The sequence below is a fragment of the Pseudobutyrivibrio sp. JW11 genome (assembly GCF_900115355.1).
GTDB lineage: Bacteria > Bacillota > Clostridia > Lachnospirales > Lachnospiraceae > Pseudobutyrivibrio > Pseudobutyrivibrio ruminis.
The window spans coordinates 1-41,570 of sequence record NZ_FOWB01000019.1; the positions used below are offsets into that span (position 1 = coordinate 1).

At 38.4% G+C, this 41,570-nt stretch carries 34 protein-coding genes, 4 tRNA genes and 1 rRNA gene; 34 read left to right on the plus strand and 5 right to left on the minus strand.

The genetic code is table 11. The annotated features are described in order from the left end of the window. From BM102_RS12740 to BM102_RS12825, 18 genes are all read left to right on the plus strand, one after another. Positions 1-270, plus strand: a 23S ribosomal RNA gene (locus BM102_RS12740); the annotation flags it as partial. Positions 271-386: 116 nt separating this feature from the next. Continuing rightward, positions 387-459: transfer RNA gene (locus BM102_RS12745), tRNA-Ala, on the plus strand. A 165-nt stretch (positions 460-624) separates the two neighbouring features. Then, a tRNA-Trp gene (locus BM102_RS12750) sits at positions 625-695 on the plus strand. A 184-nt stretch (positions 696-879) separates the two neighbouring features. Beyond that, a complete protein-coding gene (locus BM102_RS12755) occupies positions 880-2,100 on the plus strand; it encodes an EAL and HDOD domain-containing protein (protein ID WP_090482485.1) in 1,221 nt (406 codons plus the stop codon). 333 nt (positions 2,101-2,433) lie between these two features. Continuing rightward, on the plus strand, positions 2,434-2,661 hold the full coding sequence (locus BM102_RS12760) for an HPr family phosphocarrier protein (protein ID WP_044937573.1): 228 nt from the start codon (positions 2,434-2,436) through the stop codon (positions 2,659-2,661). Between the two features lie 49 nt (positions 2,662-2,710). Continuing rightward, positions 2,711-5,116 carry an ATP-dependent DNA helicase gene (locus tag BM102_RS12765; protein ID WP_090482488.1) on the plus strand — a complete coding sequence of 802 codons (2,406 nt, stop codon included), beginning with the start codon at positions 2,711-2,713 and terminating at the stop codon, positions 5,114-5,116. 152 nt (positions 5,117-5,268) lie between these two features. Then, the gene (locus tag BM102_RS12770; RefSeq protein ID WP_090482490.1) at positions 5,269-9,069 is read left to right on the plus strand and encodes a phosphoribosylformylglycinamidine synthase; all 3,801 of its coding nucleotides are present in this window, start codon (positions 5,269-5,271) and stop codon (positions 9,067-9,069) included. A 165-nt stretch (positions 9,070-9,234) separates the two neighbouring features. After that, positions 9,235-10,305 carry a carbamoyl phosphate synthase small subunit gene (locus tag BM102_RS12775; protein WP_090482493.1) on the plus strand — a complete coding sequence of 357 codons (1,071 nt, stop codon included), beginning with the start codon at positions 9,235-9,237 and terminating at the stop codon, positions 10,303-10,305. Then, positions 10,305-13,505 (plus strand): carbamoyl-phosphate synthase large subunit, encoded by a 3,201-nt coding sequence (carB, locus tag BM102_RS12780; protein ID WP_090395478.1) that lies wholly within the window; start codon positions 10,305-10,307, stop codon positions 13,503-13,505. Before BM102_RS12775 ends, carB begins: the two co-directional genes overlap by 1 nt. Before the next feature lie 200 nt (positions 13,506-13,705). Beyond that, positions 13,706-14,500 carry a YhfC family intramembrane metalloprotease gene (locus BM102_RS12785; protein ID WP_090482495.1) on the plus strand — a complete coding sequence of 265 codons (795 nt, stop codon included), beginning with the start codon at positions 13,706-13,708 and terminating at the stop codon, positions 14,498-14,500. 3 nt (positions 14,501-14,503) lie between these two features. After that, positions 14,504-15,319: an alpha/beta fold hydrolase gene (locus tag BM102_RS12790; RefSeq protein ID WP_090482498.1), complete on the plus strand. Its 816-nt coding sequence runs from the start codon at positions 14,504-14,506 to the stop codon at positions 15,317-15,319. Further along, positions 15,316-15,960: a MerR family transcriptional regulator gene (locus BM102_RS12795; protein ID WP_090482500.1), complete on the plus strand. Its 645-nt coding sequence runs from the start codon at positions 15,316-15,318 to the stop codon at positions 15,958-15,960. The genes BM102_RS12790 and BM102_RS12795 overlap by 4 nt, the downstream gene beginning before the upstream one ends. After that, positions 15,941-16,252 (plus strand): YbjQ family protein, encoded by a 312-nt coding sequence (locus BM102_RS12800; protein ID WP_074791971.1) that lies wholly within the window; start codon positions 15,941-15,943, stop codon positions 16,250-16,252. The genes BM102_RS12795 and BM102_RS12800 overlap by 20 nt, the downstream gene beginning before the upstream one ends. A gap of 94 nt (positions 16,253-16,346) precedes the next feature. Beyond that, a complete protein-coding gene (locus BM102_RS12805) occupies positions 16,347-16,577 on the plus strand; it encodes a hypothetical protein (RefSeq protein ID WP_015550048.1) in 231 nt (76 codons plus the stop codon). 8 nt (positions 16,578-16,585) lie between these two features. Further along, on the plus strand, positions 16,586-17,041 hold the full coding sequence (locus tag BM102_RS12810) for a GAF domain-containing protein (RefSeq protein ID WP_090482503.1): 456 nt from the start codon (positions 16,586-16,588) through the stop codon (positions 17,039-17,041). Between the two features lie 134 nt (positions 17,042-17,175). After that, on the plus strand, positions 17,176-17,739 hold the full coding sequence (locus BM102_RS12815) for an RNA polymerase sigma factor (RefSeq protein WP_090482506.1): 564 nt from the start codon (positions 17,176-17,178) through the stop codon (positions 17,737-17,739). After that, positions 17,736-18,836: a DUF4179 domain-containing protein gene (locus BM102_RS12820; protein WP_090482509.1), complete on the plus strand. Its 1,101-nt coding sequence runs from the start codon at positions 17,736-17,738 to the stop codon at positions 18,834-18,836. The genes BM102_RS12815 and BM102_RS12820 overlap by 4 nt, the downstream gene beginning before the upstream one ends. Before the next feature lie 157 nt (positions 18,837-18,993). Next, positions 18,994-20,703 carry a methyl-accepting chemotaxis protein gene (locus BM102_RS12825; RefSeq protein ID WP_090482512.1) on the plus strand — a complete coding sequence of 570 codons (1,710 nt, stop codon included), beginning with the start codon at positions 18,994-18,996 and terminating at the stop codon, positions 20,701-20,703. 48 nt (positions 20,704-20,751) lie between these two features. Here BM102_RS12825 and BM102_RS12830 read toward each other — a convergent pair whose 3' ends face one another. Next, positions 20,752-21,147, minus strand: coding sequence for a DUF6548 family protein (locus BM102_RS12830; protein ID WP_090482515.1), 396 nt, complete (start codon positions 21,145-21,147; stop codon positions 20,752-20,754). A gap of 20 nt (positions 21,148-21,167) precedes the next feature. Then, positions 21,168-22,613, minus strand: a complete 1,446-nt coding sequence (locus BM102_RS12835) for a GGDEF domain-containing protein (RefSeq protein ID WP_090482518.1) — start codon at positions 22,611-22,613, stop codon at positions 21,168-21,170. A 178-nt stretch (positions 22,614-22,791) separates the two neighbouring features. Here BM102_RS12835 and BM102_RS12840 point away from each other — a divergent pair, with 178 nt between their 5' ends. The 8 genes from BM102_RS12840 (at position 22,792) to BM102_RS12875 (ending at position 29,411) form a co-directional block, all read left to right on the plus strand. Next, positions 22,792-23,382, plus strand: coding sequence for an HD domain-containing protein (locus tag BM102_RS12840; protein ID WP_090482521.1), 591 nt, complete (start codon positions 22,792-22,794; stop codon positions 23,380-23,382). Between the two features lie 14 nt (positions 23,383-23,396). Then, entirely contained in the window at positions 23,397-24,464 is a 1,068-nt protein-coding gene (gene mnmA / locus BM102_RS12845) for a tRNA 2-thiouridine(34) synthase MnmA (protein ID WP_090482524.1), read from the plus strand. A 29-nt stretch (positions 24,465-24,493) separates the two neighbouring features. Next, positions 24,494-26,926 carry a homocysteine S-methyltransferase family protein gene (locus BM102_RS12850; RefSeq protein WP_090482526.1) on the plus strand — a complete coding sequence of 811 codons (2,433 nt, stop codon included), beginning with the start codon at positions 24,494-24,496 and terminating at the stop codon, positions 26,924-26,926. Between the two features lie 68 nt (positions 26,927-26,994). Next, entirely contained in the window at positions 26,995-27,429 is a 435-nt protein-coding gene (locus BM102_RS12855) for a hypothetical protein (RefSeq protein WP_090482529.1), read from the plus strand. 168 nt (positions 27,430-27,597) lie between these two features. Continuing rightward, positions 27,598-27,670 (plus strand) — tRNA-Val (locus BM102_RS12860). A gap of 17 nt (positions 27,671-27,687) precedes the next feature. Further along, positions 27,688-27,761 (plus strand) — tRNA-Met (locus BM102_RS12865). 172 nt (positions 27,762-27,933) lie between these two features. Further along, entirely contained in the window at positions 27,934-28,758 is an 825-nt protein-coding gene (locus BM102_RS12870) for a hypothetical protein (protein WP_090482532.1), read from the plus strand. Continuing rightward, the gene (locus BM102_RS12875; protein WP_090482535.1) at positions 28,758-29,411 is read left to right on the plus strand and encodes a sce7726 family protein; all 654 of its coding nucleotides are present in this window, start codon (positions 28,758-28,760) and stop codon (positions 29,409-29,411) included. Before BM102_RS12870 ends, BM102_RS12875 begins: the two co-directional genes overlap by 1 nt. Here BM102_RS12875 and BM102_RS12880 read toward each other — a convergent pair. Together BM102_RS12880 and BM102_RS12885 are read right to left on the minus strand one after the other, a co-directional pair. Continuing rightward, positions 29,392-30,753, minus strand: a complete 1,362-nt coding sequence (locus tag BM102_RS12880; RefSeq protein WP_090482538.1) for a HAMP domain-containing sensor histidine kinase — start codon at positions 30,751-30,753, stop codon at positions 29,392-29,394. The genes BM102_RS12875 and BM102_RS12880 overlap by 20 nt on opposite strands. After that, the gene (locus tag BM102_RS12885) at positions 30,750-31,460 is read right to left on the minus strand and encodes a response regulator transcription factor (RefSeq protein WP_090482541.1); all 711 of its coding nucleotides are present in this window, start codon (positions 31,458-31,460) and stop codon (positions 30,750-30,752) included. Before BM102_RS12885 ends, BM102_RS12880 begins: the two co-directional genes overlap by 4 nt. 170 nt (positions 31,461-31,630) lie before the next feature. On the opposite strand from BM102_RS12885, the gene BM102_RS12890 reads away from it, so the two are divergent. The 7 genes from BM102_RS12890 (at position 31,631) to BM102_RS12920 (ending at position 40,111) form a co-directional block, all read left to right on the plus strand. Further along, positions 31,631-33,295 carry an efflux RND transporter periplasmic adaptor subunit gene (locus BM102_RS12890; protein ID WP_177194973.1) on the plus strand — a complete coding sequence of 555 codons (1,665 nt, stop codon included), beginning with the start codon at positions 31,631-31,633 and terminating at the stop codon, positions 33,293-33,295. After that, a complete protein-coding gene (locus BM102_RS12895; protein WP_044937620.1) occupies positions 33,273-33,986 on the plus strand; it encodes an ABC transporter ATP-binding protein in 714 nt (237 codons plus the stop codon). The genes BM102_RS12890 and BM102_RS12895 overlap by 23 nt, the downstream gene beginning before the upstream one ends. A 20-nt stretch (positions 33,987-34,006) precedes the next feature. Further along, entirely contained in the window at positions 34,007-35,263 is a 1,257-nt protein-coding gene (locus tag BM102_RS12900; RefSeq protein WP_090482547.1) for an ABC transporter permease, read from the plus strand. Positions 35,264-35,424: 161 nt separating this feature from the next. Continuing rightward, positions 35,425-36,930 (plus strand): ABC transporter substrate-binding protein/permease, encoded by a 1,506-nt coding sequence (locus BM102_RS12905; RefSeq protein ID WP_090482550.1) that lies wholly within the window; start codon positions 35,425-35,427, stop codon positions 36,928-36,930. 11 nt (positions 36,931-36,941) lie between these two features. Then, entirely contained in the window at positions 36,942-37,676 is a 735-nt protein-coding gene (locus BM102_RS12910) for an amino acid ABC transporter ATP-binding protein (protein WP_090482553.1), read from the plus strand. 60 nt (positions 37,677-37,736) lie between these two features. Next, on the plus strand, positions 37,737-38,906 hold the full coding sequence (gene alr / locus BM102_RS12915) for an alanine racemase (protein WP_090482556.1): 1,170 nt from the start codon (positions 37,737-37,739) through the stop codon (positions 38,904-38,906). A gap of 14 nt (positions 38,907-38,920) precedes the next feature. Continuing rightward, positions 38,921-40,111 (plus strand): EAL domain-containing protein, encoded by a 1,191-nt coding sequence (locus BM102_RS12920; protein ID WP_090482559.1) that lies wholly within the window; start codon positions 38,921-38,923, stop codon positions 40,109-40,111. A gap of 12 nt (positions 40,112-40,123) precedes the next feature. Here BM102_RS12920 and BM102_RS12925 read toward each other — a convergent pair whose 3' ends face one another. Next, positions 40,124-40,636: a YgjV family protein gene (locus tag BM102_RS12925; protein WP_044937627.1), complete on the minus strand. Its 513-nt coding sequence runs from the start codon at positions 40,634-40,636 to the stop codon at positions 40,124-40,126. 142 nt (positions 40,637-40,778) lie between these two features. Here BM102_RS12925 and BM102_RS12930 point away from each other — a divergent pair, with 142 nt between their 5' ends. After that, the gene (locus tag BM102_RS12930) at positions 40,779-41,276 is read left to right on the plus strand and encodes a LeuD/DmdB family oxidoreductase small subunit (protein WP_090482561.1); all 498 of its coding nucleotides are present in this window, start codon (positions 40,779-40,781) and stop codon (positions 41,274-41,276) included. Positions 41,277-41,570: the final 294 nt, after the last annotated feature.

Here is a 41,570-nt window from a genome sequence, read left to right on the forward strand (position 1 = left end):
GGATATTTGAGAGGAGCTGCCCCTAGTACGAGAGGACCGGGGTGGACGGACCACTGGTGTATCAGCTGTCGACCAACGGCATAGCTGAGTAGCCAAGTCTGGACGGGATAAACGCTGAAGGCATCTAAGCGTGAAGCCCCCCTCAAGATGAGATATCCCATTCCTTCAAGGAAATAAGATCCCTTATAGACGATAAGGTAGATAGGTTCAAGGTGTAAGTGCGGTAACGCATTCAGCTGATGAATACTAATAGATCGAAGGTTTATTCTAAAAGGAAGATGTGTAGCGAATTTTCGGACACTAAGTTTTACTGTGTGAAGTTTTGAGGTTGCTATAAGAGAAGTAGCAAGCAAGAGCTTGCTTTTTTCGTAGAGAAACCACTATTTGGGGGCGTAGCTCAGTTGGGAGAGCACCTGCCTTGCAAGCAGGGGGTCAAGAGTTCGAATCTCTCCGTCTCCACTAAAGTTCTTGCTAAATGCAAGAACTTTTTGTTTGCCTAAGATAGAAAAAATAATGTGAAAATTTTGTGATTTTTCTATTGAAAGCGACTAGATATTGTGTTAATATTTACTAGTCGCGTGGGTGAGGGACTCAAATCAATTTTGGGTTTTTCGCTTACGATTTAGGGGATTGGTCAAATGGTATGATAGGGGTCTCCAAAACCTTTGGTGGGAGTTCGATTCTCTCATCCCCTGTTACTAAAAGCCTTGGAAGATATACTTCCAGGGCTTTTTTCGTATATAAAACAGTGATAAATACACTACTTAATTAATTGAATGTGTAAAAACAAAATGATATAATAAACTAAAATAGTCAGAAAATTCAATTTATAATTTTCTTAAGGGGTTTTACTATATTACGTGCAAAGGAGAAGGGATTATGCTTGCTACATTGGTACCACTGTTTTACGAAGATATGTCAGTTGCATCATATTGCTTATATGCGCAGAAGGAGAACTTATATCAACATCCACATTTACTAGGCGCAGGAAAATATGATGGTGCTGGCGCTATCGTAGGAATTGAAGTTTTTGATAGTGTTTCGGAGGATGATCTTGTTGCTAACTGCAGCATAATTATTCCTATTAATAATATTTCATTATTTTCTAATATAGAACAACAGTTGACTGGCTTTGATGGAAGAATAGTTTTACTGGTTGATCAGACTATTAAGCCAGAAGAATCATATAATAAACGTTTACTTGATTTGAAAAGTAAAGGTTTCAAGTTGGCTATGAAGGATTTGCCTCTTGCTAACATTGATGACTTTAAGTTTATGCTAAACGATTTTGATCTATTCCTTATTAATAGCGAAGCTGGAGATGTTGTTGCTCAGGCTAAGGAGTTTAGAAAAGTTATTCCTGATATGGACTTTTGCGCAGAAAATCTTCATAGCAAGGAAGAATTTGATGCTGCTAAAGAATCTGGTCTATTCAAAATTTTCGAAGGTACTTTCTTTAGAGTTCCAATTAATGAACAAGATACAGAGGTTTCGCCTATTAATATTAATTACATGAAGTTGATGACAGTTATTAATCAGCCAGATTTTAATCTTAGCGATGTATCGAATGTTATTGGACAAGATCCAGCTCTTTCTATTGAGTTATTGAAAATTGCTAATAAGCTTACAGTAAATTCTAATATTAGATCCATTGCTCAAGCTACAGCACTTTTAGGACAACGTGAGATTAGACGTTGGCTAAATACAACATTATTTAATGGTTTAGCAGCTGGTAAGCCAAATGAGATTACACGACTATCATTAGTTAGAGCAAGATTTGCAGAAAATCTGGCACCTGTATTCGATTATGCTATGAGAAAAGATGAGCTTTTCCTAATGGGACTGTTTTCTCTACTTAATTTGATACTAGATATGCCTATGGAAAAGGCATTAGAGCAAGTTGGCGTTAGTAATGAGATAAAGAAGGCTTTAGTAGAAGATGATGGCATCTTTTCACCTCAGCTTGAATTCTTACTTAGCTATGAAGCTGGTGATTGGCAGGAAGTTTCCAGATTAATGGTTCTTCATGATATTGAGATGCATGATGTGTACGATGCATACGTAGAAGCCTTGAAATGGTATGGCAATATGTTTATTTAGTGACTTTGTACTCATTTAAATACAAATTTACAAAAATTTAATAATTTGGACACTAAATCAATATAATTTGTCAACATGGAAACTTGCTTATAAAAATATCGCGCAAACACCGATAATAAGGCTTTTTATGGAAACTAAAATTTGAAAAAGTGTTCAGATAATCTTCACATAGCAATTTTTTATAAAAATCAAAAAGTTACTGCACGAATTGATAAGTGTGTGACAAAAATTGCATTGACAGTATTTATAAATGATGTTATAAAATATCAAGTACGTTACGGAAGACGTATTGTAGTAAATGGATTTTGGTTTTTATAGGAGTTGATTTAGTTTATGAAGTTTAAAATTAGACTTGAGAACACACAGGACGCAGAAGAGTTTGTTACAGCAGCTGCTAAGTGTGGCGGCGATGTCGACCTTCATAGCGGAGTAGTTTATATCGATGGTAAGTCCCTTCTTGGAGTACTTGCAATGGGTATCAAGAGAGACATGGATGTCTATGTTGCAGATCACATCGAACCATCTTTTAAAAACGCTGTTAAGAAGTTCGTTGTTGCATAGAATAGAATAAGGTATAATAACCCTGTGATTATCACAGGGTTTTTTATTTATGAAAGTATCGAGATTAATAGCTCCAGAGGGAGAAAAAGCACAAATAAATATTTCGGTTCGCAACTTAGTCGAGTTTCTTCTTAGAGAGGGAGATATCGATGACAGAAAAGGGTCTGTAGATCCTTTTGAGGCGATGCAAGCAGGAAGTAGGATCCATAGAAAAATTCAAAGTTCTATGGGTCCATTTTATAGTGCTGAAGTTCCACTTAAATTCCAGATTGAATATGAAGACTATATTCTTGGACTGGAAGGGAGAGCTGACGGTCTTGTTTTAGATAGAGACGAATTTGGAAATGTTGTTACAGCCACAGTTGATGAAATAAAAGGAATGTATATGGATGTAATGACATTTGAAAAGCCTGTACTTGTTCATGAAGCTCAAGCTAAATGTTATGCATATATGGTTGCTTCTGAATATAATCTTGAGACAATCGAAGTGCAGATGACTTATGTTAGCTTGGAGACAGAAGAGGTTAAGTATTTTAATCATGTCTACACTTATGAAGAAATAGAAGAGTGGTTTTTGACCATTGTTGGTATATTTAAGAAATGGTCTGATTTCCAATATTATCATAAGATGGAGCTTCTAGAATCTGTTCAAGGTTTGGAATTCCCTTATGAATACAGAGACGGACAAAAGAAACTTGTTAGTGATGTATACAGAAGTATATACAGAAGAAAGATTTTGTTCATGCAGGCCCCTACAGGCACAGGAAAGACTATCGCCAACGTTTATCCTGCAGTAATGGCCCTTGGACAAAATCTTGCAGAGCGTGTTTTTTATCTTACAGCTAAAACGGCTACTGCAATCGCAGCTAGGGATGCATATAGTCTTTTAGTGGAAAAGGGATATGAAGGCAAAACAATCATGTTGACAGCAAAGGAGAAAATGTGCCTTTGCGATGAGGCTGATTGTAATCCGGATTATTGTCCTTATGCTAGGGGACATTTTGATAGAATTAACGACGTTATATATGAAGTAATTACTAAGGAAACGGTAATAACAAGAGATGTTATTCTTGGCTATGCCGAAGAATACGTAGTTTGTCCATTTGAACTGGCACTAGATGTTAGTACGTGGTGTGAAGGTATTATCTGTGATTACAACTACGTGTTTGATCCAAATGTATATTTGAAGAGATTTTTTGCTGAAGGCAAAGGTGGGGAGCACATTTTTCTTATTGATGAAGCTCACAACATGGTTGATAGAGCAAGAGAGATGTACTCTGAAACTCTCATCAAGGAAGAAATTCTTTCTATAAAAAGGTATGCTAAACCTGTCAGCAAGAAATTGGTTAATGCATTGGAAAAATGCAATAGGATTATGCTGGAATATAAGCGTGAGTGTGATCACGATATAACAGTGCTGGATGATGTTGATATGCTTTTAAATGCTTGTGACAATCTTCAAATGATATTGGAACAACTATTTAAAAAAGAAATCAAATTTGGAATATATCAGGATGAAGTATTAGATTTCTATTTCAGATTGAGAAACTTTACGGCCTTGGCGTATCAACAGGATAGTGATCACTATCGTATATACTGTGATTTCGATGAGGATAAAAACTTCAATCTTCATTTATATTGTATTGATCCATCTGCACAGTTGCAGGACAGGCTCAGAATGGCCAGGGCAACAGTATACTTTAGCGCGACATTACTTCCTATCGATTATTACAAGGATTTGCTTTGTAATGATAAAGATGTGTATGCCATATATGTGGATTCGGTTTTTGATCAAAAGAACCGTCTTTTGATGCTAGGTACAGATGTTACTAGCAAGTACACAAGACGAGGTGATGATGAGTATCTGAAATTTGCAACTTACATCAATACTATCGTAAATGCGAAGCAGGGAAACTATATGGTTTTTGGTCCTTCTTACAAGTTTTTGGAGGATATACAAAGCAAATATAGTGACATAATGGGTGATGTTGATGTAATAGTTCAACAGCAAAATATGACAGAACAAGAACGAGAAGACTTTCTGCTGGAATTTGAAAAGAAAAGAGACAAATCAATGGTAGCGTTTTGTACTCTTGGAGGGATTTTTTCAGAAGGTATAGATTTAGTTGGCGGAAAGCTTATTGGTTCTATAGTACTTGGGGCAGGGCTTCCACAGGTGGGCAACGAGCGAAAGCTTATGTCTGATTTTTTTGATGAGAATGGCAAAAATGGATTTGAGTATGCCTATTTGTATCCTGGTATGAATAAAGTAATCCAGGCGGCCGGACGTCTTATCAGAACCAAAGACGATGTGGGAGTTATTGCATTGCTTGATGAACGCTTTAGGTTTGGAAGCTATAGAAAAACATTTCCAAGAGAATGGAATGATGCTACATTCACATCTGTAGAAAGTGTGGAAAAGCAGGTTAAAGGATTCTGGAAAGATAAGGAATAAAACTTTCGTTAAAAAGTAACAAATTTAATTAAAAAAATAGGCTGAAAAAGTATTAGGACATGTGAACAAATTGTGATATACTATCTACAACTGTGGGGTGTGCGAGGTTTTGTACACCCTGCGATACAAAATAAATATCACGGAGGTGTAAAGTGGGCAAGGTAAGAAGAGTTTACGTTGAGAAAAAACCACAGTTTGCAGTATCTGCTAAGTCACTGTATTCCGAAATAGGAAGTTACTTAGGCATCAAGGGTGTTACAGGAGTCAGGGTTTTGATTCGGTACGACATTCAGGATGTTTCTGATGAGGTCTTTAAAAAAGCGGTAAAGACGGTATTTTCGGAGCCACCTGTTGATGATGTTTATGAAGAAACATTTGATTACAATGGCAGAGTTTTTTCTGTTGAGTTTTTACCAGGTCAGTTTGACCAGAGAGCTGATTCTGCGGAGCAGTGTCTTAAACTTCTAAATGAGGATGAGAATCCTACTATTCATACAGCAACTACCTATGTTATTGAGGGTAGCATTTCTGACGATGAATTTAATGCTATAAAATCACATTGTATTAATCCAGTTGATTCTAGAGAGACTTCACTTGAAAAGCCAGAGTCTCTATCTAATAATTTCGATGAGCCAGCCGACGTCAAGACTTTTGACGGATTCATTTCTATGGCTGAAAATGATTTACGTAATTTATATGATTCCTTAAATCTTGCTATGACATTTAAGGATTTCCTTCACATTCAGAACTATTTTTCCAATGAAGAACACAGAGACCCTACTGTTACAGAAATCAGGGTATTAGATACATATTGGTCTGATCATTGTAGACATACAACATTCTCTACAGAGTTAAAGAACGTTACTATCGAAGATGGTTATTACAAAGCTCCTATTCAGGCAACTTTTGATGATTATCTTGATAACTTCAAGATTCTTTATAAGGATAGAGATGATAAGTTTGTATGCTTAATGGATTTGGCACTTCTTGCTATGAAGCGTCTTAAAGCAGATGGCAAGCTTGATGATCAGGAAGAATCTGATGAGATTAATGCGTGCTCAATCGTTGTACCTATTAATGTAGATGGAACAGATGAAGAGTGGCTTATTAACTTTAAGAATGAGACACATAACCATCCTACAGAAATCGAACCATTTGGTGGTGCTGCAACATGTCTTGGCGGTGCAATCAGAGATCCACTTTCAGGACGTACTTATGTATATCAGGCAATGCGTGTTACAGGTGCTGCTGATCCAACAGTTTCAGTAAAGGATACAATCGAAGGAAAGCTTCCACAGAAGAAGCTTGTTCGTGAAGCTGCTCATGGATACAGCTCATATGGTAACCAGATTGGTCTTGCTACAGGATATGTAAAGGAAATATATCATCCAGATTATGTTGCAAAGCGTATGGAGATTGGTGCTGTTATGGGTGCTGCTCCAAGACGTGCCGTTCAGAGATTGAATTCAGATCCAGGAGATAAAATCATTCTTCTTGGTGGACGTACAGGACGTGATGGAATCGGTGGTGCTACAGGTTCTTCAAAGGCTCACAATACAGAATCTACTGCAGTATGTGGTGCTGAGGTTCAAAAGGGTAACCCACCTACAGAAAGAAAGATTCAGAGACTTTTCAGAAGAGAAGAAGTTTCATATATTATTAAAAAGTGTAATGACTTTGGTGCCGGCGGTGTATCAGTAGCAATCGGTGAGCTTGCTCCAGGACTTACAGTTGATCTTGATAAGGTTCCAAAGAAGTATGCAGGTCTTGATGGAACAGAACTTGCTATTTCAGAATCACAGGAGAGAATGGCTGTAGTTGTATCACCAGCTGATGTTAATAAGTTCTTACAGTATGCTGCAGAGGAGAACCTTGAAGCAATTGAGGTTGCAGTTGTTACTGAGGAGCCTAGACTTGTTCTTAACTGGAGAGGTAAGGAAATTGTTAACCTTTCAAGAGCATTCCTTGATACAAATGGTGCTCATCAGGAGACAGATGTATATGTAGAACTTCCTGACAGCAAGGATAAATACATCGATAGAATTGGTATCGAAAAGGTAGCAAAGGACATTGAGAATAATGATTTAAAGGCTGCTTGGCTTGATACACTTGCTGATCTTAATGTTTGCTCACAGAAGGGACTTGTTGAGATGTTTGATGGCTCAATCGGAGCTGGCTCAACACTTATGCCTTTTGGTGGTAGATATCAGCTTACAGAAACTCAGGCAATGGTTGCTAAGGTTCCTGTTGCTGATGGAAATACAGATGCTGTTACAATGATGGCTTATGGCTTTAATCCATATGTAAGCTCTTGGTCACCATATCATGGTTCACAGTTAGCAGTACTTGAGTCAATTTCACGTATCGTAGCTACTGGTGGTGATTACAAGAAAATCAGATTCACATTCCAGGAATACTTCCGCAGAATGAGCGAAGATCCAAAGAGATGGAGCCAGCCATTTGCTGCACTCCTTGGTGCATACAAGGCTCAGATGGAGTTTGGTCTTCCTTCTATAGGTGGTAAGGACTCTATGTCAGGAACATTCAATGAAATCGATGTTCCACCAACACTTGTATCATTTGCTGTAGATGTGGCAAAGCAGCAGGAGATTGTTACTCCAGAGTTAAAGGAAGCAGGAGATAAGCTCTTCTTACTTAGAATTCTTCGTGACAATTATGACCAGCCAAATTACAGTCAGGCAAAGGTTGTTTATGAAGTAATCAGACAGATGGTAGAGCTTGGAAACATCAAGGCTGCATATGCTCTTGATGCATACGGATTAGTACCAGCTGTTTCTAAGATGGCCTTTGGTAACAAGCTTGGTGTAAAGCTGGTTGATGAATGCCAGAATGGATTATTATTCGGATGTGTAATAGGCGATATCGTAGTTGAAGTTTCAGAGGATGGTGCACTTGCTATTATTCAAGAGCTTGAAAAGAGAGGATTCTCTGATTGTGGCTACGAAGTTGGTGAAGTTACAGATGATGCAACATTCACATACAAGGATGTAAAGATTTCTATGGATGAGGCTCTTGCTGCATGGACAGGAACTCTTGAAAAGGTATTTAAGACACGTAGCCATGATGATACATCTCTTGTAAATACAGAGCTTTACAAGGCTAAGAACTTCTACATTAGCAAGAATAAGATTGCAAAGCCAAGAGTATTTATTCCAGTATTCCCAGGCACAAACTGTGAATACGATTCAGCTCGTGCCTTTGAAAAGGCAGGCGCAATCACAAATGTAAAGGTATTCAAGAATCAGAATGCCGAGGACATCAGAGAATCAGTAGATGAGTTTACAAGAGCAATTGCTCAGTCTCAGATTGTTATGTTTCCTGGTGGATTCTCAGCTGGTGATGAGCCGGAGGGTTCAGCTAAATTCTTCGCAACTGCATTTAGAAATGCAAAGATGAAGGAAGCTATAACAAATCTTTTAGAAAATAGAGATGGTTTGATGTTAGGTATCTGTAATGGATTCCAGGCTCTTATCAAGCTTGGTCTTGTACCTTACGGTGAAATCCATACACAGTCAGCAGATTCACCAACTCTTACATACAACACAATAGGACGTCATATTTCTAAGATTGCCTATACAAAGGTAGTCAGCAACAAGTCACCTTGGCTTGCAGGTGCACAGCTTGGAGAGACTTATTGTTCACCAGCATCTCACGGTGAGGGACGTTTCGTTGCTTCAGAAGAGTGGATTAAGAAGCTCTTTGAAAACGGACAGGTTGCTACTCAGTACGTAGATGAAAATGGTAACCCTACAATGGATGAGGAATGGAATATCAACGGAAGCTACTATGCAATCGAAGGTATTACAAGTCCAGATGGTAGAGTATTTGGTAAGATGGCTCATGCAGAGCGTAGAGGTAGTGGCGTAGCACTTAACATTTATGGTAATCAGGACATGAAGATTTTCGAATCTGGTGTGGATTACTTCCGCTAAAATAATCGTAAATCCAAGGTATCTTTTATACCTTGGATTTTTATAAAATTTAAATGAGCTTTACAAAATAGTTCTTATTTTTTCAATGAATATAGTGATAACGATATTGAAAAAATAATAGAACTATTTGGAAAGCGGACTATAAAAGGGTAGAAAAGAGGAAAGATGAAAGCATTTTTAATTTTGGAAGATGGCACAGTATTTGAAGGCACAAGCATAGGATCTACCAGAGAGGTCGTTAGTGAGATTGTTTTCAATACTTCTATGACTGGATATTTGGAAGTTCTGACAGATCCTTCTTATGCAGGCCAGGCCGTATGCATGACATATCCACTTATTGGTAATTATGGTATTACAGATGATATGGAAAGTGGCAGACCATGGCCTGATGGATTTATTGTTAGAGAGCTTAGTAGAATTCCATCAAACTTCCGCTGCAAGGGCACAATTCAGGATTTCTTGGTTAAGCACAATATCACAGGTATTTCAGGTATCGACACACGTGCTCTTACAAAAATCTTACGTGACCGCGGAACAATGAACGGAATGATTACTACAAATGAGCACTTTAATTTCGAAGAAATCAAGCCAAAGCTTCAGGCTTATAGAACTGGGGATGTAGTTTCAAAGGTTACTTGCCAGGAGAAGACAGTTCTACCAGGAAACGGAAAAAAGGTGGCACTATTAGATTTTGGTGCAAAGAGAAATATTGCAAAGTCTCTTAATGATAGAGGATGTGAGGTTACTATTTATCCTGCCCACACTACTGCAAAGGAAATCCTTGCAGCAGAGCCAGACGGTATTATGCTTTCAAACGGACCTGGCGATCCAAAGGACTGCGGGCCTATCATTGATGAGGTTAAAAAGCTTTATGATAGCAATGTACCAATTTTTGCAATTTGCCTTGGACATCAGCTTATGGCACTTGCAACTGGTCTAGATACTCACAAGCTTAAGTACGGACACAGAGGTGGCAACCATCCTGTAAAGGATTTGGAGACTGGCAAAGTATACATTTCATCACAAAACCACGGTTATGTAGTTGATACAGATGGACTTGATGAGAGAATTGCAGTACCTGCATTTGTGAATGTAAACGATGGAACAAATGAGGGACTTAAGTATACAGGAAAGAACATTTTCACTGTTCAGTTCCATCCTGAGGCATGCCCAGGACCACAGGACAGCGGATATTTATTTGATAGATTTATTAAGATGATGGGAGGAGAGCAGTAATGCCAAAGAGAAGTGACATTAAGAAAGTAATGGTGATTGGCTCAGGTCCTATCGTTATTGGACAGGCGGCAGAGTTTGATTATGCTGGAACACAGGCATGTCGTTCACTTAAGGAAGAAGGCATTGAAGTTTGTCTTGTAAACTCTAACCCTGCCACAATCATGACAGACAAAGAGATAGCAGATCAGGTTTATATTGAGCCTCTTACAGTAGACGTTTTAAAGCAGATTATTATTAAGGAAAAGCCAGATTCACTTCTTCCAACACTTGGTGGACAGGCTGGACTTAACCTTGGTATGGAGCTTGCAGAGAGCGGCTTCCTCGAGGAGCAGGGAGTTAAGCTTATCGGTACCACAGCTGAGACAATCTTTAGAGCTGAGGATAGACAGGCATTCAAGGACACAATGGAAAAGCTTGGTGAGCCTGTTGCAGCATCACTTGTTGTAAACACAGTTGAGGATGGTATCAAGTTTACTAACACAATCGGCTATCCAGTAGTACTTAGACCTGCTTATACACTTGGCGGCTCAGGCGGTGGTATTGCAAACAATCAGCAGGAGCTTGTAGAAATTCTTACAAACGGTCTTCGTCTTTCACGTGTCCATGAAGTTCTTGTAGAAAGATGTATCGCTGGATGGAAGGAAATCGAGTACGAGGTAATGCGTGATGCCAACGGCAACTGCATCACAGTATGTAACATGGAAAACATCGATCCTGTTGGTGTACATACAGGTGACTCAATCGTAGTTGCTCCTTCACAGACACTTGGCGACAAGGAATATCAGATGCTTCGTACATCTGCACTTCGTATTATAGATGAGCTTGGAATTACAGGTGGATGTAACGTACAGTATGCGCTTCATCCAGAAAGCTTTGAGTACTGTGTAATCGAGGTAAATCCACGTGTATCTCGTTCATCAGCACTTGCATCAAAGGCAACAGGATACCCTATTGCAAAGGTAGCAGCAAAGATTGCTCTTGGTTATACACTTGATGAAATCCCAAATGCAATCACAAAGAAGACTTATGCATCATTTGAGCCAATGCTTGATTACTGCGTAGTAAAGATCCCAAGACTTCCATTTGATAAGTTCATCACAGCTCAGCGTAAGCTTACTACCCAGATGAAGGCTACTGGCGAAGTAATGTCTATATGCAACAACTTTGAGGGTGCCCTTATGAAGGCAATCCGCTCACTTGAGCAGCATGTAGATTCGCTTCTCAGCTACGATTTCTGCGATATGACAGATGAGGAACTTAACGAAGCACTTAAGGTTGTTGACGATAGAAGAATTTACTGCATTGCTGAGGCTCTTAGACGTGGTGCATCTTACGAGACCATTCACAATATCACAAAGATTGATATGTGGTTCATTGATAAGATTAAGATTCTTGTTGAAATGGAGCTTAGACTTCAGCAGGAAGAGCTTACAGTTGAACTCCTTAAAGAAGCAAAGAGAATTGAGTTCCCAGATAGCGTAATTGCACACTTGAATGGAAAGATGACTGAGGACGAGGTTCGTCAGATGCGATATGACAACGGCATTGTAGCTGCTTACAAGATGGTTGATACATGTGCAGCAGAGTTTGATGCCATGACACCTTACTACTACAGTGTTTACGGAAGCGAAAACGAAGCTGTAGAGACAAAGGACAGAAAGAAGGTACTTGTACTTGGTTCTGGTCCTATCAGAATCGGTCAGGGTGTTGAGTTTGACTACTGTTCAGTTCATGCTACATGGGCGTTTGCAAAGGAAGGCTGGGAGACAGTCATCGTAAATAACAACCCAGAGACAGTTTCAACTGACTTTGATATAGCAGATAAGCTTTACTTCGAGCCTCTTACAAATGAGGATGTAGAGTCAATCGTAAATCTTGAGAAGCCAGACGGTGCTATCGTACAGTTCGGTGGTCAGACAGCTATCAAGCTTACAGAGCACCTTATGAAAATCGGCGTGCCAATCCTTGGAACAAAGGCAGAGGACGTAGATGCAGCAGAGGATAGAGAGCTCTTTGATGAAATTCTTGAGCAGACACAGATTCCACGTGCTGCCGGCGGCACAGTATTTACTGCTGAGGAAGCAAAGGAAGTTGCAAACAGACTTGGTTATCCAGTACTTGTTCGCCCATCTTATGTACTTGGTGGACAGGGAATGCAGATTGCCTTTAATGATGATGAGATTGAGAAATTCATGGATATCATCAATCAGATTGCTCAGGATCACCCAATCCTTGTAGATAAGTACTTACAGGGAAAGGAAATTGAGGTTGATGCCATCTGTGACGGTGAAAATATCTTAATCCCTGGTATCATGGAGCATATTGAGCGTACTGGTATACACTCAGGTGATAGTATCTCAGTATATCCTGCTCACACAATCAGCCAGGATATTAAGGACAAGATTGTAGATTATACAGAGCGACTTGCAAAGGCTCTTCACGTACTTGGAATGATTAATATCCAGTTCATCGCCATGGATGGAGAGGTTTATGTAATCGAGGTAAACCCAAGAAGCTCACGTACAGTTCCATACATTAGCAAGGTAACAGGCATTCCAATCGTAGACCTTGCTGCAAAGGCAATTCTTGGTCATAAGATTACAGAAATGGGATACAAGCCAGGCCTCCAGCCTGAAGCTGACTACATTGCAATCAAGATGCCAGTGTTCTCATTCGAGAAGCTACGTGGAGCTGAGATAAGCCTTGGACCAGAAATGAAGTCAACTGGTGAGTGCCTTGGTATTGCAAAGACATTTGAGGAAGCTTTATACAAAGCATTCCTTGGGGCCGGTGTGGTTCTTCCAAAGCATAAGCAGATGATTATTACTGTAAAGGATGCTGATAAGCCAGAGGCTCTTGAGGTTGCAAAGAGATTTGAGAAGCTTGGATACAAGATCTACGCTACACGCTCAACTGCAAAGTATCTGCAGGATGGAGGAGTAGATGCACTTCAGGTAAACAAGATTTCACAGGAATCTCCAAACGTAATGGACCTTATCCTTGGTCACAAGATTGACCTTGTTATCGATACACCTACACAGGGACACGGAGATAAGACAAGAGACGGATTCCTCATTCGTCGAAATTCTATCGAGACTGGTGTTAACTGTATCACAGCAATCGATACTGCAGTAGCACTTGCTACATCACTTGAAAGCGCAACTACAGAATATACACTGGTAGATGTCGCAACTATATAATTAAACTTAGAAGCTACTTTTCTGTATCAAGCAGAAAGGTAGCTTTTTTTATATATTTACATATATTACTATGCTATAATTTTAAATATCTGTAGATTATTTGGAAATTTAATAAAAAGTGTTGACCTTCTACCTTGTGGAAGGTTTATATTTCAAGCATAGACAAGGCCAAGTCTCAATATTAACTCGGGAGGGATGACATGGAAACAGTATCTTTAGCATCTATTATAGGGATGTGTTTTACACTATTAATTTCATTTGGTTTGCCAATAGGATTATTGCTATATGCAATGAACAAGCTAAAAGCAAAAATGATTAGCTTTTGGATAGGAGCTGCTACATTTGTAGTATTTGCTCTTGTGCTTGAACAGCTGCTGCATATAGGAATGATTAATCAGTTTGGTGAAGCTTTAACTGGAAATATTCTTATAAAAGCCATCTATGGTGGACTTGCAGCTGGAATCTTTGAAGAGGTTGGTCGTTTCATATCAATGAAATTGTTTATGAAGCGACTCCTTAATAAAGAAAATGCATTTATGTACGGTGTTGGTCACGGTGGAATAGAGGCTATGATTATAGTAGGACTGACTACTGTATCAAATCTGATTAGCGCTTATATGATTAATACTGGATTAATGGAGAAATCTTTGGAGTTATTTGACAGTGATATTAAACAGCAGACTATTGATCAGCTTACGGTTTTATGGACTACTAGCCCAGTGGATTTTTACATGGCTGGAGTAGAGAGAGTTGTTGCCATTACATTACATCTGTCACTTTCCTATATTGTTTATAGGGCAGTCAAAGACGGAAAGATTCAGCTACTTTTCTTATCAATTGCATTACATGCCTTTGCAGATTTTGTAACTGTTTTGGTGGCAGGATATGCACCAATTATAGTAGTGGAAATTATATTGATTGTAATAGTTTCTATTATTGCAGTATTTGTTTATAAGAGATTTTCTGCTGAGCAGACAATTGCCTTAGGAGAATAGTTTATGGTCGAAAAGGTTTATAGTACAAGATGTGGGAATATTCATTATTGGATAAATACTAATGGTGAGTGTCAGGATAAACAGCTAGTGTTTTTACCTGGGTTAACTGCAGATCACAGATTATTTGATATGCAGATTGAGTGTTTTGAAGGGAAGTATCCTGTGTTTGTATGGGATGCACCAGCTCATGCTACTTCATATCCATTTGATATGGATTTTTCCTTGGCAGATAAGGCTACTTGGTTAAATGAAATCCTTGTGGAAAATGGTTTCGATAAGCCTGTTATTATTGGACAATCCATGGGTGGATATTTGGGACAGATGTTTATGCAGCTTTTTCCTAATAAAGTGGTCGGGTTTGTATCGATTGATTCCGCCCCATTGCAAAAGCAGTATTATACAGGAATTGAATTGTGGTTACTTCATAGAATGACTCCGGTGTATCGCTATTATCCATGGAAAACTCTTTTACGGCAGGGAACAAATGGGGTGGCAACCTCTGAATATGGACGTGCCTTAATGAAGGAGTTTATGATGACCTATGACGGTGACCAGGAAAGATATTCACGTCTTGCAGGCGGTGGCTATAGGATTTTGGTAGAGGCTGTGGAAGAAGAGCTTCCTTATGAGATTGCTTGCCCTGCCATGCTTATATGTGGCACAAAGGATATGGCAGGCTCTACTAAAAGGTACAATAGAGCTTGGCATGCTCGCACAGGATTGCCACTTCATTGGATTGAAGGTGCAGGGCATAACGCAAATACGGATAAGCCCGACGAAATTAACAGGCTAATAGAAGAGTTTTTGGAGACAGCATGAAGATTAATCAAGTAGAAGAACTAGTTGGGATTACAAAAAAGAATATTCGCTTTTATGAAGACCAGGGACTGATTAGTCCAGAGCGAAACAGGGATAATGGATATAGAGAGTATTCCCTGAAGGATGTGGAGCTTTTAAATAAGATAAAGCTGCTTAGAAGCTTAGATGTTCCGATAGAGGATATTCGTAAATTGGAAACAGGACAGGTATCTATGACAGATTGTTTGGATAGCCACATATCTCTTTTTACGCATCGTCAGAAAGAGCTGGATATCATGAAAGAGATGTGTAAAGAAATCATAGAAGCCAATGTTCAGTTTGATAATCTACAGGCTGATTCTTATCTCGAGGATATGAGGAGACTTGAGAAAGGGGGCGTTAAGTTTATGGATGTTAATAAAACTGATATTAAGAAGTCAAAGAGAGGCCCAATTATTGCAGCCACAGTGAGTATTATATTTTTCGTTGCTATGATTGCTTTTATTGGATGGGCCGAATTTACAGATCCTGAGACACCAATTGGATTTGTAATTGCTATTATAGTGTTATTTGGAGCAATGATTGTGGGAACACTTCTTGCTTTAAAAGAAAGATTAAAGGAAATAGAAGGAGGAGAAATAAATGAAGCTCGTAAGTATTGAAACAATTCCAGGACAGGAGTTTGAGGTAATCGGTGTAGTAAAGGGAACTATCGTACAGTCTAAAAACTTTGGTAAGGATTTCATGGCTGGTATGAAGACACTTGTTGGTGGTGAGATTAAAGGCTATACAGATATGCTTGTTGAAGCCAGACAGATTGCTACAAAGAGAATGGTAGATGAGGCTGAGCAGCTTGGGGCAGATGCTATTGTAGGAGTGAGATATGCTTCGTCATCTGTTATGCAGGGAGCAGCAGAGGTGCTTGCCTATGGAACTGCAGTAAAGTTCTTGTAAAACACTTTGAGCCAGAAGTTAAAGCTTCTGGCTCTTTTTATATTTATGATGTATAATTGTGCAAAATCTAAATTTATTCTAATGGAGATACGCTATGTCATATTTAATTAAAGACACTACAAAAGAAGAAAGAGAGCAAATTGTAAAGGAATCTCTTGGAAATATCGAAGCAAACTGTGATGGATGTATGGCAGGCCTTGCTGAGATGTACGAGGATTACATAGAAGGAAAAAAGGAGCTTCGAGAGATTAACATGGAATTCAATGCCAGATATGTAAAGGATGACAACATGGAAGGCAGAGATGGCAGAAGCTGCGTAATGTAGGAGGACAAATGACAGATTATAATTTACTAGCAGACCAGATTAAATCACTTGCAGAGGATGAGCCAAACTTTATCCCTGTTCTTTCAAATGCATCAGCACTTATATATGATGCTATGGAGGATTTAAACTGGGCAGGATTTTATTTGATGAACAAAGGCTCACTTTTACTTGGACCTTTCCAGGGAAAGGTTGCATGTATTAGAATAGCACTTGGCAAAGGTGTGTGCGGCACTGCAGCAGGTAATGATGAGACTTTGGTGGTACCAAATGTACACGAGTTTCCAGGACATATTGCATGCGACTGCGCTTCTAATTCAGAGATTGTTGTTCCTATTCATAAGGATGGCAAAGTGGTGGGCGTGCTTGATATTGATAGTCCAAAACTTAATAGATTTTCAGAGGACGATAAGCTTGGCTTAGAAAAGTTTGTAAAAGCTTTAGAAGAAGTAATTACCTTTGAATAAAAAATGAGTCATAATTACTCAACCTATAGTAAAATAGGTTGAGTAATTTTTTTTATTATTTTTTGTAAGATACAAATCTAATTCCTGTCTATATAGATGTGAGGCCTACAAATAACAATTCGAAGGGAGCAAATATGAGAGACGAGGAGATAATAGAGTTATATTTCAATCGTAATGAACGTGCAATTGAAGAGACAGATGTTAAGTATGGCAATTATCTGGCATCTATAGCAGGAAATATTTTAAAGTGCCAAGAGGATGTGGAAGAAGCTTTAGATGATACATATATGAAGGCATGGAAAAGAATTCCGCCAACAAGACCTCAGATTTTGAGAATCTTTTTAGGGAAAATTACTCGTAACATTGCATTTAATAAATTCGAGAATATGACAGCGAAAAAAAGAGGCGGTGGAGCAATAGCGGAAGTACTTGATGAGCTTGAGGAATGTATACCAGATTCAAGTGATGTTGAAGGCTCAATTCTTGGGGCAGAGCTTTCGCGTATTATCAGAGATTTTGTAAATAATCTACCAGACAGGGAAGCTTATATTTTCTCATGTAGATATTTTTACACAGAGGATATCAGTACAATTGCTAAAAAGTTTGGAATGACTCAGAACAATGTATCAGTGACGCTTAGTAGATTAAGAGGAAAGCTACAGAGCACATTAGTAAGGGAGGGATATTTAGCATCATGAGAAGTAGAGATTTGTATTTAAGTATGGTTGGGATTGACGATACAGTATTAGCAAAAGCATATAGATATTCAGAGGGAAAAAAGGTTGTAATATTTCATAAGAGATTATCATTTGTTGCATGTATTTGTTTTGCTCTTCTAGCAACAGCCACAGCTGCAGCAGCTATACATCATTTCTGGGGAAGAGGAATGAGTGGTGCTCTAAAATCTTCTGATGTGCAGCAGCAGACTTTAACTGAACAGGGACAGGCTATCGTATATCCTGAGCTTACTGATTATTCTTCATATCAAGTGACAGATCAGGGAATCACTATAGCTCCCGACACAGTAGTTGCCGATGATAAATTTGCATATGTATCATTTAAAGTTTCAGGATTTAGCATTTCTGATAAAGAAGAGCCAGGGGTAGATGTAGATTATTATTTAGGTGATGAGAAAGATTCAGAGTCTTCATGGGTAAATGGAAGCAGCTACTTCTATGATGGAATTATAATTGATGATAATGGCATGGGTGTTTATGAGGATGGATCGCCACTTGAGCAGGATGGATTTATTGGTCATTACTTGGATGAGAATGGAGATTTGGAATACGTAATCCAAATTCAGGCGGTAGATGGATTAAATACAATACCAGGAAATACCCTACATGTGGAATTTTCTTCACTTGGAATATATCCTGGTAAAGCCGAGTATGAGGCGCAAGTAAAAGGTAATTGGAGCTTTGAATTACAGCTTCCAACCACTAGCAACGCCCAGACAATAACAGTAAATAAAGATGTACCTGAAAGCAATTTTACAATCACAACTATAGATATATCACCTGTATCAATAACAGTGAACTATAAGGTTAATGGAAAGGTAGAGGCTAGTGAGGACGGCACCGGAATACCTGAATTTACAGGTTTTGTTATGAAAGATGGTACTAGACTTCCTTATGTTGGAAACGGAGGCTCTAGTGGATTTACAGATGATACTGAGGAATATGCAGTATGTGCAAGTTGTTTTGATAGAGTTATTGATATTTCAGAAATAAAATCCTTACTACTATGGCCAACAGATTGTGGTGGAGTTGATAAAGTTGAGGTAGAAATACAGTAAAATCATAAATAAAGATATTAAAATGAGACATTCATGGAAGAATGTCTCATTTTTTATAAAAAAAACACAAAATATATACAGTATCCATATATAATAATGTTGTTCGCAATATAAAAATAATTTGGGAAATAAATATATATATTGAAAGGAGTATTATATGGAAAAGTCTACTAAGGCAGGATTTAATCTTCATTCGATTTACGTGAAGATTCTCACATTGATAATAATCAGTGTTATTGCATTTTTTGTTCTCAATATTGCTTATATCATTCCAAGAGCAAAGGCTACTATCCAGAAAGTCAACGAAAATAATATGCAGGATTTGGCCACTCTATGCTCGGAAATTGTAGAGCAGGAAATTGCAGCAAAGGGACTTGAAGGAGTAGATTATGAAGTGCTTAAACCTATTTTTGAAGGTAGAGGCTTAAATGGTATAGATTCTAGCTCTATTTATGTTGTAGATCAGGATGGCATTTTCTTGTATCACAAGAAGGAAGATAAAATCGGAACAGAGGTATTTAATGAGGATGTGAAAAATATACTGGCACAAATACCAACCGGTTCGTATGTACCAAGTGGTATTATTCATTATGTAGATGAGAATGGCGTTGCTAAATATAGTTCATATCAGGTAATAGAGTCAGCTGGCTGGGTGACAGTTTGCGTGGCAAATGAGTCAGAGATTATGGCAGAGATTAACCAGATTAGAAATCTTGGAATTCTCTTATCATGTATAGTTGGTGTGGTTGTGCTTATTATAGGTATTACTGCTGCCAAAGGCATAACTGGGCCAATCAAGATTATTACAAATGTTATTGGTAGTGTTTCAAGGCTTGATTTCTCTTCAAGTGATGAGTTGGAAGTTATTGAGCATAAGAAGGATGAAACTGGAACTATGGCTAGAGCTGTAGGAGAGATGGAAGAGAGTCTTCGAAATATAGTTGAGCGTATTGCCAATACTTCTGTTGATTTGGAAGGACATGCTCTTAGACTTAAGGATATTACCGCTGAAATCGATTCTGCTAATGCAGACAATTCAGCCACATCTGAGGAGCTTGCAGCTAGTATGCAGGAAACAAGTGCTACCACAGACGTAATCAGTGAAAGAACAGTTGTAATCAAAGAGAATGCTGATGCTATTGCTGATGAAGTTAGGGTCGGTGCAGACAATGCAAAAGAGACCAGAAAGAAAGCAAGTGCAGTCTATGATGAAACTGTTGCAGCCAAGGAAAAGACTGAAAGAATGTACGAAGAGATTAATGCACAGGGACAGGAAGCACTTGAAAAGTCAAAAGCTGTTGAGAAGGTTAATTCTCTTGCAGCGGCAATTCAGGATATTGCCAGCCAGACAAATCTGCTTGCTTTAAATGCATCAATTGAAGCAGCTCGTGCAGGCGAGGCAGGAAAAGGCTTTGCAGTTGTAGCTACAGAAATCGGTGGACTTGCAACTCAGTCTAGCGATACAGTTGCTGGTATTATGGAAATCGTATCTGAGGTTCAGAATTCTGTAGACTTAATGAATGAGTGTCTTACAAGAACACTTGGATATATAGAAAAAGATGTTGCAAACGATTATGATAGCTTCCTTAAGATGGCAGATAACTACAAGCTTGATGCAGAGAATTTCTCAGATGTATTAGGCGATATATCAGAAAAGATTGGAGAACTTCAGGAGTCTACCACAGCAATTTCTATTTCAGTTGATGAGATTTCTAAGACTGTAGGTGAGGCGGCAGAAGCGGTAACAACAGTGGCAGAAAAAGCAACTGATGTAGCAATGCTTTCTGACGGTGTTGTAAAGGTTGTAGGCGAGACAGAAGAAAACTCTAACGAGCTTAGAGATATTAAAGATTCATTTACAATTTAATGAAGATAATAATAAAACCAATCCCTGCAATGGGGATTGGTTTTTATTTTAGCTAAATAGTGCTTTTAGTTTTTGGAAAAAGCTCTTTTTACGTTTCTTATAGGTAAATTCCAGTTTGCTGTATTTTGAAAGAGGATCTGCATGGGATTCTAGCTTGGTAAGGAATACCTTAATCCAAACCACATCCTCATCTTTGCCTTGGAAGTCATCAAAACTGCTTTCGGCATTGTCGAGACTGTCGTAGCGAACTTTCATTTTCTGTAAGCGGGCGATTGTAGGATCCCACTCTGGTAAAACATCTCGCACATCGATGACGGCATTTTTCATTTCTTTTACGTATCTGACTACACCGTTTTCCTCGATTTTAAAACGTTTTGCCAACACGGAATCAAAGTACTGGTATTCATCATAAAAGTTTTCATTCACAATTCTGTTTGTATTCATAGTATGTCACCTTTCGTATATTATCTACGTTTATCAGGATAGGCTTCGTAAAAGGCATTTTTATCCTCGTACATGTTTTCATCTGCATATCTCATTGCCAGTCGAAGATTTCCGCTATTTGCATCGTAATAATGTCCTATAGCAAAATTTAACCAATCAGGATCACAGGCCTTTTGTCGTAATAGGGCAAGCTTTTCTAAAAATTTCCTTTCTGTGCTATTAAGGGATATGATGGCGAATTCGTCACCGCCTGCTCGATATATTTGATCACCTATAAAAACTTCCTTAAGCACCTTGGCAGCATCCTTTAATAATTCATCCCCTGAATTGTGTCCGCCATGGTCGTTTATTGTTTTTAAACCATTTAGATCACAGAAGGCCACTGCAAATGGTTTGGGATCCAGCTTCAGCTTAAGGGAAAGCTCATCCACATTGACGTTCATGCAGTTTCTGTTTAAAACACCTGTAAGCACATCTACGTTGCTGAGATATTCCAGCTTTTCTAGAATCATGTGATTGGCAACTTCGGCTGTCAGGAAAAATGAAATGAGCTCCAAAGTTTCTTTGATTCTAGTCATTTCTGAAGTGTCAAAATTTGATATATAAAGATAGCCTATTATATTTCCATGATGAATAAATGGCATAAGGCAAAGAGCCTGACCGCCTGCATCTTTATATGTTTTTAGCCAGGCAGGAGCTTTCGCTTCGTAGAGGTTCATATCTTGCTCGTTTTGAATAATTATATTGTTGGTTTCTGAAAGAAGAGTTTGCCAACAACCAACTATATCAAATGGGAAATGGGAAAAGATTTCCTTGATACAGTAAGCGTTGTCTCTTACAGATTCGCTTATGATTTCAAAATTCTTTTGGTCGTAATCTACAGTCAGAATACAAGCAGACTCTGAATCCACATATTCTCTCAAGTCCTTTGTAATTATGTCCATGCTTGTTGAGAATGCATTTTCATTTCTCATTTCCAGGCAAGCTTTAATTACAAAGCTGGAAATATCAGGTGATACAGCACTGAATTTTCCAGTATCCATTTCCTTATTAAGAGTGTACATGAACTGGCAATAGGCAACATTTTCTCCGTGCGCACAGTTCACAGGAAACAAAATGTCCTCAGTCCAGTAGCCATAAATTTTAGTAGTATCTACATATGTGTGAATATGCTCATTTCCCCAGGCAGCTCTAAAGCATATGTCTTCGAATTTTGGTTCCTTAGGAAGATGAGCAGTATACAATTGTCCTTCAATTACCTCGTCAAAATTTTCAAAGGTAGTTTTAGTATTACCTTCCTGCTCCATAAACATGTCGTAGTAGCTTCTTTTGAAGATATCGTTTATGGCGTAAAAACGAATATCACCACAGGTGCCATCAGATTTTTTCTCTACGGACATGATTGTGCATGGAAGAGAAGATAAATTTGCTGTTTGTTTTAGTAGTGAATATAAATTGTTACCCATATCTTACCTATAGAAATAACATTGTATAAGGATTATTACTTATTCTATTTAATATTTGTGCCTACTTTGTGAAAATTGTGGTATTTTTTGAAATGATTTTATGTTGAAAAGACTAGAGTTTTATTTTATTCTATCCCATAATAGATTTATCTACTAAATTGATAGGAGATATATTAAAATGGACGATAGACTTAAAAAACAATTAGATTTTGCATTAGAAATAGATAAAGAGAAGAACATATTTAGACAAACTCATTTGTCGGGCAATGGCAGAAATGAAAATGATGCTGAGCACGCCTGGCATATGGCCATTATGGCGTATCTTCTTAGAGAATATTCAAATGAACCAGTTGATATAGGCAAAGTAATGCTGATGTGCTTGATTCACGATATTGTGGAGATTGATGCAGGTGATACCTATGCCTATGATGAGGAAAATAAAAAGACACAAGCTGCCAGAGAGGAAGCCGCTAAGAATCGTATATTCGGAATGCTTCCAGAGGATCAGGCAAAGGAATTGATGTCTCTTTTTGAAGAATTCGAAGCCTATGAAACAGCAGAGGCCAAGTTTGCTCGTGCAATGGATAATGTACAGCCACTAATGCTCAATAATAGCAATGGTGGAGAAGATTGGCGCAAGCATGGAGTCACTTCTACACAGGTACATGGCAGACAGGACAAGACAGCTTTAGGTTCGAAAAAGCTTTTCGAAGTGGTTGATGCAATTATTAGCGACAATGTAAGTCGAGGAAATATTAAAGACGAATAGTTTTTGGAGGAAAAATGAAAGCACTTATAGCAATGAGTGGCGGAGTAGATAGTAGTGTCGCTGCTTTAATGATGAAGGAAAAAGGATATGAATGCATTGGATGTACAATGAAGCTGTATGCCAATGAGGATATAGGGGTGTGTGGCTCACATACTTGCTGTTCCCTTGATGATGTGGAGGATGCAAAATCCGTAGCACGTAGATTAGGCATGCCACATCATACCTTCAATTTCCAGGATAAATTCAGAGAAACTGTAATAGATGATTTTATCTATTGCTATGAAAATGGTATGACACCTAATCCTTGTATTGAATGTAACAAGCATATGAAGTTTGATGAGCTTTATAGAAGGGCTGAGATTCTTGGCTGTGAGAAAATAGTTACAGGACACTATGCAAGAATAAGAAAGACTGATAATGGTTATCAGCTTCTTAAGGGACTGGATTCAAACAAGGATCAGAGCTATGTATTATATGCAATGACTCAAAATGAATTAGCACACACTGAATTCCCATTAGGTGAGATTTCTAAGGATGAGGTTAGAAAGATTGCAGAGAGTCATGATTTTATAAATGCAAACAAGCCTGACAGTCAGGATATTTGCTTTGTACCAGATGGCGATTATGTTTCAGCCTTGAAGAGATTTACAGGTAAGAAATATGCACCAGGTGATTTTGTGGACCAGGATGGCAATGTTATGGGTACACACAAGGGTATTGTTGGATACACAATAGGACAGCGTAAGGGGCTTGGTATTTCGGCAGAGCATCCTCTTTATGTAACAGCTCTTGATGTAAAGAACAATCGAGTAATCCTTGGTAAAAACGAAGATTTATTTACAACAACCACTATTGTTAAGAACATCAACTGGATTGATCCAACAGACGACAGACCTACATTTAAATGCAAGGCCAAGGTTCGCTATCGTATGACTGAGCAGCCATGCACAGTTGAGCGTATTGATGCAACTTCAGCAAAGGTTGTTTTTGATGAGCCACAGCGAGCAATTACTCCAGGTCAGGCAGCTGTTTTCTATGATGGCGATGTAGTACTTGGTGGTGGAACAATTTTAAGAGACTAGAGTTAAGCGGGTTTTTAAGAGGAGAAATAATGACTAGAGCGGATTTTAGAGAGTTACTTGAAAAGAGAATTGTATTTATTGATGGGGCTACAGGTACTGAGCTTCAAAAAAGGGGAATGCCTGCAGGAGTATGTCCAGAAAAATGGATTATTGATAATCCTTGGGCTATTCAGGAATTGCAAAAGGCTTATTTTGATGCAGGTTCAGATATTGTGTTGGCACCTACTTTCACAGCCTCTAGAATCAAGCTAGCAGAATATGGGTTAGAGGACAAGCTTGTGGAGATGAACAGGCAGCTTGTCCGTCTCTCAAGGGAGGTTGCAGGGGATAAAGGCCTTGTTGCAGCAGATATTTCTATGACAGGTAAGCAGCTATATCCTCTTGGAGATCTTATGTTTGAGGATTTAGTAGACTGCTATAAGGAACAGGTGGAAGCTATTCTTCAGGAAGGTGTAGATCTTTTCGTAGTTGAAACTATGATGAGCCTTCAGGAGTGTCGTGCAGCAGTTCTTGCTATCAAGGAATCATGTGATTTACCAATCATTGTTTCTCTTACATTTAATCCAGATGGAAAGACACTGTATGGAACATCACCAGATACAGCCATGATTGTTCTTCAGTCAATGGGTGTAGATTGTGTGGGAATGAATTGCAGCACTGGCCCTGATGCTATTCTAGAGCTTGTTCAGCAGATGGCGGCAGTTGCAAACATCCCTATTATTGTAAAGCCAAACGCTGGCTTACCTGAGCTTGAGGATGGCAAGACTGTTTACAAGATGAGCCCTGATGCTTTTGCAGATGCTTGCGAAAAGCTTTATGAAGCAGGAGCATGGCTCTTTGGTGGATGTTGCGGTTCTACACCGGAGCACATATCAGCTCTGGTTTCTCGTTTGAAGGATAAAAAACAGCATCAGATTGAAAAGAAGCCTATGAGGGTTGTTACTTCTGAGCGCATGAATACCTGGATTGATTTAGACGGACCATTTATGGTTATCGGTGAAAGAATCAATCCTACAGGCAAAAAGAAATTCCAGGCTAGCCTACTTTCAGGCTCTCTATCCATGGTTGTGGATTTTGCAAGAGAGCAGGAAGAAAAGGGAGCCAACATTCTCGACGTAAATATGGGTATGAATGGCATCGATGAGAAGCAGATGATGCTTGATAGTATTTATGAGGTAACATCAGCAGTTGATTTACCTTTATGTTTGGATACCAGCCATGTGGATGTTATGGAGGCTGCGCTTCGCATATATCCAGGACGTGCTCTCATTAACTCTATATCTGCTGAAAAAGAAAAGATGGAGCCAATGCTCAAGCTTGCAAAGAAATATGGAGCTATGTTTATCACACTTCCATTGTCGGGAGCGGGACTTCCAAAGGATATGGAAGAAAAGAAAGAGCATATTGCCACTGTTCTTAATGCAGCAGAAGCTATTGGACTAGATAGGGATGCAGCAGTGGTAGATGTGCTGGTTCAGACAGTTGGTGCTGAAGGTACAGCAGGATTACAGTGCTTTGAAACCATAGAATACTGCAAGAATGAGTTGGGACTTCCTACAGTATGCGGTTTGTCCAACATATCATTTGGAATGCCTAATAGACAGTTTGTAAACGCCACATATCTTACCATAGCTGTCAGCAAAGGCCTTACTATGGCTATTGCAAATCCAAGCCAGGATATGCTTATGTATCAGGCTGCAGCAGCAGATACACTTATGAACAAGCCTGGGGCGTTGGAAAAATATGCATCACTGCCAGTGTTATCAATGACAGCGGGAGGAGCCACTAGTGGTAGCGCAGCTGGGGCAAAGCCGGAAACCAGCACTACATCTTCAGAAAGTCCAGTGGCTGAGTGTGTTATAAAAGGAAAAAAGGACCAGATAGTTTCTGAAATACAAAAGCTTTTAGATGCTGGAATGGAGCCACAGGAAATCATCGAAAATCACCTTATTAAGGGAATAAACGTAGTAGGTGATTTATATGATAAAAAGAAGTATTTCTTGCCACAACTAATAGCGGGAGCAAATGCGATGGAAGTGGGAATGAAGCACATAGAACCACTTCTTGCCAGCGATTCTACTGAAGCAAAGGCGACGGTTGTTATTGCCACAGTAGAGGGTGATATTCACGATATTGGAAAGAACTTGGTAGCCCTTATGCTTAAAAACTACGGCTTCAACGTAATTGATTTAGGCAAGGATGTGCCAGCAGCCACAATCATTGATAAGGCAGTAGAGGTTGATGCAGATATAATTGGTCTGTCTGCCCTTATGACCACCACAATGATGCGAATGGACGATGTGGTTAAGCTCGCTAAGGAAAAGGGCTGTAGAGCTAAGATTATTATTGGTGGAGCATGTATAAACGAATCCTTCAAGGATGAGATTAGCGCAGATGGATATTCGGCTGATGCAGCAGAATGTGTAAAATTGGTTCAAAATATTATGGAGAAATGGGCATAGATTTTTTAACTAAAATCTAGTAATGTATTATTAGTGATATGTGAAAATCAAAGTGAGGGAGTTTGACTATGACAAAAGAAGAATTAGCTGAGAAGCTTCAGGGATGTCACTATGGTCTTTCAGATGTAGAGGAATCTCTTATTGAAGAGGCAAGAGTGAATGGCCTTGTTATTGGCTATGGCAGTTTAAATACTGTTATCCAGTTTGAGGGTGCTACATACGAAGAGGGTGATGATCTCTCTGAAGAAAACGAGATGATGTATGTGGACTATGAAAGCCCAAATACAATCAAGGCATTTTGGAAGGGCCTTTGCAAGGGAGAAAAGGGTGGAAATCCAGATTACTCTTGGAGCTACGAAACATCTTTCCCAGTAGCACATTTCAGAATGATTGGCCGCCGCACAAGAATCAACGACGAAAAGTATTGTGAAGGAATCGTTTTTGAATTAAAAGATCTCCAGGCAAAACATATTGATTTGGAAGGTACAATGTCATATTTCTAAAACAAAAGCAGACTTTTAGGTCTGCTTTTCTTATTTTATGGATGTACATATTTCAGGTAATTCCTCTAAATAGTAAAAATATTGCGAAAATTAATAATTATGTTGACATTGGGGACTTGTTTTGTTATCTTTATGAAGTCGCTTGAAGCGGTAAACGCTAATAGCTCTGGGATCTTAGCTCAGCTGGGAGAGCATCTGCCTTACAAGCAGAGGGTCACAGGTTCGAGCCCTGTAGGTCCCATTTAATTTAATAAATATGGCGAGATAGCTCAGTTGGCTAGAGCACGCGGTTCATACCCGCGGTGTCGAGGGTTCGAATCCCCCTCTCGCTACGAAAAAGGAAGCACAGACTAATGTCTGTGCTTTTTCTTTTTCGTAGCGAGAGGGGGATTCTATATTCAATCAAACTGCAGGCGAGAATCGAATCCCCTCTATATCCATGTTCGACTTCCGAAACTCACTGAGTTATAATTGTTGCAAAAGCAAAAACTAGGGGGACAAGACATGAGAAAAAGATTATTTGTATTTACGTTGTGCGTTACAATTGCGGCCAGCATGATTGCCTGTGGAAAAGATAATGTTTCAGGAGAGGTTGAGCCAGAAGAGTTGGCTGATGCCCTTGATGAGAGTAAATCTGAAAGTGAAGCAACTGAAAATAAAGATGACTCTGCAAACTCAGAATCTGAAAATCTTCCAACTATAGAGGTAGTAGAGGGATACAATTACTCCGATGAATACAATGCAGCCTTTGAGCTTGATGATAGAGTAGGTGCTAATTATAGGGCATCAGGTGCCTCAGAGGTAAGTGAGTTTGCATCCTGGAAAGAGGGCTATAAGGCTTTAGTAGAGGATTTGAGTAGCGAGGATAGCGTTAGTTTTTCTCTGATTTATGTAGATTCTGATGATGTTCCAGAGCTTATTTACAAAGTTGATGATTCAGATATAGTAATAGCCACATTTACTGGCTCTACAGTAAACCTACTGAGTGGACAGATTGATTCTGTTTCATATGTGGAAGGCGACAATGTGTTATTAGCTACAGAGCATGTGGATGCAAATACATACAACAGTGTGGTGGCAATCAAGGATGGTTATTGGATTAATATTGCTTATTGTACTCAGGGACCACTTGATCCATGGGCAGAGGATAGCTTTGATGAAAACGGAAATGCGATAATTTCTTATTGGGAGATAAATGGAGAGGAATTGGCCAGCCAGGATGAATATGATGAGCTGTTTGGTAAATACTATGATTCCTCATTTGGCAAAGAAATTACTGAGTTTAATGCAGATGCCTCCCAAATACTAGAACAGATTGAGGCACTTTAATGTTAAAAGATAAAGATATAAGGGAGCCACTATTCGAGTTTTTAGAGGAATCCTACGGTAAAACACGAATCATCGAGGAAAAGATGATGGGAAGATCAAGGGCAGATGTGATTATGATAATTACCGATGCTCTTGTAGGAATAGAAATAAAATCTGATGCGGACACCTATACAAGGCTTGAAGGTCAGATAAAAGACTATGATAAATACTTCGATTACAACATAGTGGTAGTTGGCTCAAGTCATGCAATGCATGTGGAGGAGCATGTTCCAGATTATTGGGGGATTATTACAGTTGATGAAGTAGATGAAAAGCCTGATTTCTATTTTTTGAGAAAGCCTGAATACAATAAAAAGGTAAAGCTTAATAGAAAGCTGGAATTGCTATGGAGGCCTGAATTAGGAATCCTTTTACAAAGACTGGGAATGCCAGAATACAAGACGTTGAGTAAACCGGCTGTTCGCAAAAAGATTATAGAGTCGAAAAAGGTCGACCCTGCAGATGTTAGTCATGAGATTAGTGAGCTCTTATTTGAAAGAGATTATGAAAAGCTGTTGGCTGAGATTGCAGCCTTTAGAAAAGCACATTCTCCAAAAAGAAGAGGTCCTAAGAAAAGGACCTCTATCAAAAGAACTAGGCGTGCTGGTAAATAGGAAATTTCAATTCAATAGTGAATGTATCCAAGGTGGTTTTAGTTACGCTAGAACCACCTTGTCTTTTCATTAGGCTATTGATACTGATAAGACCGATTTTGGCACTTTCATTTTTTCTTGGAACTGAACGAATTTTGTTGGAGAGTGAAAGTATAGCAAATTCCTTGTCACACTTTAGTCCAACATGAACAGGTTCAGTTTCATCAGCATATTTATCTATGTTCGTAAATACGTTGTTGAATACTCTTAAGATATCATCCGTATTTACGTTAATCTTAAAGGCTTCAGTTGGTTCACCATACTCAAAGGTGAAACCTTGCTCTATTAGTGGAAGTGATAATTCGCTTATTATTTGCATCAGGAAATCAATTCCATCATAGCAGGAGAGTGTTTCCTTTGAACGCTCAGGATGAGGATCAAATGCAAGGAAGTACTCGAAAAGCCTATCTGACATTTCTTTAATCTGAAAGCAAGTATCCAATGCGGTATTTACATACTTATCCATTTCTTCTTCTGAATGATAATGGTGTTCTTTTAATATTTCCAAATAGCCCATCTGTGTGGTAAGAGGAGTCCGCAAGTCGTGAGATAGTGCTGTGACAAGGCTGTTGTTAGCCTGTATTGCTTTCTTTTCATTTTCTATTTGGTTTGCAACAGCTATACTCATTGAATTAATGTTGTCTGCAACATTTGATATCTCATCGTTTCCTCTAACGGGAATACGATAGCTTAAATCTCCACCGGCAAGGATTTCAATACCAGAAGTAACCTCATTAATATATTTGATTTTCTTACGTACCAGTATAGTAATCATAATAATTATTATTAATGCACTTACTACGATATTTGCAAACTGGATTTTTGAATATAAGTCGTATTTGAAGTCTTCAAATACATGCATCTGACAGTCACCATCAATCAGCGTAATTGTATAGTCGTATACATAAGGATTATATTCATATGATTCCTCTATTAGCTCAGCATCAGCTTCTGATATATCTGATGCTGAATCATAGGAATAGTCCACGTAGAAATTGTAAATGATCACACCATCACGCTCTAAATAAAAGTACATAAGTGGGTGGGATTGCGACCATTTATAAATCAATGTTTTATCTTCGCTAGATACTTGGTTTTCATCAATATATTCCTGAAAATCTGCGATTGACGATTCTAATTTGCTAGGAATGTAGACATCATCTGCCCACTTTGAATAATAAATTAGGTCGTTGGCATGCTGTAGTAAAAAGAATGATATTCCACCAATCACCAAGGAAACAACTATGGATAGCCATAGTTCAAGATATAAGGATTTAGAAAAGACCTTCTTTAATTTTTTCATTGTAGTTTATATCCCTTTCCCCATACTGTAAGAAGATGAACAGGATTTGATGGATCATCCTCGATTTTGGTGCGAAGATTTCTGATATGAACCATGATAGTAGCATTTGAACTGTAGAAGTATGGCTCATTCCATATAGTTTCGTATATAAGCTGGGCTGGGAAAACACGCCCCGGGCTTTCTATTAAAAGCTTGAAAATCTGGTATTCCAACTCAGACAAATCAATAGATGTTTCCTGTCCATCTGGGCTGATAACAAAGACTTCATTTCTGTCCTTTGCCACTTTAAAAATGTTATAAGTGTAGTAGTTGTCTGAGACAGCTTCCTTTTTGCCCTGATATACATAGTAGCGACGGAGCATGGATTTTACACGGGCAGTAAGCTCACTATGTGAAAAAGGTTTGGCAAGATAATCATCGGCCCCTATAAGAAGGCCAAGAGACTTATCAGAGTCAGTTCCTTTTGCTGTAAGAAAGAGTACTGGCATTTGATATGTTTCTCGAATTTTCTTGCACACATCCAGACCAGAAATGCCTGGCATCATAATATCAAGGATGATTAAATCGATAGAGTCGTCCACCATAGTAAGTGCAGTCTCTCCATCGGAAGCTTCAAGAATCTGATAGCCTTCACTTTCTAATAATATATGTAGAATATTTCTTATTTCCTCGTTGTCATCAACAACCAGTATCTTTTGATTTCCCATATTCACTCCTATAAAAAGATAGCTTTATCTGTTTGTATAGTAACACAAAAGCTGTGAATAAATAGTAAAAAGTCATATCTTTAGATTTCTTTAGATTTACTTAAGGTATTTCTTAAGAATCAAATGGCACAATAGCATCTGTTGATAGAAATCACATGGAGGGAAAAGAATTGAAACTAAAAGAGATACTTAATAAAAAGGTTGTAACTTGCATGATAATTGCAGCTCTTGTTATTTCATCTGTTGCAGGTGTGGCCGGATTTAAATATGTAAAGGCTAAGGAAAATGAAGCTGACAGCGAAGCTATTACGATTGAAGTGACAAAGCAGAATATTGAGAAGACACTTAGCGCTACAGGAACAATTATTTCTGCAGAGGAAAGCGGACAGTTTGCTACAACTACAAGCTCATATCCCGTAGAGGAAGTATATGTAAAGGTAGGAGATGTAGTAAAAAAAGGCGATCCTCTTTACAAGCTTGATATGACAACTATGGAACAGACACTTTCATATCAGCAGCAGGCTCTTAACATTCAGAATCAGCAAAATGAAATTGCACAGCAGAATGCAAATCAAGCTCTTACAGATGCACAGCGTAACGGGGCAACTCAGATAAATGATTCAAATAGAAATCTTGAATCTGCACAGCAGGACCAGAACACTGCAAACAGAAATAAAAAGAACGCAGATAATAACCTTACAACTGCAAGCAACAGTGAAAATGAAGCAGAGAGAGCTAAGGATTCAGCCAGTGCAACACTTGCAGCTGCACAGAAGAAGGTTGATGACTTAAATGCAAAGATTACTGATTTAGAGACTCAGATTGCCAGTGCAGAAGATCCTACAGAATTAAACAATCAGCTTACTCAGGCAAAGACAGATTTAGAGACAGCGAAAACAGAGCTTGCTACAGCTCAAAGTGATTATGACAGCAAAAAGAGTGCATATGATAGTGCAGTGTCAGCTACAGAGTCGGCAAGACAGTCAGTTCAGTCTGCATCAGATTCTGTCAACTCTGCAAATCGTTCTGTAGAATCTGCTCAGTCTAGCTTAAATAACACAACAGAGTCTGCTAACTCAAATGTATATACACAGGCACAGGCTGCTAAATCCAATGAGCTTAGTGCACAGTCAAATACTTTATCGGCAAAGCAGGAGATTGAAAAATCCCAAGAAGAGCTTTCAAAGGCAACAGTATATGCATCACAGGATGGAACAGTTACTAATGTAAATATAGTAAAGGGCCAGACATACAGTGGAACAGATGCAGTTGTAATAGATAATGTTACAAGCTTAAAGGCAACAGCTGATATTGATGAGGCACAGATTCCAAGCATCCAGGTGGGACAGAAGGTACAGATTAAAACAGATGCTACTGGAGATGAGGTATTAAACGGTACAGTTGTGTTTGTTTCACCTACAGCTACAAAGAACAGCACTAAAACTACAGATGCAACATCTACTACAGCTTCTGTATCAAAGAGCAGAGCTACATACAGAGTAGACGTACAGATAGATGATTCCAATGAAAATCTACGCCTTGGCATGACAGCCAAAATGACATTTATTACTGCATCTTCTGAAAATACAATTGCTGTGCCATCATCAGATATCAAGACTGCAGATGATGGAAGCAAGTATGTGGTGATTCAGACAAAAGACGGAAGCACAAAGAACGTTACAGTGACAACAGGAATTTCAGATGACTTCTATACAGAGATTACAGGTGGCGACCTTAAGGAAGGTGAAATGATAGTTGAGTCTGATATGGATGAAAACAGCGCCGATGCAACATTAGAGTCAATGGGAACTGATGGAGGAATATATTTTGAGTAATGATATTTTATTATCTGCAAAAAATATAAGAAAAAGCTATTATATTGGAACTCCAAATGAGCTGGAGATTTTGCATGGAATAGATTTGGATATTCACAAAGGAGAGTTCGTTTCCATTGTTGGCCAATCAGGTTCTGGTAAAAGTACTCTGATGAATATTCTAGGTATTTTGGATAGACAGACTTCGGGAGAATATATTCTTGATGGGATTGATATTTCAAAGGCCCCTAATAAGGCATTATCAGCTCTTAGAAACAAGCATATAGGATTTGTTTTTCAGACATACAATCTAATAGCTAGAACAGATGCTATTGCAAATGTGGAAATGCCAATGCTATATGCAGGTGTTCCAGAAAAGCAACGCAGAAAAAGAGCTATTGAGCTTTTGAAAATGGTAGGAATGGAAGAACGTATGCACCATACTCCTGACGAGCTATCAGGTGGACAGAAGCAGCGTGTAGCTATAGCAAGAGCTATGGCGAATGACCCTGATATTATTCTGGCAGATGAGCCAACAGGTGCTCTCGATTCGGGAACAGGTAGACTGGTAATGGATATATTCCACGAGCTTCATGAAAAACAGGGAAAGACCATTGTGCTCATTACTCATTCAAATGAACTTGCAGCAGAGACTCCGAGAATTGTAACTATTAGCGACGGAAATATTATTGCTGAAAAAAAGATGGCCTAAGTGGCTTGAAAGGAATAGATATGATTAAAGAAAATTGTAAGCTTGCTTTGCTTAGTATAAAAGCTAACAAAATGAGAGCTTTTCTTACAATGCTTGGTATTATCATTGGTGTTGCAGCAGTTATTGCTATTATGACAGTGGGCAATTCGATGACAAAGGGCGTACAAAAGCAGCTGGAAAGCTATGGTGTTCAAAACATTACCATATACGTTAATCCAATTGATTATAACCAGGAGCTTTCAGAGGCAGATTATCAAACTATGAAAATCACTCCGGAAACACTTCATAAACTTGCCAATCAGTTTAAGGGCAAGATAAGTGCAATCTCTGTTGAGGCTAGTGCAGGCTCGGGGACAGTCATCAAGGATGCAAACAAAGCCAATGTAGATATTACAGGAGTCAGTGCTGGTTATTTTAAAGCTAATAACATAAAGCTTAAAGGCGGCAATCTATTTAACGAGTTTGCATATGAGCAGGGAAAGAATACTGCTATTGTGGCGGACAAATTTGCAGAGCAGCTTTTTGGAGCTAATTATTCATTAGATGATGTGCTTGGAAAAGAGTTCGAAGTCAATATTAATGATGAATACATGAATATTACAGTAATAGGAGTGTATGAGTATCAGCAGTCAGGCAGTATGATGCGTGGTAGCAATAAAAATATCAGCACCAATGTATATATTCCACTTAAGACTGCATGGAATTATTCTCATGACGAAACTATCTTTGATGCCACGGTGGTTGCAGCAGAAGGTCAGGACGCGGTAGCTTTATCTACAGAGATTAAAACATATTTGACAGATGTTATGGCAAACACATTAGGTGATAAGTTTTATGTGGATGCATATAGCAATCAAACTATGATTCAAGAGAATACAAAAACTATGAATCAGATGACGCTTGCTATTTCAATGATTGCAGCAATTGCCCTTATTGTAGGTGGTATTGGTGTAATGAATATTATGACAGTTTCAATCACTGAGCGAACCAAAGAAATCGGTACAAGAAAAGCTTTAGGTGCCCCTGATGGAATGATAATGCTTCAGTTTATAAGCGAAGCTATTATTATTTGTCTGATAGGTGGCTTGATTGGAATAGTGGTAGGATTATTACTTGGAAATATAGCTGCTCACTTTATGGGTTATACACCTGAGGTTTCAATTGCAAGTATATACATGTCGGTAGGATTCTCTATGGCCATAGGCGTATTCTTTGGATACTCACCAGCAAAGCATGCAGCAAACATGAATCCGATTGATGCATTAAGATACGAATAAAATGAATATTATGCATATTATTAATAGCTTCGATGAATATCGAGGCTATTTTTTTATATATTTATTTAATTTACTCTTTATTTTTTATAATTATGTGGTATTATGTCTTAGTATAAAAATACATTATTAAAGAATAATTATACGAAAGAGAGACGGATTATATGAAAAAGAAAGCTACAATTCTTGCATGTATGCTTGCAGCACTTTTCATTGGCTGTGGAAGTGCTGACAACACAAAAACTATTTCATCTATCGATGATTTAGAAGGATCAAAAATCGGTGTTCAACTTGGAACAACTGGTGACATTTATGCCAGTGATTACGAAGGAGACGAGGCTGGAACAGAAGTTGAGCGTTACAATAAAATCACTGATGCTGTTCAGGCTTTAAAGCAGGGAAAGATTGATTGCGTTATTGCTGATGAGCAGCCTGCAATTGCAAGTGTTGAAAACGAAGGTTCACTTGTTATTTTAGATGAGCCATTCAAATTGGAAGAATATGCAATCTGTATTGCAAAGGATAATGAAGAGCTTTTAGAGCAGGTTAACGGTGCTATTGCTGAGCTTCAGGAAGAGGGCACATTGGATGAAATCATTTCTAACTACATTGGAGATGATACAAAAGGCAAGTTCCCATATGAGTCACCTGAAGGAGTTACATATGACAATGGCACAATCGTAGTTGCAACTAATGCTACTTTTAAGCCATATGAATACTATGAGGGTGGCGAAGTAGTTGGTATTGATATGGATATTATGCATGCCATTGGTGATAAGCTTGGTATGAGCATCGAAATCGAAGATATGGAGTTCGATTCAATTATCAATGCAGTTAGCTCTCATAAGGCTGATGTTGGTATTGCAGGCATGACAATGACAGAAGAGCGTGCGAAATCAATTAATTTCTCTACATCATATATCACATCAAAGCAGGTTATGATTGTTAAGGATGCTACTGCTGCAGATGATGGTCAGACATTTACAGAAAAGCTTTATGCAAACTTTGTAAAGGATGGAAGATATCAATATCTTTTAACAGGTCTTAGAAATACACTTGTGATTGCTCTATGTGCGGTTATCATCGGTGTGCTTATAGGTTTCTTTGTAGCAATTATCCGTGTCTCATATGATAAAACAGGAGCACATGTAATTCTTAACGGAATTTGTAAAGTATATCTTACTATCATTCGTGGAACACCAATGATGGTACAGCTTTTGATTATTTACTATGTTGTATTTAAGTCAGTTAATGTTTCTAAGGTGCTTGTAGCAATCATTGCTTTTGCTATCAACTCAGGAGCATATGTAGCAGAAATCATGCGTGGTGGTATCATGTCCATCGACAATGGTCAGATGGAAGCAGGACGAAGCCTTGGTCTTTCACACAAGCAGACAATGACAGCTATCATCCTTCCACAGGCTATCAAGAATGTACTTCCAGCTTTGGCAAACGAGTTCATTATGCTTATCAAAGAGACATCAATTTGTGGATACATCGGTCTTACAGATTTAACTCGTGGTGGAGATATCATTCGAAGCCAGACATACGAAGCTTTCATTCCACTTGTTGCTGTAGCATTCGTTTACCTTATTATCGTAGAGTTGCTTACAGTGCTTGTTGGTAAATGGGAAAAGAGCTTACGCAAAACAGAAAGAAAGGCTGATTAAGGAGAGATAGCATGAGTGAAGTATTAATTAAAGTAGAAAACTTATCAAAATCATTTGGAAAGAATGAAGTTCTTAAAAATGTAAATATGCAGATTGAAAAGGGTGAAGTAATTGCTATCATCGGACCATCAGGCTGTGGTAAATCTACATTCATTCGTACATTAAATCAGCTTGAGAATCTTACAGACGGAAAGATTTATCTTGATGGCGAGGATATCACCGCAAAGGGAGTAGATATAAATGATGTAAGACGTCGTGTGGGAATGGTGTTCCAGCACTTCAACCTTTTCCCTCATCTTACAATCCAAAAGAACCTTACACTTGCTCCAGTAAAGCTTGGTCTTATGAGCGAGGAAGAGGCAAATAAGAAAGCAGCAGAGCTTCTTGAAAGAGTTGGTCTTGCAGATAAGGCATCTACTTATCCAGATAGTCTTTCAGGTGGACAAAAACAGCGTATTGCAATTGCCCGTACACTTGCTATGAATCCAGAGGTTATTTTGTTTGATGAGCCTACATCTGCACTAGATCCAGAGATGGTTGGTGAGGTTCTCAATCTTATGAAAGAGCTTGCTGATGATGGTATGACAATGGTAGTTGTTACACACGAAATGGGATTTGCAAGAGAAGTGGCAGATAGAGTACTTTTCTTCGACGAAATGGGAATCAAAGAAGAGGGGACTCCAGCAGAAATTTTCGATTCTCCAAAGTCTCAGAGATTACAGGACTTCTTGTCAAAAGTACTTTAGTTTTTAAGATAAATGACTATAATAGTATTGAACATTAAATGATAATGGAGCAATACGATTATGGAATCAACACTTAGACGTACATGGGCCGAGGTTAATCTCGACGCCATCGCATATAATTACAAAAAGATTCGTGAAAAAATAGGCAGTGATGTCAAGTTTCTTGGCGTAGTAAAAGCCGATGCATATGGACATGGAAGTATTCAAGTTAGTCAGCTCCTTGAGGAATTGGGAGCTGATTATCTTGCTGTCAGCAGTGCAGATGAGGCATTAGAGCTACGCGTAAATGGCATCAAGATGCCTATTCTTATTTTGGGGCATACTCCAAAGGAGCAGGTTCCACGTCTTATTGAATATGGAATCACACAGGCCATCACTTGTAAGGCAAAGGCAGATGAGTATAGTGCAGAAGCAGTAAAGGCAGGAGGCGTTTTAAAAGTTCACATCAAAGTGGATACAGGAATGTCTCGTTTAGGATACCTTTGCGACAACGGTTATTTTGATACAGGCGTTAGCGGCATTGTAGAAGCATGCAAGATGCCAGGTCTTGAGGCAGAAGGAATCTTCACTCATTTTGCTGAGGCAGACGAGTTTGGTCAGGCCAATGATGATTACACAAAGCATCAGTTTGAGTTATTCACCAGAGTCATTTCTGCAGTTGAAGAGCAGCTTAATCACAAGTTTAAAATTAGACATTGTGCAAACACAGGTGCAGTTGCTCGTTTTCCAGAAACCTATCTAGACATGGTGCGTCCAGGCCTGCTATTATATGGTTATGGTGAGTTTGCTCATCAGATGGGACTTCGTCCAGCCATGACCATGAAAACAACTGTCAGCACAATCAAGATTTATCCAGAAGGAACTGCTGTCAGCTACGGCGGAATGTTTGTTACAGACAAGCCAACACGTATTGGTGTTTTGCCATATGGTTATGCAGATGGATTTCTTAGAAGTCTTTCTAATAAATGTTCACTTTACACAAAGGAAGGTCCAGCAAAGCTTAGGGGTAAAATTTGCATGGACATGTGTATGATAGATATCACAGATATGCCTACTGTAGATGTAGGAAGTGAAGTTGAAATATTTGGGGAGAAGAACAGTATTGATGACTTAGCTGCTTGTGCAGGTACTATTCCTTACGAATTAACTTGTGCAGTTAGCAAGCGTGTTCCTCGTGTTTATTATCGAAATGGGGAAGTTATTGATCGTGAGTTAATGCTTAGGATGTAGTAATTGAGGATTATATGAGTACTTCTTTCTTAGATAAAGTAGTAAATGCTATTGAAAATCGAGAAATCAAAGCGTATTATCAGCCACAGTATGATGCCAGTACTGGTAGAATTGTTAGTGCAGAAGCACTTGTTAGATGGGTGAAGCCTAATGGCGAAATAATTAGCCCAGACAAATTCATACCGAGACTTGAAAAGACAGATGATATAAATATCTTAGATTGGTATATGGCAGAGGAAGCCTGTCGAACTATCCATGAAATGGGAGATAAGGCAGTTCCAATTGCTGTCAATTTTTCTAGATGGCATGTAAAAGAAAAAGATTTTTACCGCAAGCTGCAAGCCATTCTTACAACATATAAAGTAAAGCCAGAGATGTTTGAGGTTGAAATTACAGAGTCAGCCCTTGCTGTGGAGAATTTAAAATCCATAGAAGAATGGGCTACAAACATCGCAGACACCGGTGTTAAAATCGCTATAGATGATTTCGGTGCAGGCTTTACATCCTTACAGTTTGTAAAGAATATGCCAGTTAGTTTTTTGAAAGTTGATAAAGCATTCTTGGAAGATAATTGTCAGGATGAAAGGGGACGTGGTACCCTTGAAACTGTATTTTTCTTTGCAAGACGTCTCAGTCTAAAAACTATAGCTGAAGGTGTAGAAACCATGGAGCAGCTTAAGTTTTTGCAGAATATGGATTGTGATAGAGTTCAGGGGTATTTATTCTCTAGACCACTCAAAAAAGAGGATTTCCTGGTTCTTGCAATGATAGACAATGCTCCTATGGTTGATGATGATGATTTCCTTAAGAAGCAGGGAACATTCAGTACTCACAGCCTGCTTTTAAGAGCTATGAAGACAGAATATGACATGATAATGTTCGGAAATCTGTATAAGAATAGCTATTATATGATGTATCAGAACCCAGAGATTTTCTTTGATGCGCCTACAGCAGGTGTTATTGATGATATGACTCACAATGCATTAGCAATATGTGTAGGAGAGTCATATAAAGTATATGAGGAAAATCTCACACGACCTGCTCTTTTAAAAGCTTATAATAAAGGAAAAAAAAGGGTAGAGGTTGTTGTAGAGCACAATGTAGCAGGTGTTCCACAAAAGTTTAGAACTATAATTCATCTTATGAAACATCCACACAAGGAAGATGTATTGATGATAGGTTTTTCAAGAAAAGTTGAAGAATAAGAAAGAGGCCTTTTAAAAGGCCTCTTTTTCTTTATCAAATAGAATTCTATATACACCAATTAAACTTGTGATAAGTGAGAAAACATCGAATGCAAATACAACCCAGTTCTTAAGGAAGAAATCATAAGTTCCAAAACAAAGAATACTGCCGATGCATCCAAGCTTTATCATTAAATCCTTTTTAGATCTAAGTGAAAGTGTAATCATAGTAGCTGCGGCAAAAGGAAGCCAATCAATCCATCTGTTTTGAGTAGTTATGAAGGTGAATACTCCCTGAAAGCCAATGAAAAAAATCTGAAGTGGAACAGAAAGATTCCATTTAAGACAGATAAGGTTTCTAAGCAAGCTAACCATGTTTCCTACAACTGCTGCAATACCACCAAGGCAAGCGTAGGATATAGAAAAAAGAACAAACTGTAGGTTCTGTGCCCATAGGATTGTTTTTTTGTGCTTAAGGTATCCGATTAACACCATAAGGATACAAGCCAAAATTGAAAAGATTCGTCCAACTAAAACTAAATTCATTTATTAACTCCTATCAAAAATCATATTTACATATAATAAAACAATCTTATGATTTTTTAAAGTTTTTACCTCTTTAAATCGCTAAAGAATTAAGGTAGAATAGATTAACTAGAAAATGTGACAACATGTAAAAGGAGGAAATATGGGCAAGGTATTTAGATTTCACAAAGATGTAGATACAGATCAGATTATCGCTTCACAGTATCTACTTTTTCCCACAATAGACGAAATGAAAGTGCATACATTTGAGTCCCTAAATGGCGATTTTGCATCTCAGGTTAAGCCTGGTGATTTTGTTGTGGCAGATGAAAACTTTGGTTGTGGTTCATCAAGAGAGCAGGCACCAAGTGTCCTAAAAGCACTAGGTGTGAAAGCTGTTATAGCTAAATCATTCGCTCGTATTTTTTATAGAAACTCTATAAACATTGGCATGCCGGTTATTGTCAGTAAAGAGCTTTATGATGTAGTAAAAGACGGAGATGAAATGGAACTGGATTTGAATGCTGGCATCATCAAAGCAAATGGAAAAGAATATTCTTGTACTAAGCTACCTGAAAAGATGCAGGAAATTTTGGATCAAGGTGGTCTTATAGCATCTTTGGATAAGTCCAGCGGTGTGATGTCAAGTGAAGAAGAATAAAAATTCTTTTATTTTTTGATATATTTCACGAAAAGAAAAAACGACCACCTAAGCCCTGTCGACCATATTTTTAAATGAGCAGGGCGTACTCATCAGCAAGTAGGTGATACTACTATGCTGGACGATATAGACGATTGTCTTTCAGCAGTCGAAAGACTAATCGCACAAGTTTACGGGCAGTTAATGCGAGTGCACGTTTATGTTGGTATCTGTTTACCTCTTTGTATTTGAGGTGATAGAAGTCGTTGTATTCCTTGTCGCATCTTACAAGAGATAATGCAGCTTCACACAGAT

Bases quoted from the DNA above. Each gene is read 5' to 3' on its own strand.
- BM102_RS12755 (WP_090482485.1), top strand. From the start codon at position 880: ATGCTTGCTACATTGGTACCACTGTTTTACGAAGATATGTCAGTTGCA.
- BM102_RS12815 (WP_090482506.1), top strand. From the start codon at position 17,176: ATGAGAGACGAGGAGATAATAGAGTTATATTTCAATCGTAATGAACGT.
- BM102_RS12875 (WP_090482535.1), top strand. From the start codon at position 28,758: ATGTTAAAAGATAAAGATATAAGGGAGCCACTATTCGAGTTTTTAGAG.
- BM102_RS12850 (WP_090482526.1), top strand. From the start codon at position 24,494: ATGACTAGAGCGGATTTTAGAGAGTTACTTGAAAAGAGAATTGTATTT.
- BM102_RS12830 (WP_090482515.1), bottom strand. From the start codon at position 21,147: ATGAATACAAACAGAATTGTGAATGAAAACTTTTATGATGAATACCAG.
- BM102_RS12790 (WP_090482498.1), top strand. From the start codon at position 14,504: ATGGTCGAAAAGGTTTATAGTACAAGATGTGGGAATATTCATTATTGG.
- BM102_RS12895 (WP_044937620.1), top strand. From the start codon at position 33,273: ATGGAGGAATATATTTTGAGTAATGATATTTTATTATCTGCAAAAAAT.
- BM102_RS12925 (WP_044937627.1), bottom strand. From the start codon at position 40,636: ATGAATTTAGTTTTAGTTGGACGAATCTTTTCAATTTTGGCTTGTATC.
- BM102_RS12885 (WP_090482541.1), bottom strand. From the start codon at position 31,460: ATGGGAAATCAAAAGATACTGGTTGTTGATGACAACGAGGAAATAAGA.
- BM102_RS12775 (WP_090482493.1), top strand. From the start codon at position 9,235: ATGAAAGCATTTTTAATTTTGGAAGATGGCACAGTATTTGAAGGCACA.
- BM102_RS12760 (WP_044937573.1), top strand. From the start codon at position 2,434: ATGAAGTTTAAAATTAGACTTGAGAACACACAGGACGCAGAAGAGTTT.
- BM102_RS12905 (WP_090482550.1), top strand. From the start codon at position 35,425: ATGAAAAAGAAAGCTACAATTCTTGCATGTATGCTTGCAGCACTTTTC.
- BM102_RS12795 (WP_090482500.1), top strand. From the start codon at position 15,316: ATGAAGATTAATCAAGTAGAAGAACTAGTTGGGATTACAAAAAAGAAT.
- BM102_RS12880 (WP_090482538.1), bottom strand. From the start codon at position 30,753: ATGAAAAAATTAAAGAAGGTCTTTTCTAAATCCTTATATCTTGAACTA.
- BM102_RS12870 (WP_090482532.1), top strand. From the start codon at position 27,934: ATGAGAAAAAGATTATTTGTATTTACGTTGTGCGTTACAATTGCGGCC.
- BM102_RS12835 (WP_090482518.1), bottom strand. From the start codon at position 22,613: ATGGGTAACAATTTATATTCACTACTAAAACAAACAGCAAATTTATCT.
- carB (WP_090395478.1), top strand. From the start codon at position 10,305: ATGCCAAAGAGAAGTGACATTAAGAAAGTAATGGTGATTGGCTCAGGT.
- BM102_RS12825 (WP_090482512.1), top strand. From the start codon at position 18,994: ATGGAAAAGTCTACTAAGGCAGGATTTAATCTTCATTCGATTTACGTG.
- BM102_RS12820 (WP_090482509.1), top strand. From the start codon at position 17,736: ATGAGAAGTAGAGATTTGTATTTAAGTATGGTTGGGATTGACGATACA.
- BM102_RS12930 (WP_090482561.1), top strand. From the start codon at position 40,779: ATGGGCAAGGTATTTAGATTTCACAAAGATGTAGATACAGATCAGATT.
- alr (WP_090482556.1), top strand. From the start codon at position 37,737: ATGGAATCAACACTTAGACGTACATGGGCCGAGGTTAATCTCGACGCC.
- BM102_RS12785 (WP_090482495.1), top strand. From the start codon at position 13,706: ATGGAAACAGTATCTTTAGCATCTATTATAGGGATGTGTTTTACACTA.
- BM102_RS12805 (WP_015550048.1), top strand. From the start codon at position 16,347: ATGTCATATTTAATTAAAGACACTACAAAAGAAGAAAGAGAGCAAATT.
- BM102_RS12765 (WP_090482488.1), top strand. From the start codon at position 2,711: ATGAAAGTATCGAGATTAATAGCTCCAGAGGGAGAAAAAGCACAAATA.
- BM102_RS12855 (WP_090482529.1), top strand. From the start codon at position 26,995: ATGACAAAAGAAGAATTAGCTGAGAAGCTTCAGGGATGTCACTATGGT.
- BM102_RS12810 (WP_090482503.1), top strand. From the start codon at position 16,586: ATGACAGATTATAATTTACTAGCAGACCAGATTAAATCACTTGCAGAG.
- mnmA (WP_090482524.1), top strand. From the start codon at position 23,397: ATGAAAGCACTTATAGCAATGAGTGGCGGAGTAGATAGTAGTGTCGCT.
- BM102_RS12800 (WP_074791971.1), top strand. From the start codon at position 15,941: ATGAAGCTCGTAAGTATTGAAACAATTCCAGGACAGGAGTTTGAGGTA.
- BM102_RS12900 (WP_090482547.1), top strand. From the start codon at position 34,007: ATGATTAAAGAAAATTGTAAGCTTGCTTTGCTTAGTATAAAAGCTAAC.
- BM102_RS12910 (WP_090482553.1), top strand. From the start codon at position 36,942: ATGAGTGAAGTATTAATTAAAGTAGAAAACTTATCAAAATCATTTGGA.
- BM102_RS12840 (WP_090482521.1), top strand. From the start codon at position 22,792: ATGGACGATAGACTTAAAAAACAATTAGATTTTGCATTAGAAATAGAT.
- BM102_RS12920 (WP_090482559.1), top strand. From the start codon at position 38,921: ATGAGTACTTCTTTCTTAGATAAAGTAGTAAATGCTATTGAAAATCGA.